Source organism: Nostoc parmelioides FACHB-3921, from assembly GCF_014696625.1.
GTDB lineage: Bacteria > Cyanobacteriota > Cyanobacteriia > Cyanobacteriales > Nostocaceae > Trichormus > Trichormus parmelioides.
Window position 1 is genome coordinate 1 of sequence record NZ_JACJQL010000053.1, and the last position, 40,665, is coordinate 40,665.

34 protein-coding genes are annotated in these 40,665 nt (G+C 38.6%); 29 read left to right on the plus strand and 5 right to left on the minus strand.

Features of this window, described 5'->3' with window-relative positions; all coding sequences use genetic code 11:
• The 12 genes from H6G14_RS24835 to H6G14_RS24890 all read left to right on the plus strand — a co-directional run.
• A partial coding sequence (locus H6G14_RS24835) for an iron-containing redox enzyme family protein (protein WP_190570566.1) occupies positions 1-382 on the plus strand: 382 nt, incomplete at its 5' end.
• 343 nt (positions 383-725) lie between these two features.
• Positions 726-1,115 carry a four helix bundle protein gene (locus H6G14_RS24840; protein WP_190570631.1) on the plus strand — a complete coding sequence of 130 codons (390 nt, stop codon included), beginning with the start codon at positions 726-728 and terminating at the stop codon, positions 1,113-1,115.
• A 111-nt stretch (positions 1,116-1,226) separates the two neighbouring features.
• Positions 1,227-2,243, plus strand: coding sequence for a tyrosine-type recombinase/integrase (locus tag H6G14_RS24845; protein ID WP_190570568.1), 1,017 nt, complete (start codon positions 1,227-1,229; stop codon positions 2,241-2,243).
• Positions 2,244-2,790: 547 nt separating this feature from the next.
• Complete coding sequence (locus H6G14_RS24850; RefSeq protein WP_190570570.1) at positions 2,791-3,096, plus strand: hypothetical protein; 306 nt, start codon at positions 2,791-2,793, stop codon at positions 3,094-3,096.
• A gap of 32 nt (positions 3,097-3,128) precedes the next feature.
• Positions 3,129-4,526 (plus strand): lysozyme, encoded by a 1,398-nt coding sequence (locus H6G14_RS24855; protein ID WP_190570572.1) that lies wholly within the window; start codon positions 3,129-3,131, stop codon positions 4,524-4,526.
• 539 nt (positions 4,527-5,065) lie between these two features.
• Positions 5,066-5,731 carry a response regulator gene (locus H6G14_RS24860; RefSeq protein ID WP_190570574.1) on the plus strand — a complete coding sequence of 222 codons (666 nt, stop codon included), beginning with the start codon at positions 5,066-5,068 and terminating at the stop codon, positions 5,729-5,731.
• A 308-nt stretch (positions 5,732-6,039) separates the two neighbouring features.
• Entirely contained in the window at positions 6,040-6,396 is a 357-nt protein-coding gene (locus H6G14_RS24865; protein WP_190570576.1) for a hypothetical protein, read from the plus strand.
• A 510-nt stretch (positions 6,397-6,906) separates the two neighbouring features.
• A complete protein-coding gene (locus tag H6G14_RS24870) occupies positions 6,907-8,241 on the plus strand; it encodes a radical SAM protein (protein WP_190570578.1) in 1,335 nt (444 codons plus the stop codon).
• Between the two features lie 247 nt (positions 8,242-8,488).
• Positions 8,489-10,642, plus strand: coding sequence for a hypothetical protein (locus H6G14_RS24875; protein ID WP_190570580.1), 2,154 nt, complete (start codon positions 8,489-8,491; stop codon positions 10,640-10,642).
• Complete coding sequence (locus H6G14_RS24880; RefSeq protein ID WP_190570582.1) at positions 10,639-12,000, plus strand: hypothetical protein; 1,362 nt, start codon at positions 10,639-10,641, stop codon at positions 11,998-12,000. Before H6G14_RS24875 ends, H6G14_RS24880 begins: the two co-directional genes overlap by 4 nt.
• Before the next feature lie 10 nt (positions 12,001-12,010).
• Complete coding sequence (locus tag H6G14_RS24885) at positions 12,011-13,525, plus strand: hypothetical protein (RefSeq protein ID WP_190570584.1); 1,515 nt, start codon at positions 12,011-12,013, stop codon at positions 13,523-13,525.
• Positions 13,526-13,537: 12 nt separating this feature from the next.
• Positions 13,538-14,632, plus strand: a complete 1,095-nt coding sequence (locus H6G14_RS24890; protein ID WP_190570586.1) for a response regulator — start codon at positions 13,538-13,540, stop codon at positions 14,630-14,632.
• Between the two features lie 266 nt (positions 14,633-14,898).
• Here the strand turns inward: H6G14_RS24890 and H6G14_RS24895 are convergent, their stop codons facing one another.
• Complete coding sequence (locus H6G14_RS24895) at positions 14,899-17,217, minus strand: hypothetical protein (protein WP_190570588.1); 2,319 nt, start codon at positions 17,215-17,217, stop codon at positions 14,899-14,901.
• Positions 17,218-18,486: 1,269 nt separating this feature from the next.
• Here H6G14_RS24895 and H6G14_RS24900 point away from each other — a divergent pair.
• Positions 18,487-18,900 (plus strand): helix-turn-helix domain-containing protein, encoded by a 414-nt coding sequence (locus tag H6G14_RS24900; protein WP_190570590.1) that lies wholly within the window; start codon positions 18,487-18,489, stop codon positions 18,898-18,900.
• Positions 18,901-19,019: 119 nt separating this feature from the next.
• Here the strand turns inward: H6G14_RS24900 and H6G14_RS24905 are convergent, their stop codons facing one another.
• Both H6G14_RS24905 and H6G14_RS24910 read right to left on the minus strand, forming a co-directional pair.
• Positions 19,020-21,110, minus strand: a complete 2,091-nt coding sequence (locus H6G14_RS24905; RefSeq protein ID WP_190570591.1) for a hypothetical protein — start codon at positions 21,108-21,110, stop codon at positions 19,020-19,022.
• Positions 21,111-21,541: 431 nt separating this feature from the next.
• On the minus strand, positions 21,542-21,817 hold the full coding sequence (locus tag H6G14_RS24910; protein ID WP_190570592.1) for a hypothetical protein: 276 nt from the start codon (positions 21,815-21,817) through the stop codon (positions 21,542-21,544).
• A gap of 483 nt (positions 21,818-22,300) precedes the next feature.
• Between H6G14_RS24910 and hsdR the strand changes: the two genes are divergently transcribed.
• A complete protein-coding gene (gene hsdR / locus H6G14_RS24915) occupies positions 22,301-25,633 on the plus strand; it encodes a type I restriction-modification system endonuclease (RefSeq protein ID WP_190570594.1) in 3,333 nt (1,110 codons plus the stop codon).
• Between the two features lie 22 nt (positions 25,634-25,655).
• Here hsdR and H6G14_RS24920 read toward each other — a convergent pair whose 3' ends face one another.
• Positions 25,656-26,510, minus strand: coding sequence for a hypothetical protein (locus H6G14_RS24920; protein WP_190570596.1), 855 nt, complete (start codon positions 26,508-26,510; stop codon positions 25,656-25,658).
• 224 nt (positions 26,511-26,734) lie between these two features.
• On the opposite strand from H6G14_RS24920, the gene H6G14_RS24925 reads away from it, so the two are divergent.
• The 13 genes from H6G14_RS24925 to H6G14_RS24985 all read left to right on the plus strand — a co-directional run bounded on the left by H6G14_RS24925 (position 26,735) and on the right by H6G14_RS24985 (position 35,760).
• Positions 26,735-28,192: a class I SAM-dependent DNA methyltransferase gene (locus H6G14_RS24925; RefSeq protein WP_190570598.1), complete on the plus strand. Its 1,458-nt coding sequence runs from the start codon at positions 26,735-26,737 to the stop codon at positions 28,190-28,192.
• A 26-nt stretch (positions 28,193-28,218) separates the two neighbouring features.
• The gene (locus H6G14_RS24930; RefSeq protein WP_190570600.1) at positions 28,219-28,836 is read left to right on the plus strand and encodes a Uma2 family endonuclease; all 618 of its coding nucleotides are present in this window, start codon (positions 28,219-28,221) and stop codon (positions 28,834-28,836) included.
• A gap of 39 nt (positions 28,837-28,875) precedes the next feature.
• The gene (locus H6G14_RS24935; protein WP_190570602.1) at positions 28,876-29,121 is read left to right on the plus strand and encodes a DUF433 domain-containing protein; all 246 of its coding nucleotides are present in this window, start codon (positions 28,876-28,878) and stop codon (positions 29,119-29,121) included.
• Between the two features lie 109 nt (positions 29,122-29,230).
• A complete protein-coding gene (locus tag H6G14_RS24940) occupies positions 29,231-29,494 on the plus strand; it encodes a DUF2281 domain-containing protein (protein WP_190570604.1) in 264 nt (87 codons plus the stop codon).
• A complete protein-coding gene (locus tag H6G14_RS24945) occupies positions 29,491-29,895 on the plus strand; it encodes a type II toxin-antitoxin system VapC family toxin (RefSeq protein ID WP_190570606.1) in 405 nt (134 codons plus the stop codon). Before H6G14_RS24940 ends, H6G14_RS24945 begins: the two co-directional genes overlap by 4 nt.
• Positions 29,896-29,942: 47 nt before the next feature.
• Complete coding sequence (locus H6G14_RS24950) at positions 29,943-30,206, plus strand: hypothetical protein (protein WP_190570608.1); 264 nt, start codon at positions 29,943-29,945, stop codon at positions 30,204-30,206.
• Between the two features lie 12 nt (positions 30,207-30,218).
• Positions 30,219-30,452 (plus strand): hypothetical protein, encoded by a 234-nt coding sequence (locus H6G14_RS24955; protein WP_190570610.1) that lies wholly within the window; start codon positions 30,219-30,221, stop codon positions 30,450-30,452.
• Positions 30,449-30,856 carry a type II toxin-antitoxin system tRNA(fMet)-specific endonuclease VapC gene (gene vapC, locus H6G14_RS24960; RefSeq protein WP_190570613.1) on the plus strand — a complete coding sequence of 136 codons (408 nt, stop codon included), beginning with the start codon at positions 30,449-30,451 and terminating at the stop codon, positions 30,854-30,856. Before H6G14_RS24955 ends, vapC begins: the two co-directional genes overlap by 4 nt.
• A complete protein-coding gene (locus tag H6G14_RS24965) occupies positions 30,853-32,490 on the plus strand; it encodes a restriction endonuclease subunit S (RefSeq protein WP_190570615.1) in 1,638 nt (545 codons plus the stop codon). Before vapC ends, H6G14_RS24965 begins: the two co-directional genes overlap by 4 nt.
• Before the next feature lie 290 nt (positions 32,491-32,780).
• Complete coding sequence (locus H6G14_RS24970; protein ID WP_190570617.1) at positions 32,781-33,560, plus strand: ParA family protein; 780 nt, start codon at positions 32,781-32,783, stop codon at positions 33,558-33,560.
• Positions 33,561-33,562: 2 nt separating this feature from the next.
• The gene (locus H6G14_RS24975) at positions 33,563-34,018 is read left to right on the plus strand and encodes a carboxysome distribution maintenance protein McdB (protein ID WP_190570619.1); all 456 of its coding nucleotides are present in this window, start codon (positions 33,563-33,565) and stop codon (positions 34,016-34,018) included.
• Positions 34,019-34,352: 334 nt separating this feature from the next.
• The gene (locus H6G14_RS24980; protein ID WP_190570621.1) at positions 34,353-34,652 is read left to right on the plus strand and encodes a type II toxin-antitoxin system RelE/ParE family toxin; all 300 of its coding nucleotides are present in this window, start codon (positions 34,353-34,355) and stop codon (positions 34,650-34,652) included.
• Positions 34,653-34,677: 25 nt separating this feature from the next.
• Positions 34,678-35,760, plus strand: coding sequence for a HigA family addiction module antitoxin (locus tag H6G14_RS24985; protein WP_190570623.1), 1,083 nt, complete (start codon positions 34,678-34,680; stop codon positions 35,758-35,760).
• Positions 35,761-35,953: 193 nt separating this feature from the next.
• On the opposite strand, the gene H6G14_RS24990 is transcribed toward H6G14_RS24985, so the two are convergent.
• Entirely contained in the window at positions 35,954-36,142 is a 189-nt protein-coding gene (locus H6G14_RS24990) for a hypothetical protein (RefSeq protein ID WP_190570624.1), read from the minus strand.
• A 1,190-nt stretch (positions 36,143-37,332) separates the two neighbouring features.
• Between H6G14_RS24990 and H6G14_RS24995 the strand changes: the two genes are divergently transcribed.
• Both H6G14_RS24995 and H6G14_RS25000 read left to right on the plus strand, forming a co-directional pair.
• Complete coding sequence (locus tag H6G14_RS24995) at positions 37,333-39,744, plus strand: NACHT domain-containing protein (RefSeq protein WP_190570627.1); 2,412 nt, start codon at positions 37,333-37,335, stop codon at positions 39,742-39,744.
• 104 nt (positions 39,745-39,848) lie between these two features.
• The coding region (locus H6G14_RS25000) for an iron-containing redox enzyme family protein (RefSeq protein ID WP_190570629.1) at positions 39,849-40,665 on the plus strand (817 nt) is incomplete at its 3' end.

Sequence of the window (40,665 nt, forward strand, 5' to 3'; positions counted from 1 at the left end):
AACACTCCCCATTTGGGAAGACTGGCGACCCTACGCAGGTCATAACCTGTACTTTTGCTTCGGTTTGAACCGGAGACACTATTTTAAGGGAATTGGAAGTTTAGGGATGCCCGAAATTTTCGACCCAAATCGCAATCGTTCAGTTGTTGCTGGTTTAGAACGCCTATATTCGGATGCACGGGTAAAATGCGAATATTTTTACGACCATATAGAAGTAGATGAGAAACATGGTTTAGGCTGGCTGAACAATGCGATCGTCCCGATCGTTGAAGTAGAACCAGAAGCAGGATTGGAACTAGCTATAGGAGGTGCGCTTCGTATGGAAGTCATGAGGCGCTACAACCAGTATCTGGCAGTCAGGTTAGGGGTCGAGCCGATATAGCTGGCATCACCGTGCTAAAAAAGATTTTTTTACACGATCACATGATTGCACTGCGCTCTGGTGCAATCGCTTTGAGTAGTTTGCCAGTGTACCTGTGCTATCAATTTTGATATCAAAGCCGGAAATTACAGACTTAGCATGATTAATTAACACCCGCCCACTTCCGCAAGAAGGATTTAGCTGTTCGCCGAGTGTAAACATTTATGCCCCTTCCCACTGAGGTATGATGAACGTTATTGGAAACGCGCATTATCAATAACGAAGCTGTGAGCAATTATGCTTAATGAGCCGATTTGGGAGAGCAGGGGAGCAGAGGGGCAGAGGGGCAGGGGGAGATGAGGAAATGGAAAGAGAAGCAATTAAGAACCATAAAGATTTAAGGGTTTATCAAACTGCGTTTGATGCCGCAATGAAAATATTTGAGGTGTCGAAAAGGTTTCCTGTTGAGGAACGATATTCACTAACCGACCAAATTCGTCGGTCATCACGTTCTATCTGTGCTAACTTGGCGGAGGCTTGGCGAAAGCGCAGATATGAGGGAGCATTTGTAGCAAAACTTAATGATTGTGAAGCGGAAGCGGCTGAAACTCAGACATGGATAGAGTTTGCTGTTAAATGTAATTATTTAGAGGTTAATACAGGCCGAGAACTGTATGGAATTTACAACCAAGTTTTAGGTAGTTTAGTCAACATGATTAACAACCCATCGCCCTGGCTGATGAATAAAAATTAAACATCTTCTCTCCCTCTGCTCCTCTGCCCCTCTGCTCAAGAGCTTATCTCTCCCCTGCTCCCCTGCTCCCCTGCCCCCCTGCTTATTTTTTAAGAACGCGAGTCAGCAATTATGTCAAATCCAATTTCAGGAGAGATAGTTAAGTTAGAGTTGGAGGCGTGTTTAGATGCGCCGATCGCGCGATATTTTGATGCACAGCTTGATAAAGACCCGGATGTGTTGGCCCAGTTGTTGGCAGATAAACGCAACCCTAATACTCGGCGTGCTTACGAAAAAGATTTAAGGGATTTCTTTCTGAAGATGACTTTGATGCCGCCGACTGGGGATAGTGTGCTGGAGTTTTTGCACTTGCAGCGAGAGCAGGCGGTGATGGTGGTACTGAAGTACAAGGCGAAATTGATAGCGTCGGGGGTGAGGGAGGCAACAATTAATCGGCGGTTGGCGGCGCTTAAGTCCTTGGCGAAGATGGGGCGCAAGCTTGGTGTGTGTAACTATTCCCTGGAAGACGTGGAAGGGGAGAAAGTCAAGGCTTATCGGGATACGCGGGGGGTTGATAGCAAGACGATAGCACTGGTGTTACAGCAGTTTGACCGGGAGACTTTGATTGGTAAGCGCAACAGAGCGATTTTTCTGGTGCTGTGGGGTTTGGCTTTGCGTCGTCAGGAAATATGTCAGTTAAATGTGGGTGACTTTGATTTTTATGGGCGCAAGTTGCGGGTTTTAGGAAAGGGTAAGGGGACGAATGAAGAATATTTGGATATGTCCAAAGATGTGGCGGCGGCTCTTGCTGATTGGTTAATTGCTAGGGGGGATTTGAATGCTAATTTACCAATTTTTACGGCGTTAGATTTTCATAATACTGGACATAGATTGACTACGGATGCTATCTATAAAATCGTGTCGGCGGCTTTTAAGTTCGCTGGGGTGAAGAAACCGATGTCACCGCACAGGGTCAGGCATTCGGCGATTACGGCGGCACTGGATGCGACGGATGGGAATATTAGAAAGGTGCAGAAGTTGAGCCGTCATGCTGACCCCAGGACGTTGATGATTTATGATGATAATCGCAATAAAGATTTGTGGGAGATGTCGGAGTTGTTAACGGGAATGTTGAAAGATTCTGAGTAAGGAAAAGTTATTAGTGAACCAATACCTCTCGGTTAAGGAATTGGAAGTGACTTTTACTCACGAAGTTATCATGCTTTCAGGCGTGTAACCTGCTCCATTTTTGAAAGGATTAGGGCTTAACCGATTGGAGATGATATTTCGCGGTTTGTACCATTTTAGTGTCGACACCGAACTTGCGTCTACCAAGTTTCAAGGTCTTTGGGATGATTAATGTTTCAACCCCTTGCTTAATTCTTCCCCATCTCCCCCGAAAAAATCGCTCTCAAGAAAATGGTGTACCCATTTTGGTTTCAAAGCCTTGAATTTTCTCTAAGATTGTATGATGGGTTATCTTATATCCTCACAAGGATACCCCACCAACAAATAACAGCTATGTACCTGCGCTTCTATAAAAGAAAAAAGTTGTAACTCATTTACAAGTTTTCAAAGAGGAAACAAGCTGAATGCTGTATGATATCAACCTTTCAGAAACTAAGTCTGAACGAAATCATCTTGTAACTCTTACTAATAGCAGATGAAAGCCTGTATAAATTTAAGGACTTCAAACATGAGCTACAACTTCAGAGATAATCCGAATACTCAAACAGATGACTATCTAGCAAAAGCTGCTGCCATAAATGACTTAATCTCCACCTTAACTGGTGGAATAGTTGCAGTCGTGAGTGTGCTCACTCCTATCATTATATCTTTTTTCCCAAATGTTGATTCAAATGTGAAGCTTGCTGCTTGGACAGGTGTACTGGGGACAGGAGCGGGAGCAATTATTGCTCGACAGCAGCCAAAATCTTTACAGGAAATGGCAAGCGATCGGCTTAAGCAACAATCCCAATCCTCTGAAGAAGAAAAATTCTAACCAAGAAGATTTTAAATATGGATATCAAGGGTATGAAGTATATTAACCAAGAAATCAACCAAGAAGGTCTTGACTTAATTAAACATTTCGAGGGGTTCAGTACCAGAACCTACTACTGTCAAGCAGGAGTTCTTACTATTGGCTATGGCACTACGGGGAATCGTGTAAGGCCAGGATTGGTTATCGATCAAAAAACTGCAGAGCAGTGGTTGCTAGAGGATATCAGGAAATTTGAAGATGGGGTGGAATCGCGGATTAAAGTAAAATTGGGGAGTAATCAATTTAGTGCCTTAGTCTGCTTTGCCTACAATGTAGGGCTAGGGGAAAAGGGATTTGGCGGCAGTACTCTGCTCCGAAAACTAAACAGCGGCGATTACACGGGAGCAGCAGCAGAGTTTGACAAATGGGTGAAAGCTGGGGGGAGAAGTCGACCAGGATTGGTGCGGCGCAGGAACGCGGAAAAAGATTTGTTTCTTAAGCCTGATGGTGTCCTAATCCAAGAAGCAAATAATGTTAAGCCTTTTCAGAGCAATCGCATTCGTATTACTCACCCCACTTATCTTAAACTAAAGACTCGCAGTCATGTTGAACTACAAGAGAATAAAGAGAAAGTTTCCGTTCCGAGCGGATGTGAATTTCCTGTTCTTACTCATGTCCGCGAGAACAGACATGTCAAGGTGACTTTTGGCGATAAGGGTGGGGATATTAAGTTTGCTGGGCGCAACACCTGGTATTTATGGGAAGAGCATTTTGAGTTTGTACAAACTCAAAATGCTCGTAAATCTAGTAAACCCGAGAATTTGGCAGAGCAGGTAGTACAGGCTTGTGAGGCACGAGGGTATCCTCTCCGTGAAGATGAGTGGAATCTGGTTGGAATTAGTGGTTTAGCCCCCAAACGTGATCGCACTCAAGGCTATGTCAGAGATACAACACCAGACAAGTGGAATGATTCGATTGGGGTAATTGCCAAAAATGATGGAGAGTGGGAGTTCTTGTGCTTGTATCTGGCGACAACAGAGCCTGGACGCTACTACACCACTGTCAAACTTCTGAATCCCAAAGGCTCAGCACGACTGGATTTTGGATACCATAGAGACTTGTGGAGATTCGGATTGCATCGGGGCTACGAAGCACTAGTGCAAGCAGGAACAGCACGATTAGTGCGAGATACTAACAAGAATTTCCAGCGAGATGACAAAGAATCTTTTGAGCAAGGAAATGGAGTCAACCTACATACTACTAAGACAACGGGGTGGCGTGGGAGCGCCGACATAAATACAATTGGACAGTGGAGTGCAGGTTGCAACGTGATTTTTGACTCTCAAGAGTTTAAAGATTTAATGGAGCTACTTAAGCGATCACCTCAGTACAAAACGAATTCCCGCATTTACTTTGATTATCGACTGTTGTGGCATGAATGGTTAGAGTAATAAGAGATTTGGGGTATAAACTAAACGTCTTGCTCTTACAATGTTAAACCAAGGATTTTTTATGTTGAAACAAGAAAATCTCAATGAGTAGTCTTATTACTGAAAGCCTTGCTATGCAAGGCTTTCAGACGTTATATGTCACATCGTATACGCTCGCTACTTTTAGGGTGGCAGTTATCCTATTTATAGAACGGATGAAGCTTAGTTCTGATGTTGCTGAAATGATAACTGGATCAAGAGTATAGTAATTTTTCAACAAAATTTAAAATTAGATTTGTAACTCAGTTCTAAATTTATATACAAAAATGCTTAACTTTAAACACATTTTAAATGGATAGACGTGCAGATTTTTTGTATGAAAACCTATAAATATTAACGGTAATGATATTGAATTAGATTGGATTGAACAAATCAAACATATACTTATACTTAATATTTAAATTAAATATATATTACTAAAAAAGTTTCAAATCTCTTAGGGCGAAAGATTAATAATATCCTGAGCATTCTGCTAATAACTGATATTCTGGGAAATCCTCATGCTTATCCATCCAGTTTTAATTTTAGATGATCATGAACACTGGCTAGCTCTACATGAACGACGGCTAAAAAATGCTGGAATTGATTGTCATGCCACTCAAAATTCATCTGAAGCTATTGATTGGGCGATCCAAAACAAAATTAAAGTAGCTCTCATTGATGAAATTTTGTTTGTTCCTTCTATTTCTAATTCTCAAGAAGGAGAACTGCAACGTTGGCAAGGAAAAGGTGTAATTAGAAAAATTGTAGAAGCTGGACTAATCCATACTTATTTCATATTCATTACAGATGCACCTGCTAAACGTAGTGGCTGGAATACCCCAGGATTTCTACAAGAAGTGTTTTTACAAGAAATTGCATCCTTAAGAAGGATTTCTGGCGTAATTAATGTAATTAATAAGTCAGAAATTGAATCTAGCCCAGAGGATTCGTATGCTCACCTCATTGATATTATTCAGAGGGTTAACAGAAGTGATAAAAATTCAAGTCAGCTTGTACAGACAGAATCTTGGCAGGGTAATTTTTACAAGCGTTTAGCTCTTATTCGCATTAATATCAATTTAACCCTTTTTAAAATAGGTGTAGGCAACATAGGAGTAGCCAACGTCAAGAGTAAAATTGAGGGAGACCAAATTGGACAACAGGATAACCAAGACAGACAATAATGGATAAGTTACCTGTAGAAGAAAATGGTGTACCCATTTTGGTTTCAAAGCCTTGAATTTTCTCTAAGATTGTAAGATGGGTTATCTTATATCCTCACAAGGATACCCCACCAACAAATAACAGCTATGTACCTGCACTTTTATAAAAGAAAAAAGTTGTAACTCATTTACAAGTTTTTCAAAGAGGAAACAAGCTGAATGCTGTATGATATCAACCTTTCAGAAACTAAGTCCGAACGAGAAATCATACTTGTAACCCTTATTAATAGCAGATGAAAGTTTGTGGAAATTTATAGGGATGAATACTTATGACTGAAACAAGTTGGCATATCAATAAAGTAGGTGTAATAAATGAACGTAGTATCATCCGTGAGCAAATTGGAATCCAGAATAACTACCCTCAAAAGCAAAACTTGACAGAAACTGCTTTTGAAATTCAACAACTCCTAAATTGCCTTTCTCAAGTTTACCCAATGAAAACTGATGCTCAAAAGCAGGTCATTGCTACTGAGTTCAAAAAAGAAGTTGAGCAGAAACCAGAACTGCGAGCTAGGATTATTGCTGCATTACAGTCAGGTGGCGTAGAAGCGTTAAAACAACTTTGCAATCACCCTGCGGCAGAAGTTGCGATCGCTACTTATGAAGGGTGGAGCAACCATCAATAGCTGTTACTGTACCCGATAACATTCCAAAAAAGCAAAATTGGGTTACAAGCATTAATTATCAACTTGGAATTTTTGCAATTTTGGAATACCTCTTACTCCTGCAAAAACAGATATAAGGAGCATTTTTACAAATAAAGTGCTTGTAACTGAGTTACAAGCATTATTATTGGTCATGGCCTCGAAAGCAGGCTATTGTCATAATTTGACTGAAATCATGGTGGTAGACTATTTTAGTAACTAATTTCATTGTTGAGTAAATTTTTCATAAATTTGCAAAAAGGGTTCTTCCAATGGTTTTATGGTACAGCATTAAAATCCCAGTTTTATAGAAAATATCAAAAACCTAAAATCCATCCACAGCAATGAATTCAGCCTGATATTAGGTTTTCTTTATTATTCTGTTCCATAAAAAATACTGAAGAACCAGAGTAAGTAAATTAGCAGATAGCAAATTAATTTATTTCAACAATAGAGGAGAAAAAAAATCTGGATAAGGAGGTCTACGTTTTTATGTCATTGGCAGCTAGTAAAGGTGGAATATATGCACAGTCTAGTGACCCTCTTGGCGATGATATTAGTATTGTTAGACAGTGGTTAGCTTTGGGTGACAAAAAAATTACAGGTATCCAGCTTTATCAAGATTTAGTTCTTAAATCACATCCTATGCAACTAGAATTAGGTATAGGCAATGTATGTGGGCTGAAATGTCAGCATTGCTTTTTGGGATACGAGAGCGGAGCCACAATTAGTCCGCTGATTCCTATGTCTACATTGCTAGACACAGTGACATGCATGGTTGAGAAACTTGGCACGCGTATGATCGCTGTTGTAGATAGAGACGCTCTCACACCCAATCGGTCTATACCATTTTTTGAACATATAGCAAAACTTCGTAAAACATATCCTGAAATCAAGTTTGGAGGTGTAACTAATGGATTGCTAATCGATAGATATGCTGATGATTTAGAGCGAATTAAATTAGATTACTTAGATATTTCAATGGAAGGTGTATGTGATGAAAACGATAAAATTCGGGGTAAAGGTACTTTTGATTTAGCCTTGAAAAACTTAAGAATTGCCCTAGCACGGCAGCTAGCAGAAAGAGTAATTGTTGCAACTACACTTCATCGCTTTAATGATGATTCAATTATTCGGATGATTCATCAACTAATTTTTGAAGACGGAGTGCAATGGTTTGATATTGGTATTTTGATGGCAGTCAAAATGCAGCAATATCAGCTACAACAGAGAGATATAGTTGAATTTTTAAATAGCTTATCTCAATCGCTTGTACCAGTAAAAGTTTCACAGCCAATAACAATTTTAGTGGAAATTTGTGCCTACTGTGCTGCTTTTATTCCTGCACTAATAGATAGTGGTTGGTTAATTCCAGAACAAATTCGACAAGACAAATATGGTCACCTATATCAAAATATTCATGTCAATGAATCTGTAACCATCACTCTTCGTCCAGAACTTATCCCTGAATACTGGCGACATACCTTGCGAATTTCATCTGACGGTTATGTAATTGGAGGATGTGAACCTCTAACTCAAAAAGATTACGCTCAGCTAGCTGTAGGTAATATTCAGATAGAACCTATCCAGGAGATTTACCGTAGAGTATTATCACTAGAGTCACCTTTCTATCATTCCATGCTGGCTTACAATCACTCCGAATGCCGCGAAAAAGCTTGCTTTGCTTACTGTCTGGGTGGGGATTCTTTATTAGCTAAATCGGTTTATGGTAATTACCATGTTAAAGATCCTAACTGCGTGTGGAACGAGTATAAATTTCAAAATTTATCTATGTATGCAAACAATTTTAGACTTCGTAGAAGTTAAATCAACTTCAAATTTGCTGTATATAGAGTGTCAGTTTAAAAATTTCACGTTGCATTAAACTGAGAGATTTTACGTATCTTTAATTAATAACTTTACGTAATATTACATAAACAGAAAGCAAAAAAGTAAACAATATTAAATACTTAAGTAGCAAATTTGTCTAAATTAAGTAATTCAAAAGTAAAAAAAGTATAAATTTATCATTTTTTCATTATTAAAAAGTTTATTATCTTAACAAACTTCCATAATGGGTAAACATGTGATGGCCTCTAACCCATACTTTGTTAGCTATGTTGAGAGTGTTCAAGAATCATTAGCAGTTTTTTCTATGAGAGATACAGACGCTGCGAATTACGTAATATCGAGCGGACAAACAAACATTTATAAACCAAAGTTTCTGATATTTGAAAATTTATTTAACCATGTATTTGAAGAAAATGGCAAAACTATCATCAGAAGAAAATTTGACCCCAAAGTTTCTGATAAACTACTGAGTATTCATCAACCAAAGTTATTTCTAGAGGACTTGAAAAGATTATACGAAAATGCAAAAAACATGGGTGTGGACTGGCAATCAGTTAAGTGGAAAAGTCAGGAATCAGATCAATTAAACTTGTCAGATTTAGGAGAGGAAATGAAGATTCTCTCAGAAATTTATGAAACAAGAGTACGGAATTTAAAAACTGAAGAGCTACCTTCTGAACAGGACTTACAAGATATCAAAAGAATTATTAATAAATTAATTCAGAGATATGAAATAGAATATATTCCAACAAACTTTGGAGCTAGTGCTATTATCTATGAAGCTTGGAAATTAGGACGTTTTTTTTCTTTAAATAATCAGGAAGGAAATAAAAAACTGTTCATCAGCATTCTTAATGGATTATTTATTCAAGAAAAGCGGGTACACACCGATAGTTTATTGTTGGAAATGTCTCAAAGATTGGGCTTAGAGCATTTAGCAGAAATAGAAAAGAGTTGTTTAACAAATAATAAAATTTGGACTAAAAAATTATCCGAAGATCCTCACCATAAGTGGTTTGCTTGTGTAGAACAATCTTTAATTCATAAAGTTAAATTTAGTGAAGATAAACGCAAAAATATATCAAATCGGTATTTGATACATTATCCATTGATAATTGACACATACTGGTTTGCAGGCTTAGCATACTTATATGCCAAAGACGATAGCAAAAGAATATCGAATACGTTATATAAAAAACCAGAGATTTTTGATAAAAAAAAGTATTGCAAAATTTACAACGTTATTCAAACAGTTTCCGAAACTTTAAAACTCTCTTTAAGATTTGATGCCTTATCAAAAGCTGAAGAAAAATTTCAACAGCAACTGAGTTTTGAAGATTTATTTTTAGAAACTGTGAAAGATTACTTTGTCTGCTTTAATGTGTCTAAAACAGGAGAAAAAGCCAATACATCTGCTACCAACAAGAAATTAATTTATTGCAACTACGGTATTGATATTTATGGTCCAGAATGGTTGTCAGACAAACATCAAGAATTAATTCGTCAAGAACTAGATGGTAATAGGCAAGTAGCAGGTGTGCAGATTCCTGGTTTGTACGAAGACCTACAAGCCAAGAAACATGAAAAAGAAAAAATTCAGATGCAAGGTAGAGAAGAACAATCACGTCAAATAGCGCATCAAGCAGCCGGACTAGTTGCTGAAGTTTGGGATGACCCCGTGAGGAAACAATTAGAGCCAAGAAAAAAAGCATCTCTTTGGCAACTAAAATCTCTAGTTGATATTTGGGGTAATTTTGACCTCCAACCAAATAAAAATATTTCTGAATATCCAGATCCTGATTTTCCTGAATGGGAGACTCTAACAAACCAAGAAGTATTTCAGGAATTGATTAATATTAGCTTATGTCATGCCTTGAGACGTGCAACTTATACTAGAACCTCAGAAGAAATTACTAACCCTGAGACACAAGAAGCTGATAGGAAGACAGTTGATAGGGCTATAGAAATATCGATGAGTTCAGAAAAGTCAATAGATTTGTTTAGAAATGAAGTATTTGGACTATCTACAGAAAAGGCTATTGAATGGCTAGACGGAGATTGTCCTTCTTGGCTGAGACATCGAGGTTTCGCTATCTGTTTTCATCATTGTTTTTGGCAAGCTGCATATCATGCATTTCGTGCTAAATGTGCCAATCAACCCAGCCCTTATCTTTACATTCAGGTGAATCAAAAACAAGTAATAATTAAGAATAGAAAAGAATTTAACAAAATGTTTCATGGACAACAACCAAGAGACGTGATATTTTTTGATTCTTTAACTAAGCGTATGCAGGATGTTTTCGATATCCAAGGTCCTGACTTAGATTTAAACGATGGTTTTTGGCAGACAATTATTACCAAGAATGATTATTTATGAAAAATTTGAATAAGTATAATTACATAAATCAGTGGTTAGGCTTTGTTTGGAAGCAAGACATTGGACAGAAAGTGCTTGTTGTTGTTGATGACTGTTTTAAGCTGGCTGTATCTGATGATCCTCCTAATGCACACGGTCAGGGTTTGAAAGTCCTTCTTGATAAGGTTAGTCTTTTTGATGATATCCAAGGTATCGGTTTTTTTGACTTACCTCAATCATCTCAAAAACAAGATATCGAATTAATTATTGATGCCATAAAAGCCTGGATAAATGAGTTAAACAACGAGAATATTAAGTTGTACTTATTGGTAGATTACTTTCACGGTCTACAGACTATGGAAAGTAAAGCACACGGTCTGGAGTTTGTTGATTATTGGCACAAAAACCAACCTCTATCAACTGAAAAAATTGCTCATCTAAGTATAGGTGGTGCAGGCTTAGCAAATCCTTATAATTTAGAGCGTTTTCGGAAAACAGACATTCATGGTTGTAAACAAGAGAGCAAGCCACTACCTGAAGAATTTTTGAGTTGGTTGGATGTTGATGAATCTCCTCTTTGCAGGTTATGGCGCTATTCTGAAACATGGTTTTCCAACGATAAAATCTTAGTTAAGCATAACTTTTCAGAAGTAAGTAAATTTTTATTTGATACTATAAATAGTAAGAGTATTTTTTTAGCTACTGAATACAAAAGAAAAATTTCAATTGCTTTAGGTATCAACTTACCTGACGCATGGTGGGACAACCAAGAGTCAGCAAATAATATTCATGAGTCTCTAAAGTGCCTTTGTGGTGATTTCTTCTGCGGTCAAAGTGATAGTAATGCCAAACGGCATCTTTCTGTTGGTGCTGCTTATTTAATCGCTTTGATGGCTTATAAAAAAATTTACAATAATATCAATGTATTTGTGAATGATGCTTCTGCTTGGGTGGAATGTTCCCAAGCAACAAGCCCAATTTTTGCTAACCAAGATAAAGCAACTGCACGTGATTCAGCTATGGCTCTTTATGATTTTTTTATTTGTATGTTTACTCTTAGAAGTAATGAAAACTATCATCAATATACATCCGGAAAGTCTCAAGTCAAAAGTGTATATTTTTATGAGTCAGGCAAAACACTGAAAATTCAACTTAGCTGGGATGCTCAGCGTTCATCTTCAGATCGTCAAGAATGTTTAGCTCAAACTATTTCTAAAATATTTAAGCAGGAGATGATCGGCATTCCTATATCTGCTGAAAACACCAGAAGCTCTATCCTACGTCTATGGCGTCAAATGGCAATTAGTGAAAGTGGATTTATGGGTCCAGGAGTTATCTACATGGAAGGAGACACATTGATCATTGCATCAAGGAAGTAATAAGGACAATATGCGTACAATACAACCGTCAAACCAACATAATCTGACTGTATGTGTCATTTGCAGAGATAGTAGAAGTTCACTTTGGGTAAAAGTTTTAATTAATTATTTTGCTGATGTATATGTTATTGCATCTAGTAGTGATTACAGAAAATTTAGCATTAGTGATATAGAAGGAGTGATTATTCCAGAAAGAAAATTACCTGCCTCTTTTAGTGTTATATTGTTTCATTCTAATGATGAACATATTTGGCACAATAGTCACGTAACTTCTAACTGTGTTTTTGAATTCAATACTCCTGGAACTCCTAAAGCTAAATCAGGTATACTGCCGATATTGAGGCAAACTTCACCTAATTTTGCAATTGAAGTGACAGATGTTGAAGAGATAGTTGATTATTTAAGTGGAAATAGAGAAACTTTCCCTTCAGTCTGCTATCAACCTTTAGAGCTTTTGCCTGCGATATCACTACTTTTTCATACTTATATTGCTACTCATTTGAAAAATAAAAAAGTTTCACGTTCATCTTGGTGGTTCAAAGCTTTGGCAGGTGAGAAAGGTATCCGACAAGAGTATCAAGATTTCAAAAATTTATTAAAAATTGAGTGGATAATAGCAGGTAAAAATAATATTCCTAAAACTAATATTGATACTTTAATTCAAACTATTTTTAATAGCTCTTCATCTCTACTTTGTGAGAGCGCAATCACACCAGAGGCAGTAAGCTCCGCATATCAAGATTTAGTAGATAAACTAGGTTTACAACCAACTGAATTAGCGATAAATTCAGTTCAAACATCATTCGATTTGATTATATCTATAAAAAATAGTTTGATTAGTACATCTGTAGGAACGGTTTTATCTACATTGCTTGATATACCACAATTATTTCTGGACGGAAACGAACATCGGCATAATTTGAAATCCCTCAAGCAATCTATTCTTGTTATTCCTGAAAACCAAATAGCAATCTTACCGAAACTTCGTCTTAAAGGTTTTACAGGAGCAGTTTTAGTATTATCTTCCATACCCTTTTCTATTTTAAAACAGCAACACCGAGTTCTGCGCTTTGGGTATGGTTCCCATGATAGTTGTGAAACTCCTTTAATACTTTCTACATTATTAGAAAAGGTAACAGAATTAGTGCCTTTAGAACGAGAAAATTTTCAATTGTTACAAAAGGAACTCAGGGCTGCTCAAAAGCTTCGTGACATACAAATAACCTCATGTATGGAACATATTAAGCATCTTAAAAAATTTCCTCAAGATGATAAGCAGAGAATACAAGAGATAGAAAAAACTGTGGACAAATTGCGGGCAGATGCGCGTGTAGCTTGTCATACAATTGTAACTATTGATCAAGATAGCCGACAGTTGCAACAGCATTTTCAAGTTGCACTAAATGAAATTAATATTTGTGATCACGAACATCGCCAAAAAGCAATTAATCGGTTAGAAACAGCTTTTATTCATTTAAACGAACTTTTGCAATCTACAGGTGAAAAATATTTTCCGTTTTTTTAGGAGGAAGAGTGCGTGACTGATTTTAGAGTCCTAGTGCTAGATGATGAAGAAACTTGGCTTGCACTACACGAACGTCGTCTTAACCAAGCTATGATTCTATGCCATGCAACTCAAAATGCAAAAGAAGCTATTAAGATTGCTAAGACAGACCCATCAGTTAAATTTGCTCTCATTGATGAAATTCTCTATGTCACACCAATTCCTGTAATTGAGGAACAACGGGAATTGCAGAGGTGGCAAGGTAGCGGTGTGATTCGAGAGATTGTGGCTCAGCGTCCTGATATCCAGATTATTGTGGTTACGGCTGCACCAATATCTCGCTGCGAGGACAATAACCTGTTATTTAGACGGGAAACAGCAAAACTACGGCGGCAAAAGGGAGTTATTGATATTATCCACAAATCAGATATTGCAGAAGACCCAGATGGTTCTTATAAATGGTTAATAGATTTAGTTAAAAAACCAACCTTTGCTCTTACAGCTGATGTAATCACACTAAAAGTCATGATTGGCTTGGGTTATACAAAGGAATTACACAAGGCTATGGCTGAAAAGATTGGTATAACTAGGAAGCAGCAATTTCTGCCCATAGCTCCTTTATTAAAGGAAGGCGGACACAGGATATTGGATGATTTCTGGAAAAGAGCGCAAGAAAAGTCAGTACTGGTAGAAATGCCTGGTTCTAAAAAACTTGATCGTTTGCATGGAATTAAGGCAGAGTCAAGCGCTTTTAAAATACTAGCTTTTTTGGCACAACAAATGGAAAAGCAAAATCCAGTCATTATTCGAGAGCAGGATTATCATTACTCACGACGTCAATCGAGAAAACAAACCAGCGAACCTCCAGAATACGATCCTTTGGCTGTTAAAGATTATGCCTTTGGTTATGATGAAACAGGTGGTAAACTAGGATTGCGTTCTGGAGTACAGATTGAAAGAGGTGTCAGCCAAAATTCTCCTCTTAAGGTAGCAATACACAGATTAAGTCAACAACTTAGTAAATTTAATGTAGGTACTGCAAGTCATTTGTTTAGCTATGAACTAGAGTATGGAGGATACCATCCTAATTTTGAACTAGGGATTGTTCTTTATGCAGTTGCCGATTAATATGCTTCTTTTGTTGTTAACTGGATGCCTAAGCCAAGAAGTTACCACCCTGACTCGGCTACAAAACCGTGCATGAAAAAATAATCGGTTTGTTTCGGCCGAGACATAGCCCCGTAGCTCTTTCTTATCGCTCATGGCTTGTAACGCACTTCCACCTAATTGTGCCACAGCATAAATTAAATTAGCATATTATTCGTTGATGCGTAATAGTACTAACATAAGAGCAATTAGCGATCGCCTAAAGGTTGAACGTAGCCATCGCTAATTTAATCTTCGTTTTCAAACGCAGATAAGAGCGAGAATGGCAAACATCCAGGATTTTCCCTACTCCATGCCTCGGCTTCTGCAACGAGTACAGGACATTTTGAATCAAGGTAAAATTGCATCTTGACTGTCTGTTTTAAGTGCGATCGCTCTTGAAAACTCAGTAACCGTCGTGTAATCAAGCAGTATTTCTTTACTGCTTTTTTAGCTTCAGATAACGCCTGTAACTGCAACTTGGTTATCTCCTTCAGTTCTACCAGCTCGTTGGTGACAATTTCTTTCTTATCGACAGTGGATATCCCATGTTCGCACTTCAGACCCACAGTCACATCTGGCCACTGTTCCTCTAATGATTTAGAATCTGCATCTTGAACACTAATAGGGCTGTTTAATAAGTTTTGCTTATCTAGTTTTAACGAGGTGCTGGGAGTAAAAAGGTATTTAAAATCCTGATCAGAATTATTTTGATTTAATAATTTAATATTTAAAGGAGCTGATAAATCATTCAATCGGTTGTTATGGCTACTGGAAGTTTTTAAGGAATTCAAAGCTTTAGGATTTACAAATTCAGGGTCTGGATTTGCAGTTTGTGAATTTACAGATTCAGGGTGAGAAAATGAAACAATATCTGACTGCTGCACAGTCTCAGAAGTCCCAAAATCAGTAGCGCAAAAAGAATAAACTACTGGCAGCCAGCCTCTGCGGGCTGGTGCCAGTAGAAGAGGTTCAAATACCTTCATTAAGGGGGAATACCCGTAACCGTCGATTTGGCAAGGGTTTTGGTGTTTTGATTTTTGTTGTTGGCTCGTTTCTTTGTCTAAATACCCGTAACTTTCTATTTGACAAGGGTTTGAGCTATTTTCTGCCCAGGGGTCTTCTATATACCAGTTGGGATGCCATAGGTTTAAATTTTTCTGCATTGTCTCCATACTTGGGGACTGATTAAACTGTCGTTTACACTCGGCAATAATCTGTTGCGCTCTGGCTTTGACTCCGGCGGCTAATCCTGTTTCTCTTTCGATGGCTTTTACTGCCGTGCTAATACGTTGTTGCGCTTGTTGACTGCGCTCTCTACTCTGTTGTCTGCGGCGGTCAATGGGGATGATGTTGTTTAGTGGTTTATGACTCTTTTTGGTACCTGCTATTACTTCTGCATAGGTGTTGCTATATGTTTTTAGCCGCCGTTGGGGATAACTGGGATATGGTGTGTAATATTCGTGCCTGATTGTACACTCTACCCAATCTCTTACTTTGGCTTCGATTTCATGTTGATGTTGGCAATATTGGCTGTAACCAGGGGCTGATGTGGCTGTGTTTACTGCGTACTTAACTAAGTTTTCTCCCTCTAATTCCAGAAATACTATGCCGTAATTTACGAAGATTGGTAATAATGTGTTTGTCTGTCCGGTTGCTGTCCACCCTGTGGCGATGATTGCTTCCCATTCACTACGCCATGCGTCTATTTTGCTGGTTTTTTGTTTGTCATATTTTGGTTTATGACGCTTTCTGGCTTTTTGACAGAATCTTTTGAGCTTGGTTAAGTCTTGGCGGCGTGCTGCGTGTTCGCAATGGGCTAGGAAGATGGCTACGTTGTTGCTGATGGGTTGTAGGTCATCATCTAGTAATAATGCTCCGCTTCCTGGCTGCATTGGGCAACGGATGGCGTTGTAGTTGGTGATTTCTGTTTTACTGTAGGATTTGACGTTGGGGAAGATTTCTAGGTGTCCTGGCTTTGGAATCAATCCTACACTTTTTAATTTCTGTTCTAGGGCGCAAGCTAGGTTGAAGGTGGGTAATTTTTCATCAAACACCAGTATCAGGTGGTAGCCGCCGCTCCAGCTTGATTGAATGGGTACTATGCTGACTATGCCAATATCTTCCAGGGCTGATTTGATGTGCTTGATGGATTCTGGATTATGGTATTTTCCTCCTTTGTCTAGGTCGATGATGGCGAAGTAGGTGGTGGTATCAAAGCGGATGCCTACTAATTGCTTTTCGTCTTGGTGCCATCTCCACAGTTGCGATGGGTGGAGGTAATAATCAATTGTTCGCCACTTTGGTTTGGAAGCAGACAAAGGTTTGTTATCTGAGGGTTGCTCCTGTGCCTTTGCTACAGCTAATTCCTGTGGTGGCAATTCCTGCTTATCGGGTAATTCGCTAACTATGGCTTTAAATGGATGCCAAAACAATTTAACGTATCGCTTCCCCAGCAAGTCTGGGGGCAAGTGAGGTTTGGTTTTCCTCTTGAAGTTTTTTAATGGCTTTAAACTTAATAAATCCGAATCTTGAGCAAATTGGTTTTGGTTATCTGAAATGGACATGAAGCTACCCTGATGTAATTGGTGAACATCAGGTAGTCAGCTAGTTATTTTTGGCTAAACAGAGACTAATAACCTAGAACGAAAATAATGTTAATAATTTTAAGTTGGTTGGATGGTTTACCCAACTTACTGAGACGATTACCGTCGTCTTGCGATCGCTGGATTGGCGTTTTGGTAGCATCCATGTAGAAACTTACGCTATGACAAACTTTGCTTAAAAGAGAACCTGGCTAGCAGTTTTTGAATGAGCTAAAACCCTTATTCTCTCGTTAAAAGGTTATTTGACTTTACCTAAATACAAACTCTAGGCAATGTTTAACGATTCCTAGACAGCTTGTTATGTCTGCTTTCTAGCCTTAGCTAAGTTTCTGTACGATTGCTACGAAAACGCCCATTCTAGGCTTTTAGTCTTGACTGTTGAGACAAGCACCTAGTAGACTACCCAACTTTTTTTGGGAGTTGCAACGCTCTTTGAGAAGTCAAAAGTGGTGAATTCGTTAAATAGGGCATATTTCCTCCAATTTTGGGTTATTCAGGCGTTTGGAGGAGGTTTTCCGCGTTTGCGCGCAACTTACTACATCAGCTTGCCATTAAAATCTAATTTCAGTATTTTTTAGATTTTTTTAAAATATTGGCAATTTTTAGACTAAAAGATGCACAACTGCACACAACTTGTTATAAGATGTGTGTAGCACAAAGCGGAGCTATCTCTTGCTAAAACTCAAACAGTGGTTTCTAGCTTCCCCAAGCCTCACTGTCTAGGTTCTTTGAGATATAACCTCTCCGTTGGAATATTTAATTAGTAGGGCAGAATTCGCTATTTTTAGCGTTTCTGCCCTCTAATAATTTTCGTGCATATACAACCCCCTGTGTATACTATTTTTTACAAGAGCGTGGATCATAATGATGAGCGCAAGCAAAGTTGACTAGTAACACGATTTACCTGTCAGTTATCTGGTTGTGCTTTAAACAAAACCAATGCAACCATCATACTATTGCCTGGAAGCTAAGAAACCATAAAATTGTATTCTTTCATCATTCCAAACCCCACTTCAGTGACACCTGATTCAACATATTAGCCACATTGCCCAATAATTCTCCTTTTTTACTTGAGCATACAGATTCCCAGAAATTATGAAGCAAAGAGTACACTATGTCAAGAAAGTTTCATACAACTATGAAGATGTCACATATGAAGATGTCACATATGAATTAAAGTTGGATGACACAAGCATTGACTTGCAGTTGAGTTCAAGTAGCTAGGTAAAAATGTGGGAAGCTATAGTTTTACGCCAGATCATGTCTGAGTTCAATATCTCCGGTGCTGAACTGTCACGGCAATCGGGGGTATCCTACCAACAGATCAGCAAGTTTCGAGGTGGTAATGAAATATCTCGGGCCAATTTTGTCAAAATTGTCAATGCTCTCCCAGAAAAAGCTAGGCTTTGGTACTTGAGTTTGGTATTTAACGTAAATGCCGATCTGGAATCAAAGTTTCAACTGACTGTGCTTGAAACAAAGTGTCTGATACAAGAACTAGCACAAACACTTCAGATTGAAATGAAGGAATCACCACCCAAATCTTCAGCAGATAACATAGCTGCTGTTAGGGTACAAATTGATGAGTTAAAGGAAATGCTTTCTCAGCGTCAAACTGATAATATATCCGAAAATGTTGAATAGAAAGTACTAGGAATCAGACAAAATTACCTTAAAAATGTTCAATTCCTGTGGAAGTTACTACAAGTGTTTGAAGTAAGCTTTCACTCCTGCTATATAGAGAGTAGCGTCAACTTTTATCCCTACATAGTACTTTGTAACTTAGCAATTAATTGTTGACGCTCACCCTGAGTCAGATGTATTGCCATCTGAAGCAAATCATCCACCTCCAAATTCAAAGGTAACTTTTTGCCCTGCTGCTCAGAAGGAGTAAATAAATGTTGAGCGATCGCTTCTTCAATCGGTTGACGTTTTTCTAGGGGAGTACAACGTTCATACATATCTCGCAGCGTCTTGAGAGAATGACCCATAGCATAAGCCAACGAACCCAACTCAGAGTCGGATAAACCGACCTGAAGACCCCAAGTAGCCCAAACATAACGCATAATATGGGGAGAAATCCGCTTTTTAATCAGACGGAAAGAGCTAGTTTCAAAGACTTGAGAAAAAGACGAACCAGTATTGGGCAGACCAGACTTTGGTGCCACAAATACATATCCCCAAGTCCAAATTGGCGAGTGACCATCCCTAGGTATCGAACAAAAATCATGGGGTTCAAAATTAATTCTGCCACTACTTAACCAGCGACCACGACGACCTTGCAACTCTGGTTGCCACCAATCATAAACCTGTTGATTGTTATACCCTTGTGAAATCCACCATCCATATAAGAAACGCTCAATGTAATCGTAGAAACAATGACCATCCTCAAATTTGAGATTAGGGAGAATAATTGATTGCTTACCGTAGGTTTTTTTAGTTTTATATTTCCTTGTATCTATCACCCAAATCCCTTGTGGATAGTAATGATTTTCATGCTGATACGTAAAATAAAGGTAATTATCGATAACCATACCGTTATATTTACGTTCTCTTTGATGATCTGGAGGTAAAGGTTGGTACAGACCATCCGGTGGTATATCTTCAGGTCGTTCGATGGGACAAGACAGGGCAATTTTTAATTCTCGGTATTCTTCTTGGCGGCGCGCTGGCAAATAAGATAACAATGCCCACTTGAGATAGCATTGAAAACTGCGGACAATTGACCAGCTAGGACGGAAATCGCCACGCTTATTCCTGGGTCTGCACTCAAGACGTAACGGTTCAACAACTTTGTCTTGAAGAAATTTTAGTGCTGTCTGTCCTACAGGAACATTAGGCCATCTTTTACTCCAATCAGAAACAGATTGTCTACTACTACGCCATTCTTCTAACTCGGCGGCGATGGCGTTGGAATAATAAGCAATTGTACTAAAAATAGGGATAAGTTGATAATCAGCATCATTTTCAACTTGATGTGCATAGAGAAATTTAGCCAAAGCTAAAATGGCAGTAATTTTGCCCATACGTGTAAATGGGCTAACAGCCGAGTTAAAATTTCTCAGAAATTGAAAATAATGACACACAAGTTGCTCAAGAGCAGTTTTACTTTGATGCCATAATTTCTTTTGCTGTAAAGGAGTCAAATTTTCTAACTGTTCTTCAGAGATGAAGCTCACAATTGATTCTAAGCTCAACTCATGCACTGGCACATTTTGAAAGCGATGTAAAAATCCCAAAAGCAGCCGAATGTTTTTCAGATATTCATTAGCAGTTGATTTCTCAACAGGCTTGATGATTCTGCCCGGATATTCGGGGTCGGTCAAATATGACTTAAATTGCCTTAGTTGTTGTTGGAGATGTGGTGACATCTCTTGATATTTGAGCGCATATTGGCGATAAATAGCTTTACGGTTTGTCAGTTTAAAATCTGCCAAAGCACCATTTTGATTTTTCATAGAAGGGGTGCATTCCTCCTGAAACTTAGCCCCACGAGAACCAGTCCACCAAGGACGTTCTGCGACCCTAGTTAAAAATTGTTCAAGGCGACTGCCATAAGTATTACGACTAGCCTGGGATACATTGTTTTTTTCAAATGATTTTTGAAGATTCTGTCGTAATTTCAGTAAATCCTTAATTTTCAGAGTTTTCAGAAATTGTTCAGCCTTTTTAATGTCATCAGCAGTCATCTTCCGTCCTGAATAAGTTCTTTGGAAGCCAAATTCAGAGAGTGCGTGATGGAAGATAGCAGTACGTAATTCATTAATGATTCTTTGTGCTTTTTCTCCCTCATTCATTCTCAAATATTCTTCATCCTCTTGTAGAACTTCCCATACATTATTTGGTTTGTCCATAATAAATATCTCCAGATATTATTTCTAAAAAGATGAGTTAAACTAGGTAATATTTAAGAGCTATATAGAATCGATATCTGCTTTTTGATGATTAGCATTATATATTGATATTTATTAATAAACAGCCTTGACGTAGTAGAATTAACGCTTTTTTTCTCAAAGATGAGTCATTTATATATAAAACCTGAAAATATGACATAGTAAAGGTTTAAGGTAGATTCAAACAGGTTTTATATAATAAATAAATTCTCATTCTTCAATAAATACTTGGTATTAAATAAATCCTAAACGTCTATGCCTTATCATTTATTAAGCAAATATCAAATCCTAAAACTCTTGAGATTTGGTTTTCCGAAAATATGCAGCTATTATTTAATAGCTCAGGGTAATCAAGAAGTGTCAAACATGAGTCATACCGAAGAATTATTAGCCTAAGCATCTATATCTTGGAGGCGGATAATAGACCTACCTATCCGCTCTAAAAATTCACTGCGAGAAATCATATAATCACGGCTGATTTTGTCTATTCCTGCTAAGGCCGTAGGGGTTAAGCTAACAGAAACAATTTTTTTGAGTTCATCATATGTTTCTGGTTGACCGCGCATTGACTTCAAACCTGGGCGAACAATTTTGTTTTCTCGTGGCTCACGTTGTCTAAAGTTTTGATTGTTAGCTTGACCCCGATTATTTTTCCTTCCTCTTGGCATAACTTCTCTTCATTATTCAACAGGTTTCATTATGAAGTACTTGATAGCTATCGCTATAAAAACGCAAAAAGCCACACATCCATATGGTTGGTGGCTCGGTTTGGAGCTTCTAAAATAAATTTTTTGCTCTGTAATATGGTCTATTATATTAAGTTTTTACTTAATGGCAAGGCTAGATTGACTAAATGATATTTATCAGCAAATTATTCCTTATATATGTCTATACAAATGTCTAGATGATTTTTGTTTTATAAAAAATCTCAATAAATCTTCGTGTAGAAAATAATATCAACCCCTATCTGCCGAAAATCTGGATTAGTCAACTTAATGATTGTCATAGCCTTAAATATTTGGCTAGATTTCTGAAAAACGAATCCTCAGCAATCAAGCATTCTTGATTGTACATTACGTAATAATCTGTTAAAAAGATATTAAGCAAGTAGTCATATACACCGTAAGGCTCTCAGGAGAAAGACTGACACAATGTTAGTATCACCAAACTTTGGATTTCTAAAAATCCATGACCCGCAACTGGTGCGACTGGGAGCTTTAGCAGAAAGATATTTTACTGATGACCCTAACACCTGCCTCATCAAACTGCGTCAGTTTGGTGAACTCCTAGCGCAACTGATAGCCGCGCAGGTGGGGATGTACGACTATGAAGCACGGCAAATTGATTTGATGCGTCGCTTGCGGGATAAAGGCATCCTCAAAGGTAAAGTATATGACTTGTTTGACCAATTACGTCTAGTTGGCAATGATGCCACACACGCCTTTGCAGATGACCAAAGAACTGCCCTCAGTAACCTAAAATATGCACGTCAACTAGGAATATGGTTTCATCGGGTTAATACCAAAAATCCCGATTTTAACCCTGGCCCTTTTATTCCACCTCAAGACCCAGCCAGAGAAACCCAAGCACTCCAACAAGAATTAGCACAGTTACGGACTGAGTTACAAGCCAGTCGTACCGCCGCAGAACTCGCACAAATTGCCGCAGAACAGGAAGCACAGCGTCGCATATCTGCCCAAGAACTAGCTAAAGAAGCAGAAGCACAAAAACAAACAGCTTTAGATCACCTTGCGGCAATTCAAGCTATAGCCCAAACTCAATCAGTACAAACAATTCAAGAAACCATCCAGCGATCGCAACAAGCAGGGGAAAATATTGACCTGGATGAACGGGAAACCCGCCGCCTCATCGATGCTCAACTACGGGCAGCTGGTTGGGAGGTAGACTCAGAACAGCTTACTTATAGTAATGGCATTCGTCCCCAAAAGGCGAAAAATTTAGCGATCGCAGAATGGCCTACAAATGATGGACGCGCTGATTATGTTTTCTTTGTTGGACTTCAGGTAATGGCTGTAGTCGAAGCTAAACGCAAAAGAACTGATGTTTATGCTGCCATTGACCAAGCCAAGCGTTATAGTCGCGGCTACAAAATTCAAGGTAATGAAATCCTACCCGGTGGCCCCTGGGGTGAATATCAAGTCCCCTTTGTCTTCGCCACCAACGGACGGGAATTTTTACGACAGTTGCAAACCAAAAGCGGTATATGGTTCTGTGATGTCCGCCGTCCTGAAAATATCCGCCGTCCCCTGACCACTTGGTACAAACCAGAAGCTTTTATTGATGCCCTTAACCAAGACTTTGATAAAGCACATGAACTGCTTGCCGAAGAAGGCTTTAACTATAACTTGCAACTGCGTGATTACCAAATTAAAGCCATTCAAACAGTTGAAGCCAGATTAGCCCAAGGTGCAAGGGAACTATTACTGGCAATGGCAACGGGGACAGGTAAAACTAAAACCTGCCTTATCCTGGTTTATCGTCTCCTTAAAACCAAACGTTTCCGCCGTGTTCTTTTTCTGGTAGACCGCACAGCATTAGGAGAACAAACAGGTAATGTTTTTAAAGAAACACGAGTAGAAAATCTCCAAACTTTTGCTGACATCTTTGATATCAAAGAATTAGGTGAAGCAATACTAGATAGAGATACTAAAGTTCACATTGACACTGTGCAAGCATTTGTCAAACGTATCCTTTACCCAGGCGATAACACAGATATTCCCACGGCTGACCAGTATGATTGCATTGTCGTGGATGAATGCCACAGAGGATATTTACTAGATAGGGAATTAAGCGATTCAGAACTTACCTTCCGCGACTTTAACGATTACATTTCTAAATATCGCCGCGTTCTCGACCATTTTGATGCAGTAAAAATTGGACTAACCGCCACTCCAGCACTGCATACTACTCAAATATTTGGTCAACCTGTTTACCAATATACTTACAAAGAAGCGGTCATTGACGGCCACCTCATCGACTGTGAACCCCCCATCCGCATAGTTACAGCCCTTAGTGAAGATGGCATGATGTGGCAGCCAGGGGAAGAAATGGAATATTTTGACCCCATCACAGGCACAATTAATTTAGTTCATGCCCCGGATGAAGTCAAACTTGAGGTAGAACAGTTTAATCGGCAAGTTATTACCGAGGAATTTAATCGAGTCATCTGTGAATTTTTAGCAGCAAATATTGACCCATCACTGCCAGGAAAAACTTTAATATTTTGTGTGAAAGATGATCATGCTGATATTGTTGTTAACTTATTAAAACAAGCCTTGATTGACCAGTATGGCAGTGTGGAAGATGATGCAGTTATCAAAATTACTGGCAAGGCTGATAAACCATTACAATTAATCCGCCGCTTTAAAAACGAAGCTAATCCGAAAATTGCAGTCACAGTAGACTTATTAACCACTGGCATTGATGTCCCAGAAATCTGCAACTTAGTATTTATTCGGCGGGTGAACTCGCGCATCCTTTACGAACAAATGTTAGGACGGGCAACCCGACGCTGTGATGAGATTAAAAAAGAAGTTTTCTACATTTATGATGCTGTGAATTTATATGCAGCCCTGTCTCCTCTCTCCACGATGAAACCAGTGGCGGTTAATCCCAAGATTTCGTTTACCCAATTGGTGGAAGAATTAAATACAGTCAATGACAGCACTGCTGCGGCTACCATTGTTGACCAACTTTTAGCCAAACTGCAACGCCAGCAGAGGAAGTTAGGGGATAGCAACCGAGATAGTATTGAAGCCGCAGCCGGGATGCCAATGGCAGATATGATTAACCACCTGCGCCAAAGTGACCCCCAACAACTCAAGGAATGGTTTAAGCAACGGGCAAGCATCGCACAAATGTTAGATGCTAGAGATGGTGGTAGACAACCGATACTAATTTCTCATCATGCTGATGAACTGCGACGGGTAGAAAGGGGTTATGGTAATGCCCAAAAACCTGAAGATTATTTAGATAGTTTTGGGGCTTATTTACGGGAGAACATTAATAAGATTCCAGCTTTGATAGTTGTAACTACCCGTCCCCGTGAATTGACTAGGGCGCAGTTAAAGGAATTGCGGTTGATGCTTGACCTTGCTGGATATTCAGAAAAAACATTGCAGGTAGCATGGCGAGAAATGACCAATGCTGATATTGCTGCTTCAATAATTGGGTTTATCCGTCAAGCCACATTGGGGGATGCTTTAGTTCCCTATGAAGAAAGGGTGGACAAGGCAATGAAGAAAATCTTGGCTTCTCAAAATTGGACACCACCCCAGCGCAAATGGTTAGAACGCATTGGTAAGCAATTGAAGGTAGAAACTATTGTGGATAGGGAAGCTTTAGACCAAGGGGAATTTAAAACCCAAGGTGGTGGATTTGTCAGATTAAATAGGGCGTTTAATGGGCAGTTAGAAGATATTTTAGTGCAGATTAATGAAGCACTATGGCAGAATGCGGGATAATTGAATATCTGTTAATTTTTAATTAACTAACGCTTTGAATTTTTAATGCTAAATCAATGATAAATTTTAACAAGAATTTAGCATCTTGTTCTGTAAAATTATTGTTGAACTTATGAGTGATTTGAAAATTCCCATCACCTAAAACAACTGCATAAGGTAATACTTTTATAAAGTGATTGTATTCTTTGACAGATACACCACAAAGGTTAATTATGCTGATTTCTCTTAGCCTATTCATATAATCAGACATATATTGAAATACGTTTCTGACGTGAGAACTACTCTGTCTATCAAAAAAACTAGCTACATTTACTATGTTTTTATCAACTTCAGGAATTAAAAACCTAATTTTGTAAAAAAGTATTGCCTTAGCCCTAGCAATTTCAGCTACACAAGCGTTATAATCCTTAATATTTAAATTTTTCTCAGCTTGTTTGATTAACGACCTAACTTCATCCGATCTAATTAACTCGGACATTGATATATCATCAAAATTATTTTTGAAGTACAACTCAACAATTGTTATTAAATAATTTTCGGCATAACCACGAAATTTATTAGCCTGCGAGATATCTGGTAAGATGCCGTAGTGTTTGAAATTGACTCTTGCTTTATTTAGCTCTAAAATTTTAGCTTGTAGTGGAAGTTTAATAGATAGCTTGTTTTCCAATTCCTGGTGAACCTTATTTAAAAGCGATGTAAAAGATTCATTTTCTTTTACATCAATACCTAACTCTTTGGTGACTAACCATATTATACTTTCAACAGAATCTTGAAACAGGGATATTGCAAGACCCGCAGAGATAGGGTCATTTTGCAAAGAATACTTTTCCCCTTCTTGAAACAATCGTTTGCTTAGTAATAATTGTTCAATCATGTCTTTGCTTACTATATAAGTAGTATATGGCTAAAAATGTTTTAAATAGCTCAATTAGACTATAATTGTAGCACAAAAAATACATTATGTAGTTAAAATATTTAAAAGGGTATTCTTCATTAATTTTAAAGTTGTATCGATAATCTTAAATTTGTGCAAGTAGCAACAAAAATGTGTAAGAATCATAAATTTGGTATCTTACTCACGCATTTAGACTATTAACATTGAGCGCAACTACTGATATCGTCCAAAAACTCTGGAATCTCTGTCATGTCCTGCGGGACGACGGGATTACTTATCTCGATTATGTAACTGAATTAACATACCTGCTGTTCCTGAAGATGGCGCAGGAAACAGGGACAGAAAGCCAAATCCCAGAAGGCTGTCGTTGGGGTGATTTGGTAGTCAAGGATGGCATCGAACAGATGAACTTTTACCGCGCCACCTTGTTAGAGTTAGGTTCTAAAAATACGCCGCTACGGGTGCGGGCTATTTTTGCTAATGCCCAAACTGCCCTGAAAAAACCGCAAATTCTCAATAAGCTGGTCAAAAGCATTGATGAACTGGACTGGTACTCCGCGAAGGAAGAAGGTTTAGGCGATTTGTACGAAGGACTGTTAGAGAAAAATGCCGGTGAGAAAAAATCAGGTGCAGGGCAATATTTTACACCGCGTCCTTTAATTGATTGCATGGTGGAACTCATCAAACCGCAACCGGGGGAACTGGTACAAGACCCCGCAGCCGGGACTGGTGGGTTTTTAATTGCCTCAGATCGCTATATTAAAAAACATACCGATGATTTATTTGACCTCAGTGAAGCGGAACAGTCGTTTCAGCGTTACCAAGCATTCTGCGGTATTGAGTTGGTGCAGGATGCCCACCGACTGTTATTAATGAATATGCTGCTACATGGCATTGAGGGGGCTGTAGACTTGGGTGATACTCTCTCCAGTGATGGGCAGCAGTTACCAAAAGCCAATGTTATCTTAACTAATCCCCCCTTTGGGACGAAAAAGGGTGGCGGACTGCCTACACGGGATGATTTTACTTATCCTACGTCAAACAAGCAGTTAGCTTTTTTACAGCATATCTATCGCGGACTGTTACCCCAAGGACGGGCGGCGGTGGTGTTACCTGATAATGTGCTGTTTGAAGATGGTCAAGGGCGTAGCATCCGCGCTGATTTGATGGATAAGTGCAACCTACATACAATTCTCCGATTGCCTACGGGGATTTTCTACGCTCAAGGTGTCAAAACTAACGTGCTGTTTTTCCAACGGGGAACGACGGAGAAGGGGAATACCAAGCAGGTGTGGTTTTACGATATGCGAACGAATATACCTGTTTTTGGCAAGCGCACACCTTTAACTAGAGAGCATTTTAGGGCATTTAAAGAAGTTTATGGGGATGATGCTAATGGGGGAAGTCCGCGTGTAGATGAAGGGGAGTTGGGACGTTGGCGTTGCTTTACGCGGGAGGATATTGCTAAACGCGGCGAGAACCTGGATATCACTTGGCTGCGGGATGAAAGTTTGCAGTCGGGGGATGATTTACCTGAACCAGATGTGATTGCGGCGGCTATTATGACGAAGTTGCAAACTGCGATCGCAGAAATGGAGGCGTTGACGGCGTTGCTAGAAGGGGAGGAAGAAACCGAGGAAGGGACAGCACTTCTAGAATAAAAGCAAACCCACAGTAACTAATTGTTATGACCCAAGCCTTACCAAAAATAGTTACCTTTGACGAATTTATCGCGTGGTATCCCGAAAACTCAGGGGTACGCTACGAACTGCACAATGGGGAAATTGTCGAAATGGCACAGCCTACGGGGAAGCATGAAAGGATAAAAGGATTTTCGGCGGCTGAATTGACTTTAGAGTTTAGACGATTAAATCTCCCCTACTTTATCCCTACTCAAGCAATAGTAAGACCACCGGAAAGAGAATCAGGTTATTTCCCAGATGTATTAATCCTCAATGACGCTGCTTTAGCTGATGAACCGCTTTGGGAAAAATCTTCTACTGTGACTAAGGGTACATCAATTCCTTTAGTTATTGAGGTTGTCAGTACCAATTGGCGCGATGATTACTATCTGAAGCTGGCTGATTATGAGGAGATGAGCATTCCTGAATATTGGATTGTTGACTATGCAGCATTGGGAGCTAGGAAATTTATCGGTAATCCTAAACAACCTACTTTCTCAGTCTATCAACTAATTGATGGGGAATACCAAGTTACTCAGTTTCGGGGTAGCGATAAAATTATTTCTCCTACTTTCCCTGAGTTAAATTTGACGGCGGAACAAGTTTTTAATGCTGGTCAATAATTATTGGATGTACTCAATTATCAGAGGTAGGTAGTTAAGATGAGCGATAAACAATTGCTAGAGAGGATTAAATTCGACAAAAATATTTTAGCTGGTAAACCAATTATTCGGGGATTAAGAATACCAGTGTCAATGATTTTAGAATTACTAGCCAAGGGTGCTACTAATCAAGAAATTCTTGAAGATTACCCAGAATTAGAACCAGAAGATATACAAGCTGCGTTATTTTATGCTTATTATCTTATTTCTCAAGAAGAGGTTTTAGACAGAGTGACTGCACCTTAGACGATATATGAAAAATAAGTTTCGGATTCGTCAGGCTAATTTTGAATAGGTTGATTAAAAATAATTGATATTATTGAGTTTAGTAAATTATCAGAGGTAGGTATTAAAGATGAGTGCAGAACAAGAATTATTAAGCAATTGGCGTTCTCTTCCACCAGACAAACAAGAGGAAGTTTTAGATTTTGTAAAATTTATTCATGCAAAAATGGTGAAAACTCAACCTCTAACACCTGCAAATAAATCTCAATTGGGAAAACGTCTGCGGCAAATACGTGCCGAAATCGTTTCTTCTGGTGAACATTTGTTAACTCAAGATGAACTTGAAAAAGAAATTGCTAATCGTCGCGGTGGGTTACAGGAAACTGATACATGAAGATAAGTTTTATTGATTCTGGGGTGCTAGTTGCTGCGGCTCGTAGTGTGGGAGAATTATCAGAAAAAGCTCTTTCTATTCTAGAAGACTCTGAACGAGAATTTGCTTCCAGCGTGTTTGTTAAGTTGGAAGTAATTCCCAAAGCAATTTTTAATCAACGAACAAAAGAATCTGAATTTTACGAAACATTTTTTAGCGGTGTCACTTATTGGGCGAATGATTTAGACAAAATTGTTCAAGATGCTTATCAAATAGCTTCTCAGTATGGTTTAGCAGCTATGGACGCGCTACATATTGCGGCGGCGTTGTCAGTTGGTGCTGAGGAATTTGTGACGACTGAGAAAAAAACAAAGCCTATGTTTAGAGTATCTAGTATTAAAGTTATTTCTATTTTTGATTAATGTTTTATTGTCGATATTCTAGAGTAATGTCTAAAGGAGAAACAGAAATGCACAGTATTAAATTATCAAAGCGTGTCGGGGCAGATGGGATTTTACATTTAGATATTCCAGTAGGGATAACGGATAAAGAAGTAGAAATCATGGTGATTTATCAACCGCTAGAAAAACCAAATCAGCTAAAAACACCAGAGGAATTAGGTTGGCCTGCTGGTTTTTTTGAGCAGACTTATGATAGTTGTCAGGATGACCCCATTGTTATTGATTCTGAGGGTGATTTTGAAGAAAGGGAAATGAGAATAATTGATATTTAGGTTAAAGAAAGTATGGATAGTATAAAAATCAGATCCCATGTGGGTAAAGATGGAATTTTACATTTAGATATCCCTGTAGAAATGCCAGATACAGAAATTGAAGTCACGGTAACAATTAAAAGAGTTACACCACAACAACGGGGCTGGATGCCTGGTTTTTTTGAAGAGGTAATTGGTGGTTGGGTAGGAGAACCGCTAGAAAGACCAGAACAGGGAGAATACGAAACTAGGGAGCAGCTATTTTGATTTATCTGCTCGATTCAAATGTTTGTATCCGCTTAATAAATAATAGTAGTCCTGCGGTAACAAATCGACTGGCAGCACAACAACCAGAAGATATTTTAGTTTCTACAATAACCCAATTAGAACTGTACTATGGTGCTTACCCTAGCGCCCAACAAGAGAGAAATTTAGAAATATTACAACGTTTTTTTAGTCAGTTTACTATTATCCATTTAGATCCAGAAGCCGCAAGGATAGCAGGGAGAATTCGGGCTGAGTTGGCTGCTAGTGGTACGCCGATTGGCCCTTATGATGTGCAGATTGCTGCTATTGCAATGGCGAATAATTTGATAGTCGTTACGCATAATACAAAAGAATTTAGTCGAGTCAATGGGTTGCAAATTGAAGATTGGGAGGAAGAGACATGAGTTTTAATAAAATAGAACTCCCTGATGGTTGGTTATGGGCAAAAATTAGGGAATTAGGGGAGGTTGTAACTGGTTCTACTCCACTCAAGAAAAACCCTGCTTTCTTTGGCGAAAACATACCTTTTTATAAACCAACAGACTTAGATGCTGGTTATGAAGTTATAGAAGCTAGAGAGTATTTATCTGAACTGGGTGTTAGTCAAAGCCGGCTTCTTCCTGCCCTTTCAGTTCTTGTAACTTGCATTGGTGCTACAATCGGCAAAACTGGACTGGCACGAAAACCATGTGTTACAAACCAACAAATCAATGCCGTCATACTACCAAAAGAATATATTAGTCCTCATTATTTTTTCTGGATAATAAACAGCCCTAAAGGGCAACAAATAATTATTGAAAATGCTTCTTCTACTACATTACCAATTATAAATAAAAGTCGTTTTAGCGAATTAACCCTACCTCTCCCACCCCTCAATGAACAACGCCGGATAGTTGCGAAAATAGAGGCACTGAAGGCTAGGAGTCAGCGAGTGAAGGAGGAGCTTGAGGATATTCCTCAACTGCTAGACCAGTTCCGTCAATCTGTCCTCGCCGCCGCCTTTCGTGGCGACCTCACTGCTGATTGGCGGGAGCAGAACAGTAATGTTGAACCTGCTGAGGCTTTACTTGAGCGCATTCGTGCAGAACGTCGCCGCCGTTGGGAAGAAGCGGAATTAGAAAAGATGAAGGCGAGTGGTAAAACACCGAAGGATGATAAGTGGAAGGAGAAGTATAAAGAACCTGCGAGACTGGCACAGGATATACTATCAAGCTACCCAGACTCTTGGACTTTTGCACGAGCTGAAGAAGTATGTGATTTCATTACGAAAGGGACTACTCCAGCAGCACAAAAAATGTCTGCTCAATTTGGAGAAGTTCCCTTTATCAAGGTATACAACTTAACTGATCGTGGCTCTCTAGATTTTTCTATCAATCCAACTTTTATCACTAAAGATACTCATAATGGGGAATTAGCTCGCTCTAAAGTTTTTCCCGGTGATGTTTTGATGAATATTGTTGGCCCGCCACTTGGAAAAGTTTCAATTGTTCCAGATGATTACGAAGAATGGAACATGAATCAGGCGATAGCAGTTTATCGAGCAATGCCAGGAATTGAAAATCGTTATCTTTGCTACTGCTTGTTGTCAAATCAAATACTGTCCAATGCGGTACGATCTGCCAAGGCTACTGCTGGACAATTCAATCTTACATTAGAGATTTGTCGTGATTTACCCTTGCCAATACCTTCAACTTTGGAGCAGCAGCGAATTGTTAACGTATTAGAGCGTTGTTTTGCACTAGCTGATATGCTTGCGGAGCAGGTAGCTGATGCAAAATCTAAACACGAAATTCTCGACCAATCTATCCTCGCTAAAGCTTTTCGCGGCGAACTTGTACCCCAAGACCCAAACGACGAACCAGCATCCGTCCTGCTAGAACACATCCGCGCAGAACGTGCCAAACTCCAAACCAAAACAGCCGAAAAATCCACACTTCGACTAGGCTCAGTGACCACCACCAAAACCAGCGCACGACGTACCAAAAAAACACAACCACAACAAGAAGAATCGGTGCAGCTAGACCTGGGGTTAGAGTAGCGAAGACAAACTAGCGATCGCACCAACTCAATAACTCATCCTCTCACAGCAGAGCTTGACACCCTCTATTTATCGCACAAAAGCAGCCAGAGCAAGCATTTCGCCCTAAATCGTGGAATGTCCCTGAATCCCTGCCAAATCTCTAAAAAGCTAAAAAGCTAAATTTAGCTAAAGTCAAAAAGCTAATTTTACAAAAAGCTAAAAAGATAATTAGCTAAAATTATTAATTGACAAAATAATCAAATGAGTTTAAGTTAATTGGCTAATTTAATAAATTACTAAAAATATATATGTTGACCATTACCGTAAGCTCCTTGAGTGGCGGACAGGGCAAGACGACGACCTCACTGTTCTTGGGGCGGCTGCTATCACGCCAGGGCTTGCCCACCTTAATGCTAGACTCCGACCCCCAGCATAATCTCACCACCTATCTGGGGTTTGAGTTAGAACCCAACCAACCAACCCTATTGGAATTTCTCAAAAAAACAGTCGCACCAGAAGACTGCATCTACCCAACACAAGACAACGACAACTTATTTCTTATCCCCGCCGACGACCAACTTGATACCGTACAAGATTATTTATCTAACAGTGGAGTGGGTGCAACCTTACTCAAGCGACGATTGGAAGCCATCAGCAAAATTTTTAAAGTGTGCATAATTGATGCCCCACCCCAGCGATCGCAAATTTGTTTGACAGTCATCGGCGCAGCAGATTTTTTGATTATCCCCGCCGAAGCATCAGTTAAAGGTTACGGTTCGCTGGTGCGGACACTGGACTTACTCAGTGGCTTGCAAGATGTCGGCGCAACGAATGCCCAAGTATTAGGTGTTTTACCCTTCCGCGATCGCTGGTTTGGGAACACCCAAGCCCAAGAAAGTCGGGCGGCTGTAGATGGAATGCGTGACGAAGTTGGCGAGGAGTCAGTTATACCCTCAATCCGCGAATCAGAACGTTACAAACAAGCCATCAACAAACGTACAACTTTGAGCGAGTTGGGATATACCGATTTGGAATATCCATTTGAGATTTTAATTGAGAAAATTCACGCTGCACTTGGGGGTAAATAATAATGTCCGATAACGTACTCAACCAACTACGCAATAAGCGCAATCGCCCCACAGTTGAACCACGCCAAGATGCACTCGTTCCCAAAGTACAACCCGAACCCCAAACAGAAGAACAAAACTCACCACAGGAAACCAGCCCAGTACCAGCTACCGACAACCCAACTGCTACACCAGCAGACACAATCGCTGAACTCCAAGCCGAGCTTGAAAAGTACCCCGAAACACGACGACATTCAGCGATCGTCCTTGAAAAAGACCTCGACCAAGAATTAACACGCTTTTGTAAAGACAGGGGAATCACAGTTGAGGTATTTTTAGAAGCTGCTTGGACTTTTGCTAATGCAGATAACGCACTTTTAGAAAAAATCACCACAGAAGCCAAACGCCGCTACGACCAACGTAAGCGAGTTGGTCAAATTAAACGGTTAATCACTATGTTGAGTAATTCAGCTAAGTGATCAATGTTGGGCGATCGCCGAGATAACAGCAAATAGTCATGCCTACCCCTGCCATATCGATAATTTGCCCTTAATTACATTATATAGTATATTTGTACTAACAATGATTTCACAGATGATGAGGCTTAAATCTTAGTATGCTGTTGGAGGAAAAAGCTGAAACCCTTTACAAGATAGGGTTGCACTAACTTTGAAGATTAACTAAAAATCTTTACAAACTGCTTAAAACTCTTGTCACATTAAGCTTTAAAATTAAAATATCAGTGATTCACCCCAAGACTGAATCAAGACGTAATATAATGCAGAATCCACTGCATTTACCTTGGGGGGAGCTTTGCGTTTTCAGTTTAAAAAAAAGAAACTCGAAGCACTTTACACAGAAGAAAAAGATGCTCATAAATACCCAGGTGTGGTTGATGACTTTTTTGAAGTCATGGCGATTATTGATGCTGCTGTAGATGAGCGAGACTTATATGCTCAAAAAGGGTTGAGATTTGAAAAGCTCAAAGGAAAACGAGGAAAAAAAGGACAGCGTTCCTTACGTTTAAATGATCAGTGGCGTTTAATCGTGACAGTGGATGAGGATGACCAGGGGAATTACCTCACAATAATTGACATCGAAGACTACCACTAACCGAGACAGCAGGGGATACAGCAATATGAGCCAGAATCTAGTACCAGCAAGAGTACCAACACCGGGGAAAATTTTAAGTCGAGAATTAGAAGCCCGTGGCTGGACACAGAAAGATTTAGCAGAAATTATGAGTCGTCCAGTTCAAACTATCAACGAAATTATCCGAGGAAGCAAGCAAATTACACCTGAAACAGCTATCGAATTGTCCCAAGCATTGGGGACTTCTGCTGAGTTTTGGACAAACCTCGAAGCTAAGTATCGGCTGCATCTAGCTTTAAAGGAAAAAAAGGAGCAAGATATAGCTCGTAAAAGTCGATTGTATACTATTGCTCCTATTTCTGAACTAATCAAAAATGGGTGGATTCAATCAGCAGATTCTATTAATGAATTAGAACATCAAGTTTGTAATTTTTTCGGCATATCTTCTTTAGATGAAACACCAAAATTGGATGTTAATTTCCGTTGTTCAGAGCATCGTGAGCCAGAGGAAACATCTCGAATAGCTTGGGTAAAGCGAGTAGAAAATCTAGCTAAACAACAAAATGTTGCTAATTTTGAACGTACCAAACTAGAGGCTGCTATCCCGGAAATTTTAGCTTGTGCTGAACAAATAGAAAGTATCGTGCGGATTCCTAAATTACTAGCAGACTTAGGCGTACATTTTATATTTGTGCCGCATTTGAGCAAAACTTATTTAGATGGTGCAGCCTTTTATTTAAACAGCAATCCCGTTATTGCATTGACATTGAGATATGACCGGATTGACTCATTCTGGTTCACCCTCATGCACGAGTTAGCGCATATTGTTTTAGGACATCAAGGAGCTTACTTAGACAACTTGGATGCTTTAGAAGAGAATGACGAGGAAAGAGAGGCTAATCAAAAAGCTGCTGACTGGTTAATACACCCTCAGATATTAAATGAATTTATAGTCAGGAGTAAAAAACTCTTTTCTCGTAAAGCAATTGAAGAATTTGCTCTTGATCAACAAAGACATCCAGGTATAATTCTTGGTCGCTTACATTATGACAAATTAGTTCCCCATAAAAACTTGAGGACGTTACTCGTCAAAGTTAGTCCGATTTTGAACACATGGATTGATAACTAGGTTTACATAATTGATTAACTTTAGTACAAACCTATCCAGGCAAGTAAAGACTACTGCGATCGATCAGATGGTCAGGCGTAGCCCATCGCCCATCTGATCGATCGCGCTTAGGGGTTCTAATTCCCGCACACCGTGGCGGAAAATTATCAGCATGAGTGTATAATCTACCCCCAATTAGAGTTAAATTATTAAGTCAGTCAGAATCTTCACTCTCTTCAATTTGAGGTTTTGCAGTCTTACTCCGATTTAGCTGCAACAAACAAGTTATGGATGTAGGAATAATGGCAGTAGCTAAAGGGATATAACTAGAGTTTTTAGCTGCTAAACCAAGCGGTAGCAATGCAATAGCTACCAAAGAAATATTCAAAAAAACTTTATTCATGACGAGAATCTAATCCGATACCGCATGGATTACAAAATAATGTCGATAGACAATTAACGAGAAGACTCATAGATGATGGCAACTGCAAAAAAGCAGAAGATAAACACTGCGATGCGTACAAGCCACTCCCATAGGCTTGGAGATAATAGCATTTGAACAATTGTGTCAACTCCAAAAACTTGAGAGATGACATACGCGATCACGAAACCAAACAGACTCAGCAGGAAAAATTTCAGCACCTTACAAGCCGAGTTGAATAAGAATTTACCATCGTCAGTTAGATGATGTTTCATGGTTTTGCCCTTTTTTAAGAGTGAAATTTGGGGATAAATACACCTTCGGTTACAACAAACTATTGACAAATGCAACAGCCCTCTATGTTGTATGTAACTTCCAACAAAAATGCTGGTTCATGTGGGTTTCCACTTGAACCAGCATGTGATTAGTATCTAATCCTCAAGGCTAGTTGGATATTAACGAGTAGATATTTAATTGTTAGTAAGTGTCAGCTGTACCAGCTGCTCTAAATGAAGTGTGTAAAAACTAGGAGGACAGAATTTATTTTTCCTTCACCACTCAAAAACTATTAGCTTATTAGCTAGTCTTTATTCGCTGCCCTCTATAAAATATTTCCACTTTGCCAATAAATGACCTAGAGTCGGGGAATTCCACTCTAACAATCCCGAAACCACTGATTATTGCCACAACAAAAACTCTGGAACGAAAAAAATCAATCGCGCTATTAGGAGGTTGCTGCGACAACAAAGTGGTCATGCCCAAGGGTGATGGGGTAAGACCGTACTCCTTAGCTACATGAATTAGCTCCTCATAAGGACAGGTGATTGAGTGTCTATTCGGAAAAGTAATCCTTTGGTTATCTTTCCCAACTCTTTTGAGAGAAGCATAATACGGACTTTCTGTCCCAATAAACCTGGGCAGACTGTCTAGACACTCTTTTAGGGAAGGTTGCATAAAGTCATTGTGAGTCATAGGTCTACTCTTGCCAGAGCGACTATGACTCGCCCTTTTGGCTTATACGTACAATAACTTACTATAATTTATTTTGCAAGTGTGGTTACTTATTTTGACTTATTGTCTATTTATTTTAGTTTAAAACCTCTACATAAAGTTGCTATGTAATTTTATTAAGGCTATAATTGCTAGAATGTATGTACCTAACTGTAACAGCAATGGCAAAACCCTCTTTGAAAGCATCTCCGAAAGGACTCCAGCAAGCACATGAGGCTTTTACCAAGCGAGAATTCACACAAGAGTCTCTAGCTGCTCAACTGGGTTGCAATCGTTCTGTTATCAGTAAGTTTTTTAACGGCGAGAACGTTTGGGAAAAGTACTTTACAACCATTTGTGAAGCGTTAGAAATTGATTACCAAAAGATTGTGTATGGATATTTAGCACCTTCAGCTCAAAATTTAGTTGAAAAGGTGCGGACTCAGGTAAAAGAACTAACCCAAGAGTTGTGCGGAACGATGCGTATATTAGATATGACGCAACCGATTGAGTTGAGTCAAATCTATACTGATGTGAATATTTTGGAGAAGTTAACAGCGCTCCGACGTAAAACAATTGATGAATTACTTAAAGAATGTGGATATGATAATTTTGACAGATTTGGGTTAGGTAAAGTTGTAGAAAAGCGACTTCTTGGCGTAAAAGCAGTTGAAAAATATAAAAAATTAATTGTACTAGGAAAGCCAGGATCTGGTAAAACTACCTTTTTAAGATATCTAGCAGTTCAGTGTAATCAAGGTATTTTTCAACCTCACCTTGTACCTATTTTTATCCCTCTAAAATATTTTGCTGAAGATCCAACTCAACCTAGTTTATTGGAATATATTAGGCAGCAGTACTCTGGGTGTGATGTAACAGAAGAAGAACTTATCGAATTATTTAAGCAGGGTTCTGCCCTGATTTTACTGGACGGATTAGATGAAGTTAGCGCCGAATATCAAGAGCATACTTTAAAAGAAGTTAGAAGTTTTTCTCGGATATATTTTGACAATCATTTTGTCATCGCTTGTCGAATTGCGGCATGGGAGTATACCTTTGATAAATTCACAGAAGTAGAGATAGCTGATTTTGATGATAAACAAATAAATGAATTTGCCAACAATTGGTTCAAAAATAAATCAGTCAAGTCAGAGAAGTTTATTAAGTACCTAAATAAGAATAATCGTATCTATCAATTAGCCGTCACTCCTCTGTTACTAACTCTTCTATGCTTAGTATTTGAAGAATCTGCTAGTCTACCAAATAGTCGTTCGGAAAGTTATCATGAAGGATTAGATGTTTTATTAAAAAAATGGGATGCCAAACGTGGAATTCATCGAGACCAAATTTATCAAAAATTATCACTTCCACGCAAAAAAGATTTACTTCGTCAAATTGCTTACAGTACTTTTGAAAAGGAGAAGTATTTTTTTACGCCATTAGAAGTCAAGCTCATTCTGAAAAAATATATCGAGAAAATATCAAATTTTGATAGTGATTCAAATATTTCACAGGGTGATATTGAAGAGCTTTTGAAAGCTATGGAAGCTCAACATGGGATTATAATTGAGCGAGCTAAAGGAATTTATTCATTTTCTCACCTCACTTTTCATGAGTATTTTGTTGCTAAAAGAATTGTTAGCTTAATCCCACAAACATCAGATGAAGAATTACATCAGGATGAGGACTTTAAAAATAATGATAAATTCCCAAATTCTGAAGCGGATAACAAATTAATAAGTAATCAGAAATTACAAAAAGATCAAGAAGAATTACAAAAGCTACTTAAACATCTAAAAGACCGTAAATGGAGGGAGATTTTCCTTTTAGTAGCAGAGATATTATTAGATGCTAGTAACCTTTTTAGATTGATGAGGGAGAAAGCCGATCAAATCTTAGAGGGAAAAGATAATCTACAGAAATATCTGAAGCTTGTAAATAAAAAATCTCAATCGCTACTTCAACTATTTCAGATAAAAGATAATCTAGAAGCAAAGAAATTTTCTGCTGCTATTCGTGCATTTTATTTTGACATTGATTATGACATCGACCCAGATAGACAGCTTTGCTTTTTGTTGGAACCACGAACAAAGTACTTAACTTGTGGTAATTGTTTTACTCGTATACTTAAAGAGATTAATAGCTTGGAAGAAGGTATTATTCATGCTCAAAAATATGACGACATGACTGATGAAGCAAGTATAAAAGTAATTAATGCAGCTTCTGCTGATGAAATTATGAAAATTGCTGTTAATTATGGTATAAAATCTAAAAAAATACGGCAAGATAATCGAGAAGAACTAGAGAGGATAATGAGTGATTTTTTTGAAGTAAATAATACTATGCAAGAAAATGAAGAGAGATTAAAGCACGGTGCAGATAAAGTCAGAGAAGTCGCAAGTAAAAAACTATTAGGTGATCAATTGTTAGGAGTTAGTTTTAAAGATTTTAACGAAGAAGATCAACAAAGCCTTAAAGATTATTATTATGTAAATAAGCTGCTAATAGACTGTTTACTTCAAACAGATTGCCTTGTTACTTTTCAAGTGCGTGAAGAAATTTTGGAAACATTATTTTTACCAAAAATTCTATGAAATTTGTCTATTCTTTGATTTACAAATTAGGTTTTACATATTTCTTTAATTTCCAAAAACTCTTCCTTCATTGATATTAACCTGAAGAAAATTCTCTAACTTAAATGCTATTAAATTCATCAACTGTTCGAGCAATTAACTTAAAACCTTCTTTTATAACTCCTCAATCTCCAGAAAAGGCACGTACATTATCAGAAAGAATTGTCTATCTTCTTTCTAATACTCACCAGATGCTTCCAGAAGCTGAGACAATCCTTAACACCTTATACCGAGATTTGCCAATAATTTTGCATTCAGCATTTACTGATGAAGAATCTGTAGCACTTTTGGAAGTTCATAAAAGTCTTTATAATATCTATGAAGTAAGTCTTAGCCACCCCCTATCACCAATTTGTATACACGAACATAGCCCCTGGCTATTAACAATTCGTAATCAAATTGAAAAGGCATGGCTTAATTATGAACTGCCACGCATTCAAAAACAATTACCATCTGCGTCTGAAGCAAAACACCCAAAATTACTTCGTGATTGGTTTGTTCAACAGGCACACACAGAATCGGATCTCGATAAATGCTTGTTAAACTTTTTAAAAAACCAAGCATCTATTGAGCAATTCAATATATTTATACTCTCAGATGCGACTTTAAACTATCGTTTTTGCGATGCCTTAGCTTTAGCACAACTCCACTTTTCAGAAACAGTGAAAGCTGAAATCGTTCATAATATGTGGGATGAGTGTGGTCATGGAGTAGCAGAGAAGTCACACGGTAGGCAGTTCACGCAGATGCTTGCTTCCCTTGGTCTAGAGCAACCAACACTCCCCATTTGGGAAGACTGGCGACCCTACGCAGGTCATAACCTGTACTTTTGCTTCGGTTTGAACCGGAGACACTATTTTAAGGGAATTGGAAGTTTAGGGA

Bases quoted from the DNA above. Each gene is read 5' to 3' on its own strand.
- H6G14_RS24840 (WP_190570631.1), top strand. From the start codon at position 726: ATGGAAAGAGAAGCAATTAAGAACCATAAAGATTTAAGGGTTTATCAA.
- H6G14_RS24845 (WP_190570568.1), top strand. From the start codon at position 1,227: ATGTCAAATCCAATTTCAGGAGAGATAGTTAAGTTAGAGTTGGAGGCG.
- H6G14_RS24850 (WP_190570570.1), top strand. From the start codon at position 2,791: ATGAGCTACAACTTCAGAGATAATCCGAATACTCAAACAGATGACTAT.
- H6G14_RS24855 (WP_190570572.1), top strand. From the start codon at position 3,129: ATGAAGTATATTAACCAAGAAATCAACCAAGAAGGTCTTGACTTAATT.
- H6G14_RS24860 (WP_190570574.1), top strand. From the start codon at position 5,066: ATGCTTATCCATCCAGTTTTAATTTTAGATGATCATGAACACTGGCTA.
- H6G14_RS24865 (WP_190570576.1), top strand. From the start codon at position 6,040: ATGACTGAAACAAGTTGGCATATCAATAAAGTAGGTGTAATAAATGAA.
- H6G14_RS24870 (WP_190570578.1), top strand. From the start codon at position 6,907: ATGTCATTGGCAGCTAGTAAAGGTGGAATATATGCACAGTCTAGTGAC.
- H6G14_RS24875 (WP_190570580.1), top strand. From the start codon at position 8,489: ATGGGTAAACATGTGATGGCCTCTAACCCATACTTTGTTAGCTATGTT.
- H6G14_RS24880 (WP_190570582.1), top strand. From the start codon at position 10,639: ATGAAAAATTTGAATAAGTATAATTACATAAATCAGTGGTTAGGCTTT.
- H6G14_RS24885 (WP_190570584.1), top strand. From the start codon at position 12,011: ATGCGTACAATACAACCGTCAAACCAACATAATCTGACTGTATGTGTC.
- H6G14_RS24895 (WP_190570588.1), bottom strand. From the start codon at position 17,217: ATGTCCATTTCAGATAACCAAAACCAATTTGCTCAAGATTCGGATTTA.
- H6G14_RS24900 (WP_190570590.1), top strand. From the start codon at position 18,487: ATGTGGGAAGCTATAGTTTTACGCCAGATCATGTCTGAGTTCAATATC.
- H6G14_RS24905 (WP_190570591.1), bottom strand. From the start codon at position 21,110: ATGGACAAACCAAATAATGTATGGGAAGTTCTACAAGAGGATGAAGAA.
- H6G14_RS24910 (WP_190570592.1), bottom strand. From the start codon at position 21,817: ATGCCAAGAGGAAGGAAAAATAATCGGGGTCAAGCTAACAATCAAAAC.
- hsdR (WP_190570594.1), top strand. From the start codon at position 22,301: ATGTTAGTATCACCAAACTTTGGATTTCTAAAAATCCATGACCCGCAA.
- H6G14_RS24920 (WP_190570596.1), bottom strand. From the start codon at position 26,510: ATGATTGAACAATTATTACTAAGCAAACGATTGTTTCAAGAAGGGGAA.
- H6G14_RS24930 (WP_190570600.1), top strand. From the start codon at position 28,219: ATGACCCAAGCCTTACCAAAAATAGTTACCTTTGACGAATTTATCGCG.
- H6G14_RS24935 (WP_190570602.1), top strand. From the start codon at position 28,876: ATGAGCGATAAACAATTGCTAGAGAGGATTAAATTCGACAAAAATATT.
- H6G14_RS24940 (WP_190570604.1), top strand. From the start codon at position 29,231: ATGAGTGCAGAACAAGAATTATTAAGCAATTGGCGTTCTCTTCCACCA.
- H6G14_RS24945 (WP_190570606.1), top strand. From the start codon at position 29,491: ATGAAGATAAGTTTTATTGATTCTGGGGTGCTAGTTGCTGCGGCTCGT.
- H6G14_RS24950 (WP_190570608.1), top strand. From the start codon at position 29,943: ATGCACAGTATTAAATTATCAAAGCGTGTCGGGGCAGATGGGATTTTA.
- H6G14_RS24955 (WP_190570610.1), top strand. From the start codon at position 30,219: ATGGATAGTATAAAAATCAGATCCCATGTGGGTAAAGATGGAATTTTA.
- H6G14_RS24965 (WP_190570615.1), top strand. From the start codon at position 30,853: ATGAGTTTTAATAAAATAGAACTCCCTGATGGTTGGTTATGGGCAAAA.
- H6G14_RS24970 (WP_190570617.1), top strand. From the start codon at position 32,781: ATGTTGACCATTACCGTAAGCTCCTTGAGTGGCGGACAGGGCAAGACG.
- H6G14_RS24975 (WP_190570619.1), top strand. From the start codon at position 33,563: ATGTCCGATAACGTACTCAACCAACTACGCAATAAGCGCAATCGCCCC.
- H6G14_RS24985 (WP_190570623.1), top strand. From the start codon at position 34,678: ATGAGCCAGAATCTAGTACCAGCAAGAGTACCAACACCGGGGAAAATT.
- H6G14_RS24990 (WP_190570624.1), bottom strand. From the start codon at position 36,142: ATGAATAAAGTTTTTTTGAATATTTCTTTGGTAGCTATTGCATTGCTA.
- H6G14_RS24995 (WP_190570627.1), top strand. From the start codon at position 37,333: ATGGCAAAACCCTCTTTGAAAGCATCTCCGAAAGGACTCCAGCAAGCA.